This is a genomic window from Burkholderia anthinoferrum (assembly GCF_002925705.1).
In the GTDB taxonomy this organism is placed as follows: domain Bacteria; phylum Pseudomonadota; class Gammaproteobacteria; order Burkholderiales; family Burkholderiaceae; genus Burkholderia; species Burkholderia semiarida.
In genome coordinates this window covers 1-48,683 of the sequence record NZ_LFZP01000066.1, presented here as the reverse complement: position 1 = coordinate 48,683, position 48,683 = coordinate 1, and the positions used below count along the sequence as shown (strand labels likewise).

Here is a 48,683-nt window from a genome sequence, read left to right as displayed (position 1 = left end):
CGCTCACTCAAAGCTGACAGGAATATGAATCACTTCATAAACCTGACTTACTTTAGTGTGAGACTCTTGATACTTTCGCTATCTGATCCGAGGATCAGCTCGCTTTCATCAAGCGCCCACACTTATCGGCTGTTAATTTTTAAAGAGCACGTCTGCGAGAAACTTCGTGTTTCCCAGCAGCGCTGCGTTTTCAGCAGCAGAGAAGCGAGATTATGAACCGTGTTTCGCAGCTCGTCAACAACTTTCTGAACGACTTCGCTGCGACTGCGGGGCTCAACTTCCTGCGCCGCCGCGGCTCGTTACCACCGAACCCCAACAGCACCGCTTCCCTTCCTCCCGCGCCGCGTTTCCGTTAGCGCGAAAGAGGCGTGATTCTAAGCAGCTCGCGGCATTCGCGCAAGGGATTTCGCAAAAAATTTAAGGGGCCGCACGCTGCCGCGTGCGGCCCCTTAAATATGGAGGCAACCGGCCCCGTCAGAAGGCCGCGCGCATCTGGCGTGCGACGATCTCCATATAGTGATCGAGATCCGGCGTCATCTTGCCTTGCTTCTTCGCCGTATCGTCCCAGCGGCGCAGGCGCAGCGCGTCCTCCGCGTACGGGCGCTGCAGAAACGCCGCCGCCTCGTCGTCGCTGAAAATGCCGCCCTGCAACGCCAGGCTGCGCACCGAGTCCGGCGACAGGCTCTCGAAGTAGCCGGCGTCCGTGCGGCACAGGCAGCGCTTCGCGTCGACGTGCAGCCGGATCGGTTCCAGCACCGCGTCGGAAAACAGCGGCCGCAGGAACGGCAGCACGTAATACTGGTGCAGATCGTCTATCCCGCGCGCGCTCGGCGTCTCGCCCTGGCGATTCAGCAGATGGCCGAGATCGTGCAGGAACGCCGCCGCGACCAGCGCTTCATCGGCCCCGGACTCCTCCGCGAGCAATCCGCTCTGCAATGCATGTTCGAGCTGCGTGACCGGTTCGCCGCTATAGGCCACATGGCCATGCTCGCGATACAGCGCGTGAATCTCGTCCATCGTCAGCGCCATTCGTTTACTCCCAAGGCAGCGAGAACGTCTTCAGGTTCGTGAAGCTCTTCATCGCCTCCTGGACGCCCTCCTTGTACCCGAGCCCCGAATCCTTGATCCCGCCAAACGGCGACAGTTCGATCCGGTATCCCGGCACTTCCCACACGTTCACCGTGCCGACTTTCAGCTCGTTCACTAACCGCACGACGGCCGCCGTGCTGTCCGTACAGACGCCCGACGACAGCCCGAACGCCGTGCCGTTGCTGATCCGGATCGCGTCGTCGATCGTGTCGAACGCGATGACGGGCGACACGGGCCCGAACGTCTCCTCGCGCACGATCGTCATCGACGGATCGACGTTGTCGAGCACGGTCGGCGCGTACAGCGCGCCGCGCCGCACGTTGCCCGTCAGCAGGCGCGCACCCTGCGCCACCGCCTCGTTGACGCGCGCCTCGAACAGCCGCGCCGCCGCTTCGTCGATCACGGTGCCCATTTCGTTCGCGGGATCGAACGGATCGCCGTGTTTCCATGCACGTGTCTTCTCGACGAGCAATTCGGTGAACGCTGGCGCGATCGAGCGCTGCACCAGTATCCGCTTGACGGCCGTACATCGCTGGCCCGAATTCCGGTACGACCCGCACACCGCAAGCGACGCCGCGCGGTCGAGATCGGCATCGGCGAGGACGATCAGCGGATCGTTGCCGCCCAGCTCCAGCACGATGCGCCGGTAGCCGGCCCGCGCGGCAATCGCCTTGCCGATCGCGACGCCGCCCGTGAACGTGATCAGCGACGCACGCGGATGCGTGACGAGCTCGTCCGCGATTTCGGCCGGGTTGCCGGTCAGCACCTGCAGCATCGGCTCCGGCAGCCCGGCTTCGTACAGCAGATCGGCCAGATAGAACGCCGACAGCGGCACCTTCTCCGACGGCTTCACGATCACGCGGTTGTTGGTCGCGATCGCCGGCGCGATCTTGTGCGCGACCTGGTTCATCGGATGATTGAACGGCGTGATCGCGACGATCACGCCGTCGAGCGGCTGGCGCTGCGAGAACACGCGCCGCGCCTTGCCGTGGGGCGTCAGGTCGCACGAAAAACTCTGCGCGTCGTCGCGCAGCGCCTCGACCGCGGCGAACTTCAGCACGTCGGCGACACGGCCGATCTCGTAGCGAGAATCCTGTTTCGACAATCCCGACTCGAGCGTGATCAGGTCGGACGCTTCGTCCGCACGTTCGCGCAGCAGCGCGGCCGCGCGCTCGAGGATCTGCGAACGTTCGTAACGCGTCAGCGCCGGCCGGTACGCCATCGCGTAATCGAACGCGGCGCGCACGTCGTCGACGCTCGCCAGCGGCGCCGTACCGACACGCGTGCCGGTGTACGGATCGGTGACGTCGAACACACGGGCGCGCGGCGCGCGCGTGCCGCACCACCGCAGCGCCTCGGCGCGGAACGCAGGGTGGTCTTGCCGGGGATGAGCCATCATGTCGCGATCCGGTTCAACACGAAATCGAACACGTCGAAGTTGCGCGGGCGGCGGGCAGGGTCGTCCCGCTCGATGCGGCGATTGAACAGCAGCGGCACCTCCTGCTCGGACACGCCGCCATGCGAACGCAACGGCACCGTGAGGCCCGACAGATCGTGTTCGCGCTCGCGCGTGCCGAGCGTCATGTCGCGACGGCCGATCACGACGAGATCGCCGATCCGGTCGGCCGGCAGTTCGAAACGTGCCGCGGCTTCCGCGTTGTCGAGCACGAGCTCGACGCCGTCGAGGCCGCCGACACGCCACATCGCCTCGGCCCGGTCGACGCCCGGCGCCAGGTAGATCGTCGCAAACGAACCGAGCGCGCCGTGATGGACGACGTACGGATCGGTAATCGGCAGGATCACGCGCGCAGCCTGCGTGCCGTACCAGCCGTCGAAAGCGTCCTGCAGATAGATCACGTTCGGCCGCCCCGTCGCCGGATCGTGCTTCGCGTTCATCCCGTGGTCGGCCGTGAGCCCGATCGCCCAGCCGAGCGCGTCGAGCTGCGCGAGATAGCCGTCCATCATCGCGTAGAACGCGTTCGCCCCGGCACTGCCCGGCTCGCATTTGTGCTGCACGTAGTCGGTGGTGGACAGGTACATCAGGTCGACCTGGCGCGTCTGCGCGAGCCGCACGCCGGCCGCGAACACGAATTCGGACAACGCCGCGCTGTATACATCCGGCGACGGCAGGCCGACCCAGTCGAGCACGTCGACGATCCCGTTTTCCGCGAGATTGGCCTGCGCGGCCTTCTCGGCCGAAAAGCAGACGCCGTTCAGTTGCCAGCCGAGCAGCCGGCGCAGCTTGTCCTTCGCGGTCACGACGGCCACCCGCGCGCCGGCGTCGGACGCCGCCGCGAGCAGCGTGCCGGCGCGCAGGTAGGCCGGGTCGTTCATCATGACTTCGGCGCCGCGCCCGCCGTCGGCGGCAGGATCCCAGAAATAGTTGCCGCAGATGCCGTGGACCGACGGCGGCACGCCGCAGACGATCGACAGGTTGTTCGGGTTGGTGAAGGTCGGCACGACGCAATCGGCGCGCCACGCGGTGCCTTCCGCGATCATCCGGGCGATGAACGGCGCGACGCCCGCTTCCACCGCGCGTTCGAGATAGTCGTATTCGCAGCCGTCGACACAGACGACGACGGTCGGCTCGACCGGCAGCCGGTAGCGTCGGCCGTTGACGTCGATCGAGCGTCCCGCGAGATTCGCCGATCCGTTGCCGGCGGCCCGTTGCTCGCCGGGGCGCCGCAACGCGAAAGCGGCGTTCACGATGCCGCCCGCTTGCCGCGCGGCACGCGCGCGGCGATCAGCAGCAGCGCCGCGAGCGACGCGCCGAGCATCAGCAGCGACAGCGCGGACGCAGGCAGGTAATAGCCGCGCTCCACCTGGCCGATCACGACGATCGGCACGGTCGCGAAGCCGGGCGGATACACGGTCAGCGTCGCGCCGAGCTCGCCGAGCGACAGCGCAAAGCCGAGCGCGAGGCTCGCGCGCAGCGCCGGCACGAGTTGCGGCAGCAGCACGCGGCGCAGCACCATCGCGGGCGGCGCACCGAGGCTCGCCGCGGCTTCGCGCAGCACGGTCAGCTCCGGACGCAGCGCGGCGGCCGCGCAGCGATAGCAGAACGGCAGAATCAGCGCGAGCTGCACCAGCACGACGATCGCCGCCGAACTCGACAGGTCGAGCGGCTTCTGGTGATACGCGATCAGCACCGCGAGCCCGAGCACGACGCTCGGCACGCCGTTCGGCACCATCACGAGTGCGTCGACGACCGCGCCGAGGCCGCGCCGGTCGCGCCCTTCGAGCGCGAGCGCCAGCCACAACCCGAGGACCGTGCCAAGCGCCGAGACGCCGAAGCCGATTTCGAGGCTCGTCAGCAGCGCGTCGTATTCCTGCGACCCGAGCCGCTCGAACCAGCGCAGGCTGTAGCCGGCCGGCAGGATCGTGCCCGACCACTGCGTCGACACGCTCGACAGCGCGACGACGATCACCGGCAGCACGAACAGCCAGAAGCACGCGAACGCGGCCAGCGCGAGCGCGGCGCGCGACGCATGCTCGAGCAGCGCGTCGGTCCAGCCGATCCGGTGACGCGGCACGGCCTGCCCGATACGAAATTCAGCGGACATCGTTCCCTCCCGTCGCACGCCGGTTCACCCGGCGATAAACCGCATACAGCGCCAGCGACAGCGACAACATCACGACCGCGCCGGCCGACGCGGTCGGCAGGTCGAGATCGACGGTCGCGCTGCTGTAGATCGCGACCGGCAGCGTGACGAGCCGCGCGCTGCCGAGCACGAGCAGGATGCCGAACTCGTTCAGCGTCAGCAGGAAGCACAGCACGGTGCCGGCGGCGATGCCCGGCCACGCGATCGGCAGCACGACGCGGCGCGCGAGCATCCAGCCGGGCGCGCCGAGGCTGCGCGCGGCTTCGATCAGCCGCAGGTCGAGCGTCGCGAACGACGCGAGCGTCGGCCGCACGACGAACGGCGTGTAGAACACGGTCTGCGCGAGGATCACGCCGCCTATGCCGAACAGGAAGTCCAGCGGCGGATTCTCGAGATGGAACAGGTGCTGCAGCGCGATGCCGATCGAGCCTTGCGAGCCGTACAGGAAGATCAGCGTGAACGCGACGAGAAACGACGGAAACGCGACGTACAGCTCAAGGAAGCGCGTGACGAGCGACGCGCCCGGGAACGGCCTGAAGAACAGCAGCGCGGCCAGCAGCACGCCAAGCACCGACGCGGTGCCGGCGCTTGCAAACAGCACGCCCAGCGTCGTCAGCAGCACGTTGCGCGTGTCGGGATTGCCGAAGAAGGTCCGGTACGCGGCAAGACTCAGCCCGTGGTCGCCCGACACGCTCAGCAGCACGAGCCGCACCAGCGGATAGACGACGAGCGGGCCCAGCACGACGATCGCCAGCACAGCCAGGTGCAGGTCGCCGATGCGCCTGCGGCGCCGCGCGGCGGCGGCGTGTGCGGCGGCCGACGCGAGCACGTGCGGCGGCAGGCCGGCTTCAGGGCTCGATAAGGACGACATCGTCTGCCTCGCAATGCAGGGAAACGCGCGCACCGCGCTCGGGGGCCGCACCGCGGCCGCGTTGCATCGTCACGCGCACGGGCTCGTCGGGCGCCGCGTCGATCACGACCGCGATCGACAGGTCCGCGCCCTGCCATTCGACCGACGACACCGTGCCATGCAGGCCACCGGCGGCGGGCGGTATCACGGTCAGGCGCTCGGGGCGCACGCACGCGACCTTGTCGCGCACCTCGTGGCGCGGATCGCCGAGCGGGAAGATCACGTGCGGCGGCAACAGGTTCGCCGGGCCGAGATAGCGCGCGACGTAGCCGTCGCGCGGTGCGTCGTACAACTGCTGCGGCGTGCCGAGCTGCGCGATGCGGCCGTCGCGCATCAGCAGCGCACGGTCGGACAGCACGAGCGCGTCGTCGCGGTCGTGCGTGACGCACACGACGGTCAGGTTCGGCAAGCGCTCGTGCAGCGCCTTCAGCTCGCTGCGCACCGACGCGCGCAGGTTGGCGTCGAGCGCCGACAGCGGCTCGTCGAGCAGCAGCACGTCGGGCTCGATCACGAGCGCGCGCGCCAGCGCGACGCGCTGCTGCATCCCGCCCGACAGTTGCGCGGGCAGGTGGTGGCCCGCATCGCCGAGCTGCACCAGCTTCAGCGCATCGGCGACGCGGCGCGTGACTTCCGACGACGCCATGCCGCGGGCGCGCAGCCCGAATGCGACGTTCTCGAACACCGACAGGTGCGGGAACAGCGCGTAATTCTGGAACAGCAGACCGAGATTGCGCTTGTGCGGCGGCGCATAGGTCAGGTCGCGTCCAGCCACGCTCAGCGTGCCGGTCAGGCCGTCGGCCTTCACGAACCCGGCGATGAAGCGCAGCAGCGTGGTCTTGCCGCAGCCGCTCTTGCCGAGCACGGTCAGAAATTCGCCGGCGCCGATCGACAGCGACAGATCGTCCAGCACCGTGCGTGCGCCGTAGCGCACGCTCAGATGCTCGATCCGCACGCCGCCCGGCGCGCCGGACCGCAGCGTCGCGTGCGGTTCGGCGGCGCCGAATGCGCCGGGATGGGTCAGGGTGGTGTCCACCGGGTTCATCCTCTTGCTCGCTGATACAGGCGGCGTGCGCCGGTCACTTCGGCTTGACGACGTCGAGCGGCTTGCCCGAGCTGCCGATCACGTCCTTCTTCCAGCGCTCGATCCATTCCTGCTTCTTCGCCATCACCTGGGTCCAGTCGACCGGAATCAGCTTCACGCCCGCGATCGCCTTCTTGACCGCTTCGCCGTTCTTGCCGGCCAGCGGCACGTCGGTGCGGCCCGGGATGCCGTACATGTCCGGCACCTTCGACTGCACTTCCGTCGACATCAGATAGTCGATCAGCTTCCTGCCGGCATCCTGGTTCGGGCCGCTCTTGATCAGGCCGATGCCGTACGGGAGCTGGAACGTGGTCGGCTGGTCGCCGGCCTTCGCGGCCAGGAAGATCGGCTTGACGGACAGCGCGCCGTGTTCGGCGTCGTCGAGGTCCATCTGCAGATCGCCGTTCGCGACGCTGATCTCGTTACGCGACAGCAGCACGTTCAGGTATCCGGTGCCCTTCGTGTGGAACTTCACGCTCTGCGACAGCTTAGCGAGGTAGTCGAATGCCTTGTCCTCGCCCATCAGCGACGTCGTCAGGATCAGCACGGCCATCCCGTCGCCGGCCGTGGCCGGGTTCGAGTACGCGACCTTGCCGGCGTAGGCCGGCGCGAGCAGGTCGGCGAACGTCTTCGGCTGGTTTTTCACGACGTCCGGATTGATCGCGAACGAGAAGTAGTTGTTCACGAACGTCGCCCACGTGCCGTCCTCGGCCTTCGCGATGGCCGGCACGTTCTTGTAGTTCACGCTCTGGTACGGCTGCAGCAGGCCCATCTGGCCGGCCTGCTGGATGAACGGCGGCAACGTGACGATCACGTCGGCCTTCGGGGCGTTCTTCTCGATGTTCGCGCGGTTCACCACCTCGCCGCTGCCCGCCGTCACGATGTTGACCTTCACGCCTTCCTTCTTCTCGAAAGCCGGCAGCACATCGCGATAGAGATTCTCGAGACCGTCCGCCGTGTACAGCACGACCGCGTTTGCCGCATGCGCCGGCAGCGCGGCGCCTTGCAGCAGACCGGCGGCGCAGGCGGCCAGCGCGAGCTTGCGGAACGCGCCGGCGGCGGCGCGCGAGGGTTTCTGCAGTGTCATCTCACTTCTCCGTAGGCGGAACACCAAACGGCCGGGGCACGATCCGGCTCTCCTGTTATCTCCGGGCAGGCCGCCTCGCGGCCCGCCGCGCTACCGCGCTCAGGCTGCGTGTCGCGCGGCAACCGAAGGATCACAGCGTTCAATGACAAAGCCGTGACGAATGCCACAATTTCCAAAAAATGACACATTTTGCCACTATCATGCAAGTCATTCAGAAACGCCGTCCGGTGTTTCGTTCCCCCTTTGCTGGAGGTAAAAACCATGCCCGACCCGATCTTGCTGACGCCCGGCCCGCTCACTACGTCCGCCACAACACGCCACGCAATGCAACATGACTGGGGGTCGTGGGACGCCGCCTTCAACCAGCTGACGGCCAGCGTCTGCGCCGATCTCGTCGCCATCGCCGGCGGTGGCGACGCATACGTGTGCGTGCCGATGCAGGGGAGCGGCACGTTCTCGGTCGAAGCCGCGCTCGGCACGCTCGTGCCGCGCGACGGTGTCGTGCTGGTGCCCGACAACGGCGCGTATTGCGCGCGCATTCTGAAGATTCTCGGCAGGCTGGGCATCGACGCGATCGCGTTGCCGTTCGGCGAAGACGCGGCCGTCGACGCGGCGGCCGTCGAGGCCGCGTTCGCGCGCGAGCCGCGCATCACGCACGTCGCGCTCGTGCACCTGGAAACGAGCGCCGGTATCCTGAATCCGCTCGATGCGATCGCGGCCGCGTGCCGGCGGCACGGCAAGCGGCTGATCGTCGATGCGATGAGTTCGTTCGGCGCGCTGCCGATCGCGCTGGCTGGCAGCGGCATCGACGCGCTGATCTCGGCCAGCGGCAAATGCCTCGAAGGCGTGCCGGGAATGGGATTCGCGATCGTGCGGCGCGACGCGCTCGACGCGAGCGAAGGCAACTCGCCGTCGCTCGCGCTCGATCTCCATGATCAGTACGCGTATCTGCGCAAGACGGGGCAATGGCGCTTCACGCCGCCGACGCACGTGGTTGCCGCGCTGCGTGCCGCGCTCGACCAGTACCACGCCGAAGGCGGCCGGCCGGCGCGCGGCGCACGCTATGCGGCGAACTGCCGGACGCTGATCGAATCGATGCGCGCGCTCGGCTTCGTGCCGTTCCTCGACGTGAGCGTGCAGGCGCCGGTAATCGTCACGTTTCACGCGCCCGACCATCCGGCCTACGATTTCCGCCGCTTCTACGACGCGGTGCGCGACGCGGGCTTCATCCTGTATCCGGGCAAGCTCACGCGGCTCGAGACGTTCCGCGTGGGCTGCATCGGCGCGATCGACGCGGACGATATCCGGCGCGCGGTCGCCGCCATCGCCGCTGCGGTCGAATCGCTCGGCATCGCGATGCAGCACGCATGAAGTGGGGTGCATGCCGCCCCGCGCGCCGGCGCGCGCACACAAAAAAGCCCGGCGGCCGAATGGCCGCCGGGCGAACGCACCGAGTGTGCGGAGAGTCTGTACTTACAACTCGATCCGCTTGATGTCGCCGACGACGAAGATGTACGACAGCGCACCGATCAGCGCGATCACGCCGATGAACACGAGCGCGCCGACGAACGAGCCGGTCGACGCGACGATGAAGCCGACGACGAGCGGCGTGATGATGCCGGCAAGGTTCGCCGCGAAGTTGAAGATGCCGCCCGTCACGCCGAGCAGGCCGTCCGGCGCGATGTCCGACACGAGCGTCCAGCCGAGCGCGGCCATCCCTTGCGCGAAGAACGCGACCGACATGATCGCGATCACGGCTTCGTTGCTCTGCACGTAGTTCGCGAGAATGATCGTCGATGCGAGCAGCAGCCCCGCGATGATCGGCAGCTTGCGTGCGAGGTTCGCGGACTTGCCGCGGCGCAGCAGCCAGTCGGAGAAGATGCCGCCGAACATCACGCCGACCGACGCGGCGATGAACGGCATCACCGCGAAGAAGCCGATCTTCAGCCAGCCCATGTGGCGCTCGGTGGCCAGATAGGTCGGAAACCAGGTCAGGAAGAACACGAGCGTCGAATTGCCGGCGAACTGGCCGAGGCAGATGCCGGCGAGCTGGCGCTTCTTCACCAGTTGGCCGACCATCGACCAGCTGAACTTGGCCTGCGCCGGCTTGTCACCCTTGTCGCCGTTCTTGCGCGCGCCGTGAACGAGACCGCCGCCCGCCTCGATATAGGCCAGTTCCGCCGCGTTCGCGCCCGGATGGTTGCGCGGCTCGTGGTAGAACTTCCACCAGACGAAGCCGAACGCAATGCCGACCGCACCCACGACCCAGAACAGCGAGCGCCAGCCGAACGCGCCCATCAGCGCGAACAGCACCGGGCTGAAGAACGCGAGGCCGATGTATTCGCCGACGGTATAGGTGCCGGTCGCCATCGCGCGTTCGTTCTGCGGGAACCACGTCGCGACGACGCGGCTGTTGGTCGGGAAGCACGGCGCTTCCGTCACGCCGAGACCGAGGCGGCACGCGAGCAACGTCGCGACGCCCGGCACGAAGCCTTGCAGGAACGTGCACAGCGACCACAGCGTCATCGACCAGTAATAGGTGATCTTGCTGCCGAAACGGTCGAGGAACAGGCCGCCGGGCACCTGCATCGCCACGTACGTCCACGAAAACGCGGAGAACATGATGCCCATCACGGCCGCATTGATGCCGAGCTCCTTGGTGAGCTGCGGCGCAGCCACGCCCAGCACGGTGCGGTCGAGATAGTTGATCATCGTGCCGATCGCGAGCAGCGCGAGGATCTTGTAGCGTGCCGACGTGCGCCGGACCGTGCCGGCCGCCTGCGCCGACGCGGCGCTCGTGTGGGTAGTGTGCTGCATGGTCGTCTCCTGGTCTCTTTGTGTGTCTGTGAGGGGTCAGCGCGCGACGAGCGACTGAAAGTGACCGAACATCCGCTCGGCGTCGGGCGTGCGCCCGGTGAATAACTCGAACGCGTCGACGGCCTGGTACACGGCCATCCCGCCACCCGGCAGCGTCGCGCAGCCGGCCGCGCGCGCGGCGTGGATCAGCTCGGTTTCGAGCGGGAAATACACGATGTCGGCCACCCACATGCCCGCGTGCAGCAGGTCGGCCGGCAGCGGCAGGCCCGGATGCTTGGCCATGCCGGTCGGCGTGCAGTGGATCAGGCCGGTCGCGGCGCGCATCGCGGCCGCGAGCGCGCCGCCAGAGGGCGCGCCGCCCGACACGACCTGCGCGGCGGGGAAGCGCTGCTGCAGCTCGGCCGCGAGCGCGGTGGCGCGCGTGCCGTCGACGTCGAAGATCGTGAGTTCGGCCGCGCCCATCTGCAGCGCCGCGTGCGCGACGGCCGCGCCCGCGCCGCCCGCGCCGAGCTGGACGACGCGTTCGAGCGACGCGCCGGGCAGCCCTCGGCCGAACGATTTCGCGAAGCCCGACCAGTCGGTGTTGTGGCCGATCCGCTTGCCGTCCTTGAACAGCACGGTGTTCACCGCGCCGAGCGCGCGCGCGTCGTCCGACAGCGCGTCGAGGTGCTCGATCACGCGCTGCTTGCACGGGTGCGTGATGTTCAGCCCGTTGTAGCCCATCCGCTGCGCGGCATCGAGCAGCTGCGGCAGCGCGTCGACGCTCACGCCGAGCACGTCGAGATCGAGGCGCCGATACACGTAGCCGAAACCCTGGCGGAAGCCTTCTTCCTCGTGCATCGCGGGCGACAGCGAACCGCCGATGCCCTGGCCGATCAGGCCGATCAGAAACGACGGGCGGCTCATCGTGCGGCTCCCTTCGCGAACAGGGTCGCCAGGCGTTGCAGCGCGAACACGTAGCCCTCGGTGCCGCAGCCGCAGATCACGGCTTCGGCGAGCGCCGACACGTACGAATGGTGGCGGAACGCCTCGCGGCGATGGACGTTCGAGATATGCACTTCGATCACCGGCTTCGCGATCGCGGAAAGCGCGTCGGCCAGCGCCACCGACGTATGCGTATAGGCGGCCGGGTTGATCACGATGCCGTGCGTGTCGTGACGCGCGGCATGCAGCCAGTCGATCAGCTGGTGCTCGGCATTCGACTGGCGAAAGTCGATGTCGAGCCCGAGCCCATCCGCCGCCGTGCGGCAGCGCTGCTCGAGATCCGCGAGCGTTTCCGCGCCGTAGATATGCGGCTCGCGCGTGCCCAGCAGATTCAGGTTCGGGCCGTTCAGCACCAGCACCTTGTGCTTGCTCATCGTGTTTCTGCTCCTGAAACAGGGGCGGACCACGATCGGCGCCGCCCCGAAGACATCGGAATTTGGCGCTAGTGTGCGCCCGGGCGAGCGGGCTGTCTTTTCGGGTTTTCGCTAATTTGTACCATCTAGTTAGTTTGTACAATACACATCACTAGCCTAGTAAATTCGGGATATGGCGCGCGCGCCGAACTCAACGACTGGTTCATTCAGGGTCGGTTCGAGCAGCGCCATACCCCGCTCATCAGCAGGAATCGCCCATGCAGCGCTCGATCGCCACCGTGTCACTGTCCGGCACGCTCGCCGAGAAACTCGCCGCCATCCAGGCCGCGGGCTTCGACGGCGTCGAAATCTTCGAAAACGACCTCGTCTACTTCGACGGATCGCCGGCCGACGTCCGGCGCATGGCCGCCGATCTGGGCCTCGACATCGTGCTGTTCCAGCCGTTTCGCGACTTCGAGGGCGTGAGCGCGGCCCAGCTCGCGCGCAATCTCGACCGCATCAAGCGCAAGTTCGACGTGATGCATGCGCTCGGCACCGACCGCATCCTCGTCTGCAGCAGCGTGGCGGCCGACACGATCGCCGACGACGCGTTGCTCGTCGACCAGCTCGGCGTGCTCGCCGAAGCCGCGCGGCAGGCCGGTGTGGTGGCCGCGTACGAAGCGCTCGCGTGGGGCCGCGTCGTGAAGCGGTACGGCCACGCGTGGAAGCTCGTGAATGCGGTGAACAGCCCGCATCTCGGCCTGGCGCTCGACAGCTTCCACACGCTGTCGCTCGACGATTCGCCGGACGCGATCGCCGACATCCCCGGCGACCGGATCGCCTTCGTGCAGATCGCCGACGCGCCGAAGCTCGTGATGGACGTGATCGAATGGAGCCGCCACTACCGCTCGTTCCCGGGCCAGGGCGACTTCGACCTGGCGCGCTTCACCGCGCGCGTGATCGAGTCGGGCTATACAGGGCCGCTGTCGCTGGAGATCTTCAACGACGGCTTCCGCGCGGCGCCGACCGCGCTCACGGCCGCCGACGGCCATCGCTCGCTGCTCTATCTGGAAGACCTGACGCGCGCGCGGCTCGCCCAGGAGGGCCGCGCGCCGGCCGCCAGCCAGCCGCTGTTCGCGCCGCCCGCGCCGCCCGCGCACGTCGGGTTCCAGTTCATCGAATTCGCGGTCGACGCGCAGGCGGCGGCGACCGTCGGCGAATGGCTCGGCCGGATGCGCTTCCGGCTCGCCGGCAGGCATCGCTCGAAGGACGTGACGCTGTTCCAGCACGGCGCCGCATCGATCGTGCTCAATGCCGAGCGCGACTCGTTCGCCGATGCGTTCTTCCAGCAGCACGGGCTGTCGCTGTGCGCGTCGGCGTTTCGCGTCGACGACGCGAAAGTGGCGTTCGAACGTGCGGCCGGCTTCGGCTATGCACCGTTCTCCGGCCGCGTCGGGCCGAACGAGCGCGTGCTGCCGAGCGTGAAGGCGCCGGACGGCAGCCTCGAATATTTCGTCGACGAAGCACCGGATGCGCCGACGCTGTATGAATCGGACTTCGTGCTGACCGACATCGACGGCCCGACCGAAGTCGGCCCGCTGACGGGCATCGATCACGTGTGCCTCGCGCTGCCGGCCGACGCGCTCGACACCTGGATCCTGTTCTTCAAGACCGCGTTCGGCTTCGAGGCCGAGCGCAGTTGGCTCGTGCCCGATCCGTACGGACTGATGCGCAGCCGCGCGGTGCGCAGCGCCGACGGCTCGGTGCGGATCGCGCTGAACGCATCGGTCGACCGTCATACGGCCGTCGCCGAATCGCTCGACCGCTACCACGGCACGGGGCTGAACCACGTCGCGTTCCGCACCGATGACATCGTGAAGACGGTCGCCGCGTTCGCGGCCGACGGCGTCCCGTTCCTGCGCATTCCGGCCAATTACTACGACGATCTCGCCGCGCGCTACGCGCTGCCGGACGAACTGATCGACACGCTGAGCGCGCACCACCTGCTCTACGACCGCGACGAGGACGGCGGCGAATTCCTGCACGCGTATACGGAACTGGTCGACAACCGCTTCTCGCTCGAGATCGTCGAGCGGCGCGGCGGGTACGACGGCTATGGCGCGGCGAATGCGGCCGTGCGGCTCGCCGCGCAGGCGCAGCGCAGGAAATAGGGCGAATCGGGTATCGTGGGCATCGACAGTGGAGGTGGTCCGCGGTTGAAGCAAGGAGGCACGTCCCGCGCGCACCATCGTGGCGAACGAGACGGGCGCGGATCAGCCCGCGCGGCTCACCGCGATCGGCCCGGGGACACTCATAAAAAAGCCCGCATCTCTGCGGGCTTGTAAGATTAACGGCGCATCTTCATGCAGGTTTTGCATGCTCTTCATGTAAGGCCTCCAACGCCGCACGCGCCAGGAAACCACTCCTGGTTTCGTGACGGGATGCCACATACGCGTCAATCTTATGAAGTACAAATCTTGGCAAACTTACGTTAATACGCTCAGGCTTCGAGTCAAGCTGAGATAAGTCAACGCTCACGAAACCCCACACAGCCCCTGCGTAGTCCGGGTTGCTTGCCAAATTTTCGATGGTCGAGCAATTAAAGGCGACGTCCTCGCCCAGCTCGATTAAGGTCTCGACATGAGAGACGATTGCTTCTTTTGTGTTCCTGATTGCATCATCGATGGTCTCGCCCCAGGAATGAACGCCCGGTATATCCGGAACAATCACTCCGTAGACGGTCCCATCGTCCTTATGGATTGCGATGGGAAATTCCATGTTTGCCATTCCTTTGTTGTCCTGCTTCCGTGGTAGCACTAGCTTCTCTTATGTACCGCTTATTGACATTCGTCTTATGTGAAGCGACCTTGGTTGCATCAATTTTAAAAGTACTGCTTCCTTCCCCTGCATCCTGTTGGGTCGGTAAAAAACCGCCGGTCACTTCAGACCAGCGGTTTTCAGGATGCTCTTTGTTGTCCCCATTGGCAGGTCCTTGTTCGGGTGTGGAACCGTCGCAAGCCCCGGCTTCGTGGGGTGTTTGAAGTGGTGGTGGCTGCCTTTCGTTCTTACCAAAAACCAGCCGTCCTCTTCCAGCATCCGGATAAGCTCTGTTGAACTCATGGCTCCTCCGCTGTGCTTGTGTGTAATTATACACACGGACAAGGAGGGCACAAGTATTTTTGTGTAGTTGTGTGTATAGCGACAGGCCGTCGCATGGGCGGGGTGTTCAAGGCGCGGAAACGCCGGGAGGCGGCCTCTGAGGATGACCCTGAGTTACATCCCGTAACCCGTACCGCAGTGCAGCATCGCGCTGCCTGCCCCGATTTTAAGAATCGCTTAAGTCTTCGACGGCACCATCCGCAGCCAGTACCCGATGGTTATCTCGAAAAGGAGGAAAGCGATGAGCGCCGTAGAAGCACCCGCGGGCCGCCCGGCCGCGCCCCCTGCAAAGAAGACGATGCTGCGCCGCCTGCTCAGTCATCATGAAATCGCGACGCTGCTCGTGCTGCTGCACGCACCGATCGGCGCGAACGCCAAACCCGAATTGCCCGCGCTGCAGGAAGCCGGCCTCGTCGAAATGGTCAAGCTCGACCCCGATACGGCCCCGAGCTTCCGCTTGACCGAAGACGGCACGGCCGTCCTGAAAGGGCTCGGCTACCGCTGAGCCGCCGGCTTCAGCCTCTCCCGCTTCCCCGCCTTACCGCCTCACCCGATCCCCGCGACGCGCCGGCCACGCCGGCGACTGGCGTCACCCCGCCCGCTCCTGCAGCATCAACCGGTATTCCGTCGGCGTCACGCCGACCGTCGCCTTGAACTGGCGCGTGAACGCGCTGTGATCCGTGTAGCCGCATAGCGCGGCGACGTCGGTCACCTTGTCGTGCGTGACGAGCAGCGCGGTGGCCGCGTCGAGCCGCGTCTTCAGCAGCACCTGGCGCGGCGTCAGATGGAACACCTTGTGGAAGTAGCGTTCGAGCTGCGCGACCGACATCCCGGCCATCTGCGCGAGCTGCTTCAGGTTCAGCGGCTGCACGTAATGATCCTGGATGTGCTGGACCACGTCGGCGAGCCGGCTGTACGCCGGGTGCGATCCCTCGTGCGCCTTCAGGTCGCGCGAGATGCCCGCGAGGCCGACCACCCGGCCCGCGGCATCGCGCAGCGGCTCCTTGCAGGTCAGGCACCAGCCCGGCTGACGGCCCGGATACAGGTGCAGCTCGAGCTGATCCATCAACTGCTGGCCGGCGTTGATCGTCGCCATGTCCTGCTCGAAATAGCTGCGGCCGAAGCGGCGCGGAAACACCTCGTCGGCCGTCTTGCCGAGCAGGTCGCGCTTGTCCTTGTAGCCGCAGCGCATCGCCAGCGTGCGGTTGACGAGCGCGTAGCGGCCGCTCGCATCCTTCACGAAGAACGCGACGTCCGGCAGCGCATCGAACACCGGTTCGAGCAGACGGAAATGCGCGAGCATCGCGCCGAAATCGGCGTTGTCGGGCGGGTCGCGCAACGTGTCGGACAGGCTCATGGGCGGTACGGCAGGCAAGGTCGTCATCCCGGCAACCGCGAAGCGAGTGGCAGATGGCGTCGATTATAGGAGCGCCCCTTCGATCGCGTTGCATCGAACGCGGGGCGGGCAAGACGGTGGCCGGCGGCATCGCGCGCCCCGACAGGCTCCATCGGAGGGGCAATGCTGGTTGCGCACGCAACCAATGCGCCCGGCGTGCGGGCCGGCGACCGTTCCGCCTTCGCCGCAGCCGGCGCAGCGCATCGACACGCCGGCGCCACGCACCGGATCCGTCATCCTAAAAATGCCGGCGACCCGCGTCTTGGCGGGTTTGCGCATTCGCCATGACGATTTCGGCATATATCAGGGTAATCGACGATATGCCGATATCGTCGCCGGCCACGCATCGAACGCGCAAGACGCCCGTATTTTCGTTACCTAGACTTCGCTTCACGGTCACGAGACGACCTCCCGCCGCTGCCGCAATCGGCATGCACGCTCGCCGCATCCACGGTCGCGCACGCCGATTCCGGCACAGCCTGCGCAGCAGGCGGCACGCCTGCATGGCCTGCGCATCGGCTTGCGGACCGAACCGTCTCGCCCGGTTTACCGGCGCCGGCCCGCATGCCGGCGGCGGCCCAACCACGCCATCAAGGGGAAGTGAAAGTGAAGCTGAAGGTATCGCACGTCGCGCTGGCCGCTGCCTGCGCACTGTCGGGCGCGCACGCCGTCGCCGCCGACGTCGTCAAGATCGGTTTCGCCGCGCCGCTGACCGGCCCGCAGTCGAATTACGGCACGGACATGCAGAAGGGCGTGCAACTCGCGATCGCCGATTTCAACGCGACGCATCCGACGATCGGCGGCAAGCCCGTCACGTTCCAGCTCGACTCGCAGGATGATCAGGCCGACCCGCGCACCGGCACGACCGTCGCGCAGCGGCTGATCGACGGCAACGTCCGCGGGATCATCGGCCACTTCAACTCCGGCACGAGCATTCCCGCGTCCGACCTGTACGATCGCGCGGGGCTGCCACAGATCTCGATGGCGACGTCGCCGCAATACACGGCGCGCGGCTACAAGACGACCTACCGGCTGCTGACGAGCGACGCGCAGGCCGGCCGCATCGTCGGCACGTACGCGGTGAAGACGCTGCGCTTCAAGCGCATCGCGATCATCGACGACCGCACGGCCTACGGCCAGGGCATCGCCGACGAATTCGCGAAGGCCGTGGAAGCGGCGGGCGGCACGATCGTCAAGCGCGACTTCACGAACGACAAGGCGCTCGATTTCTCGGCGATCCTGACCAACCTGAAGGGCGTGAATCCGGACGCGGTGTTCTACGGCGGCGGCGACGCGCAATCGTCGCCGATGATCCGCAAGATGCGCCAGCTCGGGATGAAGTCGGCGTTCGTGACAGGCGAGATGTCGCGTTCGCCGACGTTCCTGAAGGTCGGCGGCGACGCGGCCGAAGGCGCGATCGTCTACATGGGCGGGCTGCCGAAGGAAAAGATGCCGGGCTTCTCCGGCTACGCGGCACGCTACAAGGCGCGGTTCAACGAAGACGTGATCACGTACTCGCCGTACTCGTACGACGGCACGATCGCGCTGCTCACCGCGATGAGGGACGCGAATTCGACCGATCCGAAGGTGTACACGCCGTATCTCGGCAAGGTGTCGATCAAGGGCGTGTCGGCACCCAGCATCGCGTACGACGCGAAGGGCGACCTGAAGGATGCGCCGGTGACGATCTACAAGGTCGAGCGCGGCGCGTTCAAGCCGGTCGATACGATCGCCGGCAACTGACCAGCGAGGCCCTGCCCCGCGCGGCGCGCCAGCGGCTCACCGGCCGCCCGCGCCGCGCGCGCTTCGGCGGCATGGTCCGAAGCCGTTCCCGGCGCGCGCCCGCGCGCAGGCATTTCGCGCTCCTGTAGAATCCCCCCACCCGCTTTGACGCTTCGTCCGCGCCGCGCCCCATCCTGGTGCGGCGGCACGTGTTTCGCGCCTCACCCGGCACGCGGCACGCCTCGACGACGCAAGCCGCGCCTTGCCAGTCCATGCCGAAAAGCGGGCCCTGGAGACGCAGCACCGACAACTACATTCGAAAACCGATCGTCCTGACCATGCAAGCTTCCGAATTGAGCGGCGTGCCTCGCGCCGCCGAACGCGCGCTCACGCGCAGCGACTACAAGACCCTTGGCCTTGCCGCACTCGGCGGCGCCCTCGAGTTCTACGACTTCATCATCTTCGTGTTCTTCGCGCCGGCGATAGGACAACTCTTCTTCCCGCACGACATTCCCGACTGGCTGCGCCAGTTGCAGACGTTCGGCATCTTCGCGGCCGGCTATCTCGCGCGCCCGCTCGGCGGCGTGATCATGGCGCACTTCGGCGACCTGTTCGGCCGCAAGCGGATGTTTACGCTGAGCGTGCTGATGATGTCGGTGCCGACGCTGCTGATGGGCCTGCTGCCGACCTACGACACGATCGGCATCCTCGCGCCGGTGTTGCTGCTGCTGTTCCGCGTGCTGCAAGGCGCGGCGGTGGGCGGCGAAGTGCCGGGCGCGTGGGTGTTCGTGTCCGAGCACGTGCCGTCGCGCCATATCGGCTATGCATGCGGCACGCTGACCGCGGGCCTCACGGCCGGCATCCTGCTCGGCTCGCTCGTCGCGGCCGGCATCAACAGCCGCTACTCCGCGGCGGAAGTCGGCGCGTTCGCGTGGCGGATCCCGTTCCTGCTCGGCGGCGTGTTCGGGCTGTTCTCCGTGTACCTGCGCCGCTGGCTGCACGAAACGCCGGTGTTCGCCGAGATGAAGGCGAAGAAGGCGCTCGCGGCCGAGATTCCGCTGAAGGCGGTGCTGCGCGACCACGGCCGCGCGGTGATCGTGTCGATGCTGCTCACGTGGATGCTGTCGGCCGCGATCGTCGTCGTGATCCTGATGACGCCCGCGCTGCTGCAAAAGCAGTTCCACCTGTCGCCCGCGACGACGCTGTTCGCGAACAGCGTCGCGACGCTGTGCCTGACGGCCGGCTGCATCACCGCCGGCTCGCTCGCGGGCTGGATCGGCGCGAAGCGCGTGCTCGCGATCGGCGGCATCGGGCTGGCCGCGTGCTATTACCTGCTGTTCGCGCAGGTCGCGGCCGATGCGTCGACGCTGCCGCTCTACTACGGGATCGCGGGCTTCATGGTCGGCACGATCGGCGCGGTGCCGTTCGTGATGGTCAAGAGCTTCCCGGCCGTCGTGCGCTTCTCGGGCATCTCGTTCTCGTACAACGTCGCGTATGCGATCTTCGGCGGCCTCACGCCGGTGATCGTGTCGCTGATGATGAAGTCGAATCCGCTCGCACCGGTCGTGTACGTCGCGGCGATCTGCGTGCTCGGCGCGATCGCGGTGCAATTCTCGAAGGATGCGAAGGACGTGAAGGACGCACGCTGAACGTCGGCGCGCACGCGCCGGCCGGATGAACGAAGGGCCGAATCCCGCGGCGTGCGGGATTCGGCCCTTTTGATTTGCGTCGGCGCAGCGGCGACGGCGCAGGCCTGCTCAGTTCAACGCAGCACGCCGTACGACGAACTCGGCCGACGCAGCGCGTCGATGCTCGCGCCGCCAGCGCCGGTGACGAACAGCAGCAGGAAACCGCCCGCGATCGCGACGTTCTTCCAGAAGTGAATCACCATGTCGTGCTGGACGGCGGCGCTCGTCGCATCCCAGAAATTGTGCCCGACCATCGCGGTCGCGATCGTGTAGACCGCCATCAGCAACGCGAGCGGCCGTACCTTGTAGCCGACGATCAGCAGCAGGCCGCCCAGCCCCTCGATCGCGACGACGATCGGCGCGACGACCTGTTGATAAGGCACGTTCATCCCGTGCAGATACGCGACGAAGTCGCTGTAGCCAAGCAGCTTCATGATGCCGCCCCACAAGAACAACGCCGCCAGCGCCAGGCGCGCGAAAAAAATGACGCCGGAATCGACGGTACGCGTCATGCCTTTCTCCTCGTATGCAATTCGGCCGCCCGCCCCGGGCGCGCCCGTGCGGTTCGGCGCCGCGCGGCCCGGCAGGGCGCGCGGCAAATGGGCCAGCATAGAGGGTCTTTTCGCGGTGTCCAAGACCTTGTAGCAAATCTTTACAACGCGGCGACCGCGCCGGCAGCCCGGCGCGCTGAAAAACGCGTTTAGCCCGCGTCGCTCAACAACACGCCTTTCTTGAAGATGAAGCAGCCGTAGCCGCGCGTTTCGCCGGTGACGATCACCGCGTACGCCTGCTGCGCGCGCTCGTAGAACGCGAAACGTTCGACGCCGGCAAGCGGCACCGCGCGCCCTTCCGCGCGGTCGATCTCGGCCTGCACTTCGCGCTGCACGGGCGGCACCGCGGCCGCGTCGCCGACGACTTCCATCCGCCATGCGGGCGTGTCGACGAACGTATCGAGCGGCAGCACCGACAGCACGGCGCGCACGACGCGCGCCGAATCGGCGCCGTCGATGCGCAGCGCGCGGCCGACCACCGTGTGCTCCGCGACGGATTCCGCCGGAAAATTCGCATCGCAGATCGCGATTTCGTCACCGTGGCCCATCGCGCGCAGCGTGTGCAGGATGTCGGCGTGCAGCAGCGGGTCGAGATTCTTCAGCATGTCGGTTGTCTCCGGGATCAGGAACGAATCGCATAACGTTACCCGATCCCGGCGGCCGCTGCGCATGTGCCGTTCGCGTCACGCCGCCGCGGCCGGCATTTCGTCGATGAAACCCGTGACCGAAGCGAGGCGGCCCGATGCGTCGACGGTGCCGAAGTCCGAACCCTTCACGATCGCCGCGCCGTCGGGCGACACGAGCGCCCACGAGAACCGCAGGTGCTGGCCGAACGCGTCGACGTCGGTCGTGCGGCGGAAGCGGTACGCGGGGAAGCGTTGCTGCACGGCGGCGATCATCGTGTCGATGCCCGCGTGGCCGTCGCCCGCCATCAGCGGATCGCGATAGGCCGCGTCGCTCGCATACGTCGCGTCGATCAGCGCACGACGGCGTGCGCCGTCGGGTTCGTTCCACGCGGCGAAGTAGCGGTCGATCAGGTCGGCGTGCACGGACGATGCGGATTGAGCGGTGTTCATGGCGAGGCTCCTTGTGTCGGTGGACGATATCGCGAACGTTTCGTGTCCGCGTGCCGCCATCGTCGCCGGTCTCGCGCGGGCGGTCGATTACGCAAGAGGTAAGGAAATCGCGCGTGCGCCATCCCGAAAGAAAACGGGCGCCCGAAGGCGCCCGCATCGCGTACCTGCCGCGCGCGTCAGGTCACCGGCGCCGGATTGAACAGCGTCAGCGCATTCGCGAGTTTCCATTGCTCGGCCCACGTGCGGCGCTTGCCGCTCGCGACGTCGAGCATCAGCCGGAACAGTTCCCAGCCCATGTCCTCGATCGTCGCCGTGCCGGTCGCGATCCGCCCCGCATCGAGATCCATCAGGTCGTGCCAGCGGCGCGCGAGATCGCTGCGCGTTGCCACCTTGATCACCGGCACCTGCGCGAGGCCGTACGGCGTGCCGCGGCCGGTCGTGAAGATGTGCAGGTTCATCCCCGCCGCGAGCTGCAGCGTGCCGCAGATGAAGTCGCTCGCGGGCGTCGCCGCATACAGCAGCCCCTTCTGCCGTGCACGATCGCCGGGGCGCACGACGCCGGCGATCGGCGCGCTGCCCGACTTCACGATCGATCCCATCGCCTTCTCGACGATGTTCGACAGGCCGCCCTTCTTGTTGCCCGGCGTCGTGTTCGCGCTGCGGTCGACACGGCCGCGCGCCAGATAGCGGTCGTACCAGTCCATCTCGCGAATGATCTCGCGGGCGACCGTCTCGTTCGCCGCGCGCGACGTGAGCTGCGCGACACCGTCGCGCACTTCGGTCACTTCCGAGAACATGATCGTCGCACCCGCGCGCACGAGCAGGTCGGCCGCGAAGCCGACCGCCGGGTTCGCGGTGAGCCCCGAGAACGCGTCGCTGCCGCCGCACTGCACGCCGACGACGAGATCCGACGCGGGGCAGGTCTCGCGGCGGCGGCGGTTGAGCCGCTCGAGATGCGATTCGGCCATCTTCATGATCGAGTCGATCATCGAGTTGAAGCCGACGTGCGCGGCGTCCTGCAGGCAGACGACGCCGCCGTTGTCGCTCGCGCCGTCGGCGGCCACCGGAATCGCGCCCGGCGGCAGCAGGCGCTCGGGCTGCAGCTTCTCGCAGCCGAGGCTCACCGTCATCACCTCGCCGCCGAAGTTCGGGTTCAGGCTGATGTTGCGCAGCGTGCGGATCGGGATGTCGGCGTCGGGCGCATCGATCGCGACGCCGCAGCCGTACGTATGCTCGAGCCCGACCACGTCGTCGACGTTCGGGTAGCGCGGCAGCAGTTCGTCCTTGATCCGCTTCACCGCGTGCTCGACGACGCCCGACACGCACTGCACGGTCGTCGTGATCGCGAGGATGTTGCGCGTGCCGACCGAGCCGTCGGCATTGCGGAAACCCTCGAACGTATAGCCTTCGAGCGGCTCGAGCGGCGGCGCGGCGCGCGTGGCGAGCGGCAGGTCGTCGAGCCCCGGCGGCTCGGGCATGCGCATCGTGCGCTCGTTGACCCAGCTACCGCGCCGCAGGTCGGTCAGCGCATAGCCGATCACCACGTTGTAGCGAATGACCGGGTCGCCGGCCGCGAGGTCGACGAGCGCGACCTTGTGCCCCTGCGGCACGCCTTCGCGCAGCGTCAGCCCGTCGGCGAACGTCGCGCCTTCGGGCAAACCGCCGTCGTTGACGACGATCGCGACGTTGTCGTCCGCATGCACGCGGATGTAGAGAGGGGAAGCAGTCATCGGAATTCCTGGAAGCAGTCTGCGATATCGTTAGTCATCATATGACATTCAACCGCATTCCACGATGCTACGTAAACCCTTATCCGGAAAGACCCTACTCTTTGCCGGTCAGCAAACCGCTTGCGCCGCGCTTTCTTGCGTTGTACGATGACATACAACGACATCGCCACTTCGGCTCGTATGCCGTTCCCGACGAACCAGCACTCGCGCTAGACGGACGACCCAACCATGACTTCACCGCAAGAACTCAAACAGATCATCTCCCACGGCCTGCTGTCGTTTCCGCTGACGGATTTCGACGCCGACGGCAGCTTCCGTCCGTCCACCTATGCCGAGCGTCTCGAATGGCTGGCGCCGTATGGCGCGAGCGCGCTGTTCGCGGCCGGCGGCACCGGCGAATTCTTCTCGCTCACGCAGCGCGAGTACTCGGACGTGATCCGCGTCGCGACGGAAACCTGCAAGGGCAAGGTGCCGATCCTCGCCGGCGCGGGCGGCGCGACGCGCGTCGCGATCGAATATGCGCAGGAAGCCGAGCGCCTCGGCGCGAGCGGCGTGCTGTTGATGCCGCACTACCTGACCGAAGCCAGCCAGGAAGGGATCGCCGAGCACGTCGAGCAGGTCTGCCGCGCGCTGAAGATCGGCGTGGTGGTGTACAACCGCGCGAATTCGAAGCTGAATGCGGACATGCTCGAGCGCCTCGCCGACCGTTGCCCGAACCTGATCGGCTTCAAGGACGGCGTCGGCGAAATCGAGAGCATGGTCACCATCCGCCGCCGCCTCGGCGACCGCTTCGCGTACCTCGGCGGCCTGCCGACGGCCGAAGTCTATGCGGCCGCGTACAAGGCGCTCGGCGTGCCGGTGTACTCGTCGGCGGTGTTCAACTTCATCCCGAAGACGGCGATGGCTTTCTACGAAGCGATCGCGAAGGACGACCACGAAACGGTCGGCCGCCTGATCGACGAGTTCTTCCTGCCGTACCTGAAGATCCGCAATCGCCGCGCAGGCTACGCGGTCAGCATCGTGAAGGCCGGCGCGAAGCTCGTCGGCCACGACGCGGGCCCGGTGCGCGCACCGCTCGTCGACCTGACCGACGAAGAGGCGGCCGAGCTCGACGTGCTGATCAAGAAGATGGGCCCGCAGTAAGCGGGGTTCGCCGGCGGCGCGGGCCCTTCATCGGCACGGCGCGCCGGCTCCGCGCTGATCCGTATCCGTATCACGCGATGGCCGCGCGGCTCGACGAGCCAGCGCGGCCATTCCATTACATCTGCGCGATCGCGCCGATGATCCGCTGGCGCACGCCGGCAAGCGTGCGCTGCGTCTCGTCGATCCCCTTGCGCGCGGCAACCGGCCGGCCGCGCGCCGGCGACTCGGCGCCCACGATCTGTTCCAGCACGTCGCGGTCGACGACCGCATCGAAGAACCGCCCGACCGTGAACATCGCGTACTGCTTCGCGGTCGCGAGATGCGTGTTGGCCTGCGTGAGTGCGTCGGCGCGCTGCGCGCCGTTCGGCCCGTCGATGCTGCGGCGGTGCTTCAGCGCGAACACCACCGCCTCCATGTCGTACCTGAAACGCTCGACGGCCCTGCCGAAGATCAACGAATGCGGATCGGAACCCGCCACGGGCCGCCCCTGGTTGATCGTCACGTCGAATTCGCTGCCGCCCAGCTCGCGCTGCAGCGCGAACAGCGCGTCGGCCAGCACGCGCCCTTCGCTGTATTCGCCGATCTGGGTACGGACCGATTTCGCGACGTCGCCGATCGCTTTCCACAACCCGGCCGCGAACAGGTGGTCGCCACGCTTGCTGATATTCATCGGATGGTTCCTCGTTGGTCTTGTGATCTCTCAGGCTCGCCCGCGGGCCGGACGGCCCGGGGCTTCGCTACTGTAGGAGAATTGCCGGCGACAGGAAAGCCACCCCGAAAAAAAGCGGAGACGGCCACCGGCCGCCTCCGCTTTCGTCCATCCGGCAAGCAGCCCGGCGTTCCCGCCGGACCGCCGCCACGTCACTCGGCCTTGCCGTCCCGCAGCCGCGGAATCGCGAGCGGATTGCCTTCCTGCAGCGCTTCGGGCAGCAGGTCGTCCGGGAAATCCTGATAGCACACGGGCCGCAGGAAACGCTCGATCGCGGTCGCGCCGACCGACGTGACGGCCGGGTTCGACGTCGCGGGGAACGGCCCGCCGTGCACCATCGCGTCGCACACCTCGACGCCGGTCGGGTAGCCGTTGACCAGCAGGCGCCCGGCCTTGCGTTCGAGGATCGGCAGCAGCCGGCGCGCGAGCGGCTTGTCGTCGGCGTCGACTTGCAGCGTGGCCGTCAACTGGCCTTCGAGCGCGTCGAGCACGCGCGCGACTTCGTCGAGATCGCGGCAGCGCACGATCAGCGACGCCGGCCCGAACACTTCGTGGCCGAACGCCGGCTCGGCCAGGAACGCCTGCGCGCCGACTTCGTACAGCGCGCCGCCGGCCTGGCAGTGACTCTGCGCGGCCTCGCCCGCGCCGATTTCGCGCACGCCCGGCAGTTCGGCCAGCTTGCCGCGCCCGTTGCGGTACGCATCGGCGATGCCCGGCGTGAGCATCACGCCGGCCGGCTTCTTCGCGAGCGCCTGCGCGGCGGCCGTCTCGAAGCGGTCGAGATCGGGGCCGTCGATCGCGAGCACGAGGCCCGGATTGGTGCAGAACTGGCCGACGCCGAGCGTCAGCGAATCGACGAAGCCCGTCGCGATCGCGTCGCCGCGCGCGGCCAGCGCGGCCGGGAACAGCACGACGGGGTTGATGCTGCTCATTTCCGCATAGACCGGAATCGGCTGCGGACGCGCGTTCGCAAGCTGCACGAGCGCCATCCCGCCCTGCCGCGAACCGGTGAAACCGACGGCCTGGATCGCCGGATGGCTGACCAGCGCCGCGCCGGTCACGCGGCCGGGGCCGATCAGCAGCGAGAACACGCCGGCCGGCATGCCGGTTTTCTCGACGGCGGCGCGGATCGCGCGGCCGACCAGCTCGGACGTGCCGAGATGCGCTTCATGGGCTTTCACGATCACCGGGCAGCCGGCCGCGAGCGCCGACGCAGTATCGCCACCGGCCACCGAGAACGCGAGCGGGAAGTTGCTCGCGCCGAACACGGCGACGGGCCCCAGCGCGACCTTCTGCAGGCGCAGGTCGGAGCGCGGCAGCGGCGTGCGCGCGGGCTGCGCGGGGTCGATCGACGCGGCAAGGAAGCGCCCGTCGCGCACGACGCGTGCGAACAGCCGAAGCTGGCCGACGGTGCGGCCGCGCTCGCCCTGCAGCCGCGCGACGGGCAGCCCCGTTTCGGCGTGCGCGCGCTCGATCAGCGCGTCGCCGAGCGCGACGATTTCATCGGCGATCGCTTCGAGAAACGCCGCGCGGGCCGCGAGCGGCTGCGTGCGGTACGCACCGAACGCGTCGCGTGCGAGCTCGCACGCGCGGTCGACGTCGGCCTGCGTCGCGACGCCGAACGCCGGGGCCTCGATCGGCGCGCCCTTCGTCGGATCGAACGCGTGCAAGGTGCCGGCCGAGCCGGCCACCGCTTCGGCGCCGATCAGCATCTCTCCTGTCAGTTGCATGGGGTGTGCTCCGTGGTTCGGGAATGGATAGCGCATTGTAGCGCAACAGATACGATGTCTGCCGACATCATGCCATCATTCGCGCCGCCTGCGAAGGCGCCGACGATACACTCCGCCGGCCTTGTCCGGCCAGCGAATCACGACTTTCCCACATTGTGACGAGGCCTTCAGAGGGAAAACCCGAGGTTTCTGAATTCGGCCATCGTCAATAAACTTTCGGCCATGTCATACGACGACGTACATTTAAAGTGAACAATCAGACCTCCCCTCGCGATCTTCCGCTCGATCTCGCGCGCACCGCGCGCCGGACCGCCGTGCGCTACTGGATCCTGGCGATGCTGTTCGTCGTCACGACGCTCAACTATGCGGACCGCGCGACGCTGTCGATCACCGGCACGCCGATCCGCAAGGCGTTCGGCATCGACCCGGTGACGATGGGCTACATCTTTTCGGCGTTCAGTTGGGCGTACGTGCTCGCGCAACTGCCGAGCGGCTGGCTGCTCGACCGCTTCGGCGCGCGGCGCGTGTATGCGGCGAGCATCTTCCTGTGGTCGGCGTTCACGCTGCTGCAGAGCACGATCGGCCTCGGCGGCAGCGCCGCGTTCGCGGTCGCCGCGCTGTTCGCGATGCGCTTCGCGGTCGGCATCGCGGAGGCCCCCGCGTTTCCGGCGAACGCGAAGGTCGTCGCGAGCTGGTTCCCGACCGCCGAGCGCGGCACCGCGTCGGCGATCTTCAACGCCGCGCAGTACTTCGCGGCCGTGGTGTTCTCGCCGCTGATGGCCTGGCTCACGCATGCGTACGGCTGGCACCAGGTGTACCTGTGGCTCGGCGTAGCCGGCATCGCGCTCGCGTTCCTGTGGCTGCGCGTCGTGAAGGACCCGGCCGACCATCCGGCCGTGAACCGCGCGGAACTCGACCATATCGAGCAGGGCGGCGGGCTCGTGCGGTCGAGCGGCCAGCCCGCCGGCGCGCGCGGCGGCGGCGGCGCTTCCGAAGGCAGCCGCGTGGCGGGCTGGTACTACGTGCGCCAGTTGCTGTCGAACCGGATGCTGATCGGCGTGTACCTCGGCCAGTACTGCGTGAACGTGCTCACGTACTTCTTCCTCACGTGGTTCCCGATCTACCTCGTGCAGGCGCGCGGGATGTCGCTGCTGAAGGCCGGCTTCATGACGTCGCTGCCGGCGATCTGCGGGTTCCTCGGCGGCGTGCTCGGCGGGATGCTGTCGGATGCGCTGATCCGCCGCGGCGTCTCGCTGACGCTCGCGCGCAAGATCCCGATCGTCGGCGGGATGGCGCTGTCGATGGCGATCATCGGCTGCAACTACGTCGACAGCGAAGCGCTGGTGATCACGCTGATGGCCGTGTCGTTCTTCGGCAAGGGGATCGGCTCGCTCGGCTGGGCCGTCGTCGCGGATACCGCGCCGAAGGAAGCGATCGGCCTGTCGGGCAGCCTCTTCAACATGTTCGGCAACACGGCGGGCATCGTCGCGCCGATCGCGATCGGCTATCTCGTCGGCGCGAGCGGCTCGTTCAACGGCGCACTCGTGTTCGTCGGGCTGAACGCGCTCGTCACCGTGTTCAGCTATCTCGTGATCGTGAAGGACATCAAGCGCGTCGAACTGCGTCATCGCGACGCGTGAGGCTCGACCTCGGGAAAGAGGCGGCCGCGTAACAGCGGCCGCCGTTTTTGCATCGGATCGACGTCAGGTCGACGCGTGCACGGCGCGCAGCATGTCGTGCACGCCGGACGTCATCAGCGCGAGGAACGCGACCAGGCCGACGTAGCAGAGCGCGTAGGTCGTCTTCGTCTCGATCGACGTCGCGTAGTACACGCGGTTCTCCGGCGCGTCGGGATCGTAGCGCCACGCGCGCCTCAGCTGAGGCAGCGCGAGGATCGCCATCACGATCAGCAGCGGGCTCGGCCGATACGCGAACAGCGCGATCAGTACCGGTACGCCCGCGAACCAGATGCGCGGCGACAGCACCGCGGTGATCCGCCCGCCGTCGAACGGCGACAGCGGAATCATGTTGAACAGATTGAGGAAGAAACCCGTGTACGACAGCGCGAGCAGCAGGTTGCTGTCGGTGTGGCGCGCGGCCGCGTAGCACGCCAGCGCGCCGAGCGTGCCGACGAACGGCCCGGCAAGGCCGACGTACGCTTCCGTTTCCGCGTCGTGCGGCATCGCCTTCAACTCGATCCACGCGCCGACGAACGGGATGAAGGTCGGCAGCCCGACGTCGAGCCCGCGCCGCTGCGCGGCGACGTAGTGGCCGGCTTCGTGCACCAGCAGCAACGCGACGAAACCGGCCGCGAAGCGCCAGCCGTAGAACAGCGCATAGACCGCGACCGACGCGAGCATCGTGCCGGCCGATACGAGCACCTTGCCGAGCTTCAGGCCGCCGAAGATCAGCAGCAGCAGCTTCGTCATTCCTTGCGCTCCGTGGCGGCCGCGTCGGATGCGTCGGCGACGGCCGGCATCGCGGCCGCCTTCGGCTTGCGCCCGAAGAAACGCTTGAGCGCCGCGCCGCCGGCCAGCAGCGCGACCGCGCCGACCTTGAAGAACTTCACCGCGAACGCGCCGATCAGCGCGAGCAGCCCGAGCTTCTTCGCGCCGACGCCGACGATCAGCGCCGCGAGCCCGTACTCGGCGACGTGGTCGGTCGACTGGTTGAAGTCGGCGTAACGCTTGCCGTCGTTGAAGCGGATGTTCGACAGCAGCGCGTCGGCCGATGCCTTGTACTTCGGCAGGTCGGCGAGCGTCGACGCCATCGTCAGCGACAGGTAGCCGTCGCGGCCGAGCACGAGCGTCCGGTAGTTCACGCCGTCGGTCCCCGCATTCGGCGCCGCGCCCTTGTCGCGGATGATCGCGGACCACACGAGCCGGTGCGTGGCCGCGTCGTACGCGGGCGCCTTCGCCCAGCCGACCACCTCGGTTTCGGGCAGGCCGCGCGCCTTGCGCGCCGGGTTGTTTTCCTCGGTGCCGGCCTGCAGGCTTTTCAGCAGCTCGTCGGGCTTCCAGTCCTTCGCGTCGTCGTCGCGGATGTAGCCGCTCGGCTCGAACGACACGACCGAGATCCAGTCGGCGTCCGGATCGTCGGGCAGCACGAGGCCGACCAGCTTCGATTCGTCGATCGCGTTGCCCATCGAGCGCAGGTAGCGGCCGGCTTCGGCGGCCGGCACGAACGACTCGCCGGCCTTCAGCTTCAGCACGGCTTCGTGTTTCACGTCGATGTCGGTCGGCCCCTTCACGACCGCTTCGTTGGCGGCCGCGGCGGCGGCCCTCATTTCGACCTGCGCGGCTTCGGTCTGCGCGTGGCCGCTGGTCGCGGCGAGGGCGAGCGTCGCCACGCAGGCGAGCCGGACGGCAAGTTTTTTCATTGTTGGATTCCCCTGGAATGCCTTGTTGTCGATGTGCGCGGCGTCCGGCCCTGGCATCGTGGCCGCGGGTCCGGCGCCGCCTCTCAGGTGGCACGGGGGCTATGGTAACGCAGCGGCGCGGCGCGCCAGGGAGCGAAATGCGGGGCGGGAGGGAGGCCACGGTGACAGCCGGCGGAATCGACTCAAGCGGCGAAGCACGCCGGCCTGAAATGCTTACCTGCCGGGTAATGCCCGACGCGCGCAGGATTGCCTATCATCTCCACCATGAACTCGACCGCCGCCCTCCATTCGCTTCCCCCGTCCGCCGGCCGCGTATCCGGCATCGGCCCGCTGCTGCGCACGTGGCGTCAACGCAGGCGCTTGAGCCAGATGGCGCTCGCGCTGGAGGCGGACGTATCCGCTCGACACCTGAGCTTCGTCGAATCGGGCCGCGCGCAGCCGAGCCGCGAGATGGTGCTGCACCTCGCGGAGCGCCTCGACGTGCCGCTGCGCGAACGCAATGCGCTGCTCGTCGCGGCCGGCTATGCACCGCTGTTTCGCGAGCGGCCGTTCTCCGATCCGCAGCTCGATGCCGCGCGCCATGCGGTCGAAGCCGTGCTGCGCGGCCACGAGCCCTACCCCGCGCTTGCGGTGGATCGCCACTGGACGCTGCTCGCCGCGAACCGGATGCTCGGCGCGCTGGTCGCGCAGGCCGATCCGGCGCTGCTGCAGCCGCCCGTGAATGTGTTGCGGCTGAGCCTGCATCCCGACGGTCTCGCCTCGCGGATCGTCAACTGGCACGAATGGCGCGCGCATATCCTGCATCGGCTGCAGCGGCAGATCGACGCAAGCGGCGACCGCACGCTGCATGCGCTGCGCGACGAGCTCGCCGCGTATCCGGCGCCGGCCGGCCAGCCCGACGATTCGCACGCACGCACCGATTTCGCGGATATCGCCGTGCCGCTGCGGCTACGCACGGCGAACGGCGAGCTGACCTTCTTCAGCACGACGACGGTATTCGGCACGCCGGTCGACGTGACGCTGTCGGAACTCGCGATCGAGGCGTTCTTTCCGGCGAACCCGGAAACGATGGACGCGATGCGGGCGCTGGCGGACGCGTTGCCGGCGCAGTGACGCGCCGACAACGCAGCGCGTCGCACGGATCCCGTCTTCATGTGGACCACCGGCAAGCGCAGGCCGGTGCCGCCGCCGGCGCGAGCACATGCATCAGGCAGCGTCGCCGCCTCCTGTTCCTCGCCAGCGCGCGCGTGATCGTCGGCAGCCCGGCTGCCCGGCGCCGGTGATCGCTCACTGCCTCATCACGCCCCCACTCGACGAATGTCTGCCGAAGCATAGCGTTCAGCCGCCGCGGCAAACATGCGCACGACTCGAATCCATCAAAATGCGTCGTCGCGATCCGGACTTCGGATTCGCGAAGTTTTGACACAGCCGTGACGGAAACAAGCAAGTCGCCGTAATCCGCGCCCGGCTCCCGTCGCGTCGAGACCGACGAAGGTTAAATTTCGTTAGTAGACCTTTCATTTTTACAGATCGAAAAATCGATATCCGTTACGAAAGAGACACGAACGAATCGATGCAACCGGGATGGCGGGCGGGGGCCATGCAAGCCACAACACGATTTTTACATCGAGCTCAGGAAAACGAATGAACACGCATCATCAAGGGTTGGGAAATTCCGTACAACGCGCACCGCGCACATCGAAGGTCGCGCTGGCCGTCACGGTCAGCGCAGCCGTGGCCGCATTCGCCGCTTCCGCGCCCGCGCGAGCCGACTATGTGCAGAACGGCACGTCGACCGAAACGTCCGCGGGCTGCGTCGGCAACATCGCCATTTCGGGCAGCAGCACGTATCCGGCCGCGGCAACCGGCTGCGACAACATCGCGATCGGCACGGCGGCCGTCGCGAATTCGGGCTCGTCGACCGGCGCCTATAGCGAGACCGTCGCGATCGGCCGCATGGCGGCCGCGACCGGTACGTTCGCGACGGCCGTCGGCGGAAACGCCGTGGCGACCGGCGACCAGGCGACGGCGATCGGAACGGCTTCGAGCGCAGTTGGCGGCCAGGCAACGGCGGTCGGTAACGGCGCGATCGCGAACGGCGGCACGGCATCCGCCTTCGGCCAGGGCGCATTCGCAGTCGATCAGTCGATAGCCGTCGGGCAAGACGCGAGTGCCACCGCGACGTTCTCGACGGCCGTGGGCAAGGGCAGCATTGCCGCAGGCGGTACGGCTCTCGGCTTCCAGGCCAATGCCGGCGCGGCCGATGCGGTCGCGCTCGGTGTCGACAGCTCGGCATCCGCGACCGGCAGCGTCGCCATTGCCCGTGCGACGGCCTCCGCCGTGAACGCGGTCGCCATCGGCGAAGGGGCGAACGCCGCCGACGCGAACTCCGTCGCGCTGGGCGCGAACGCGACCACGCGCGCCTATACGACCGTCAATAGCGTGGCGCTCAACGGCGTGACCTACAGCGGCTTCGCGGGCACGCCGGTCGGTGTGGTCAGCGTCGGCAGCGCGGGTGCCGAGCGTCAGATCGTCAACGTCGCGGCTGGCGCCATCAGCGCGACCAGCACCGATGCGGTGAACGGCTCGCAGCTCTTCTCGATCGCCAATCAGGTGTCGACGCTGACGGCGGACCTGGCCAATCTCACGACGACCGTCGGCAAGATCTCGTCGAGCGTCCCGGGCGGCACGGTGACGAACTCGACCGACACCGCGATCGGCACGAATACGTCAGTCACCGCGACGAACGGCACCGCGGTCGGCAACGGCTCGAACGTCTCGGGCGACAACGGTACGGCTGTCGGCGTCAACGCCACGGTCACCGCAACGAACGGAACGGCCATTGGCACGAATTCGAAAGTCACGGCAGCGAACGGAACGGCGATCGGCACGGGCTCGAACGTGTCCGGCACGGATTCGACCGCGATCGGCACGAACAGCCGGGCCACCGCGAACAACGCGGTGGCGCTGGGCGCGAATTCGGTTGCCGATCGGGACAACACGGTGTCGATCGGCTCGCCCGGGGCCGAGCGCCAGTTGACCAACGTGGCGGACGGCACCGCACCGACGGACGGCGTGAACGTGCGCCAGTTGAACGGTGCGATCAACTCCGTGCGCGAGGAAATGTCGAAGTACCGCAAGGACGCGAATGCGGGCACGGCGAGCGCGATCGCCATGGCGAACCTGCCGCAAGCCGTGCTGCCGGGCGAGAAGGTCGTCGCGCTCGGCGGCGGCACGTACGGCGGTCAAAGCGCGATGGCGGTCGGCTTGTCCGTCGCGACGGCGAAATGGCTCGTCAAGGGCTCGGTCACGACGGCGGTGTCGGGGCACGGCTCGTTCGGCGCGGGGGCGGGCGTCGGCTACCGCTGGTAATCGGCTTGCGACAACGACGCGTCAGGGCGCTGCTCCTGACGCCGGACGGCCCGCCATCGGCGCCACGGCGCAGAGGGCGGGCCGCCATCACGTATAGAGCGACGCCTGCGGCAATTCCGCGGTCAGCGCGAACCGGCCCACATCGCGCAGCCGGTAGTCGAGCGGATCGTGCAGCGTATGCGTGCGCGCGTTCCGCCAGAAGCGGTCGAGGCCCAGCGACGCGGCCGTCGCGCGCGCGCCGCACGCGTCGAACAGCGCCTCGCCGTTGTCGAGCGCCGCGCGCTGCGCGACGATCTTCGCTTCGGATACCGCGAGCGCGACTTCGGCGCGTTCGTCGGTTGTCAGCTCATCCTGCCGCGCCCACGCGTGCTGCAACGCGACGGCCGCGCGATCGGCCAGCGCCGCCGCGGCGATCGCACGCACACGCATGTCGCCGAAGCGTTGCAGCGTGTACGGATCGTCTTCGGCCCGCTCGACGTCCGAATGAACCCACGGGCGGCCATGCTGCCGCACGTAGTCGCGCGCCTCGGCCAGCGCGCCTTCCGCCAGGCCGACGAACAGGTTCGTCAGCACGAGCTGCGACACCAGCGTGCGCAGCGTCGCGCGCGGCGTCGGCGGCGCTTCCGAGCGATGCAGCACTTCGTCCGCCGCGAGCGTCACGCCGTCGAAGCGCACGCTGCCGCTGTCGGTCTGGCGCTGGCCGACCGGATCCCAGTCGTCGTTGACCGTGATTCCGGCCCGATCGGTCGGCACCACGCCGAACACGGTGCGGCCGATGGCCGGATCGTGCGCGGACACCGTCATCCGATGCGAGCCGCGCGTGCCGGAACAGAAGCCCTTCACGCCGTCGAGCCGGTAGCCGCCGTCGGGCGTCGCCGTGGCCACGAGCCGCGTGTCGAGCGGATTGACCGCGTTGCCCCACCACCAGCGCCCGTCCACCGTGCCGCGCAGGTAGCGCTCGCGCTGCGCGGCGTTGCCCCATACGTCGACGCTCACCACCTGCAGGCACTGAAAGCCGACGAGATGCGCGAGCGCGCTGTCGACCCGCGCGACCTGCCGGATCACGTCGTAGATCGCCGGCCACGCCGCTTCCTGTCCGCCGAACGCGCGCGGCACCGCGAGCGTCAGCAGGCCCGCGTCGGCGAGCCACTGCTTCTCCCGCGCGGCATGACCGCCCGCGCGGTCGCGCTCGGCGGCGCTCACGCGCAGCGCGTCGATCGCGCGGGCCAGCGCAGCGCGGTCGACGGCCGGTGTATCGGTATCCGGCGCCAGCGTCGCCGGGCCGCGTGGATCGTTCATGCGACAGCTTCCTGTTCAACGGTTTCGCCCGACAGCGGTACGAGCGCGCCGAGCCGGCGGCCGGTCAGCCGCGACAGGATCTCGCGCCGCCAGTCGTCGTAGATGGCACGATATTCGGCGATATCCGCGCCGAATACCAGTGCGGTATGCGCGTACTCGTCATGCAGATAGCCGTCGAGCCGCGCCTGGGTTTCCTCGTCGGCCGCGATCACGCGATCGATCAGCGCGTCGCGCTCGGCGGGCGCAAGCGCGTGCAGCGTGTCGAACCACCACTGGACGATCCGCACGCGATGCCATTCCTCGTCCGGCCGGATCCGGTTCTCGCCGTGCTCGCGCATCGCGCTGTCGCCGATACGCCCCGTCTTGCGCTGGATCCACAGCTTCGCGAGGATGTGCAGCTCGTAATGCCATTCGAACGCGAGAAAGCCCGCGACGTCGCGCACCGCGATGTCGCCGATGCGCGCCCAGTGCGCGGCGACGAGCCGGTCGACTTCCGGCAGCGGATCGCGCCCGGTGAGTTCGGTTACGCGCTCGCGGCCGATCACCGCGTGCGCGCCGTCGTCGCCGAGCTGGCGCGACAAAATCAGCTGGAAATGCGGATCGTCGCAGAACAGCGTGTCGATCGCCTTCGCGACGACCTGCACGATGAAGAGATCGTGCGACGCCATCTTCGTGTAGTACTCGGCGACGGCGGCCCGTTCGTCGTCGCGCGGCTCGCGCGGCGGCGTCGCGAGTTTGTCGGGGAAGTCCGGACGATGGCGTCGCGCCACCTCCAGAAACAGTGCTTCCTCGAATTGTCCGTTCCATTCGCGCGGCGCGCCGATGGGCAAGGTCATGTTTTTTCTCTCAGGATCAGGAATGAAACGAGCGGACGCTCGTGGCGTCGCTCAGGTACGCCGGGTCACGCGTCGGACCAGGCGGTCGCCCGTGATTTGCACGGCCGAGACGAGCGCGATCAGGATCACGATCACGGTCGCCATGACGGTGGTGTCGAAACGTTGATAGCCATAGCGGATCGCGAGATCGCCGAGGCCGCCCGCGCCGACGGCGCCCGCCATCGCGGTCGAGCCGATCAGCGCGACGACGGTGATCGTGAAGCCGCCGAGCATGCCGGGCAGCGCCTCCGGCAGCAGCACGTGCCAAACGATGTGGCGGCGCTTCGCACCCATCGCGAGCGCGGCCTCGATCAGCCCGCGATCGACTTCGCGCAGGCTCACTTCGGCGATTCGCGCGAAGAACGGGATCGCGGCGATCGACAGCGGCACGACGGCCGCCCACACGCCGATCGTCGTGCCGATCAGCACGCGCGTGAACGGCAGCAGCGCGACCAGCAGGATGATGAACGGCGTCGAGCGGAACACGTTGACGAGCGCGCCGAGCACCGCGTTCACGCCGCGCCGCGCGTAGATGCCGCCGGGCGCGGTGGTCACGAGGATCACCGCGAGCGGGATGCCGATCAGCGCAGCGATCGCGGCCGACGCGGCGACCATCGACAGCGTGTCGCGAATCGCGTCGAGCAGTTCGGGCCACCAGAGCTCAAACATAGCCGAGCACCTCCGCATGATTCGCATGACGGCGCGCGCGCTCGAGCAGCGCGGCGACCGCCGCGCCGTGCGCCGCCGACGCGCCGGCGTCATCCGCACGCGGCGTCGCGGCGATCACGAGCCGCCCCTGCGCGTGCCCCTGGATGCTTTCGATGCCGCCGTGCAGGAACCGCACGGAGCCGCCGAGCGCCGCCGCGAGCGCGCCGACGTCCGGCTCGCCGCCGCTCTCGCCCGTATAGCGGACGTCCAGCACGATCCGGGCGCCGTCGGGCAGCGCGGATTGTTCGGGCAGCGGCCGCACGCGCGCGGCCAGTTCGGCCGGCAGGTCATGCTGCAGCGTGCTCAGCAGCGCGCGCGTCGCGCCGTGGCGCGGATCGCCGAACACGCGCCACACTGGGCCCGTTTCGACGACTTCGCCCTGTTCGATCACCGCGACCGTGTCGCACACCGCGCGGATCACTTCCATCTCGTGCGTGATCAGCACGATCGTCAGACCGAGGCGGCGGTTGATGTCGGCGAGCAGCGCGAGGATCGATTGCGTGGTTTCCGGATCGAGCGCCGACGTCGCTTCGTCGCACAGCAGCACCTCGGGATCGTGCACGAGCGCCCGCGCGATGCCGACGCGCTGCTTCTGCCCGCCCGACAGGCTCGCCGGATACGCGTCGCGCTTCGCGGCGAGCCCGACGAGATCGAGCAGCGCGTCGACCTTGCGCACGCGCTCGGCCTTCGGCACGCCGGCGATCTTCAGCGGCAGCGCGACGTTCTCGAATACCGTCTTCGCGGACAGCAGGTTGAAATGCTGGAACACCATGCCGGTGCGGCGCCGCAACGCGACGAGGCCGTCCTCGTCGAGCGCGCCGACGTCGACGCCCTGCACGCGCACGCGGCCCGAGCTCGGCCGTTCGAGGCCGTTCAGGAGCCGCAGCAGCGTCGACTTGCCGGCGCCGCTGCGGCCGATGATCCCGAACACCTCGCCGCGCCGTACGTCGAGCGTCACGTCGCGCAGCGCGGCCGCCTGGCCGCGCGGCGTCGCGAATACCTTGCCGACCTGCTCCAGCGACACGGCCGCGCCGTCGGCCGGCGTCACGGCTTCGTCATGCGCTGCCGCACCGGCGCCCGCCCCGGCCCGCACGGCCGACGCCTCGATGAAACCCAGCGTATCGAACAATTGCGTCATCGCTTCGCTCCGTCACGTTCAGGCATGCGCGGGATGCGCGGGTTCGGCCACGGCCGCCGGCCGATGCCGCGCGCCGGTGTGCCAGGCGGGCAGGCGCGGGCCGGCGCCGAACAGCTTCTCGCGCAGCGTCGGCGCGGGATCGTAGTCTTCCTTGTAGACGCCGCGATTCTGCAGCTCGGGCACGACCCAGTCGACGAAATCCTCGAACGACTCGGGCATCACGGTGCGCGTCAGGTTGAAGCCGTCGATGCCGGTCTCGTCGATCCACGACTGCAGCTCGTCCGCGACCTGCGACGGCGAACCGACGATCGGCGCGTAGCGGCCGCCGAGCGACATCTGTTCGAGCATGCGGCGCACGGTCCACGTGCCGGTCGTGCTCTTGCGCGAGATCGCGTCGACGGCCGACTGGATCGAATCGGTCTTCACGTACGAGATCGGCTCGTCGAGGCCGTATTTCGCGAAGTCGATGCCGGTCGAGCTCGCGAAATGCGCGAGGCCGGCTTCCGGGCTCGCGTAGCGCCGGTATTCGTCGAACTTTTCGCGGGCAAGCAGTTCGGTCTCGGCCGTCACGACGCTCACGCCGGCAAAGATCCTGATCGACGCCGGGTCGCGCCCCTGCCGTGCCGCGGCCGCGCGAATGTCGAGCGCCGCCGCGCGCGCCGCGGCCTTGCTTTGCCCGTTCACGAACACGCATTCCGCGTGGCGGCCCGCGAACTCGACGCCGCGCGCGGACGAGCCGGCCTGGTACAGCACCGGCGTGCGCTGCAGCGACGGTTCGCTCAGATGAATCGCATCGATCGAATAGAACGGCCCGTCGTGCTTCACGCGCCGCACCTTGCCCGGCTGCGCGAACACGCGCGCCTGCGCGTCGCGGATCACCGCATCGTCGTCCCAGCTCTGTTCCCACAGCTTGTAGACGACGTCCATGTAGTCGTCGGCGCGCTCGTAGCGGTCGTCGTGGCCGATCTGCTGCGCGAGGCCCATCCCGCGCGCGGCGCTGTCGAGGTAGCCGGTGACGATGTTCCAGCCCACGCGCCCTTTCGTCAGATGATCGAGTGTCGACATGCGGCGCGCGAACAGGTACGGCGGCTCGTAGGTCAGGTTCGCGGTCACGCCGAAGCCGAGATGCCGCGTGACCTGCGCCATCGCCGGCACGAGCAGCAGCGGATCGTTGACGGGCACCTGCACCGACTCGCGCAGCGCGACGTCGGGCCCGCCGCCGAACACGTCGTACACGCCGACGATGTCCGCGAGAAAGATCCCGTCGAACTTGCCGCGCTCCAGCGTCCTCGCGAGATCGGCCCAGTAGTCGAGATCGGTGTAGTGCGCGGAGCGGTCGCGCGGATGCGTCCACAGCCCGTGATTGATGTGCCCGACGCAGTTCATGTTGAACGCGTTGAGCAGGATCTTCTTGCGGTTCGCCGTCGTCATGCCGCCTCCGTCACCATGCGATCGCGTACAGCGAGCCGAACGCGTTGTCGAGCGCACGGCGCACGGCCGGCGAATGCTGGTAGATCGAGATGAACTTGCGGATGCGCGCGTCGTTCGCGCTCTCGGGCCGCACGACCCACTGGATCGCGAAGTTCTTGTTCTCGGTGCCGTCGAACAGCAGCGCGCTGTTCGGGTCGGTCGTGCCGGCGAGCTTGATGAAGCTCGGGTAGCCCTGCGCGAGATCGACGTCATCGAGCGAACGCGCGAGCTGCGACGCTTCGAGCGCGATGATCTTCAGGTGCTTCGGGTTGGCGACGATGTCGTGCGTCGTCGCGCGGTAGTCGGCGCCCGGCTTCAGCGTGATGAGCCCCGCGCGCTGCAGCAGCAACAGCCCGCGCCCGCCGTTGACCGGATCGTTCGCGATCGCGACGCGCGCGCCGTCCTTCAGCTCGGCGAAGCTTTTCACCTTCTTCGAATAGAGGCCGATCTTCATGATCGTGCCGGGCGCGATCGAGATGAAGTTGTAGCCGCCCTGCTTCTTCGCGTTCTCGAGAAACGGGATGTGCTGGAAGTAGTTGACGTCGATGTCCTTGTTCGCGAGCGCCGCGTTCGGCGTATTCCAGTCGGTGAATTCGACGATCTTCACGTCGAGGCCCTGCTCCTTCGCCTCCTTCGCGGCGATCTTCAGCGCCTCGATCTGCGGACTGGTCGAGATGCCGACCTTCAGCGGCGCGGTATCGGCGCGCGCGCCGTTCAGCAGCACGACGCCGAGCAGCGCGGCCGTCAGCAGGCGGGCCACGCTGGCCACACGGCCGGCGGAAAAGCGGGCGGAAAACACGGGATGCAGCATGGGAACCACTCTCCTGTCCAAAGACGGTATCGACGGATGAGCGACGCCGCGGCGAACGCGCGGGCGTTCTCCGGACAGTCGTCGTCGCATCGGAAAAAGATCAGCCGATGATAGAGAGCGGCGGGTGGGCGGTCTACGAAGCGATTGTGCGAAGAAAATCGCGCGCGGCGATATGGCGGGCGGCGGCCCGGGCGGCTGGCATGGCCGGCCGCCCGGGCCGCCGCCAGGCCGAAATCTCGGCCTGAGCGCCGCGCCGATTCCGAAATCTCGGCCAGCCTGCCTGGAAAACCCTTTCCGCAGGCGAAACAAATCCCTTATGAATCAATGCATTAAAAATATTCCGGCAAGCCGGAATACTGGCACGGGGGTTGCGTAATAGACGGCACACGATGCCGCGAAGCGATGCAGGCATTCCAAACATCAGGAGACACGTCTTGCAGACCTCTATCCACACCCCGTCCCATCCGGAACCGATTGCCGCCGCCGGTCCCACCACGCGTGAACGCTTCTGGCCGGAAGGCTGGTGGAAGCTGATGGAAATCCGCATCGGCATCATTCCGCTGCCGATCTACGTGATCCTGTTCGGGCTGATCGTCGGCTTCGCGGTGACGGGCAAGGTGCCCGGCGAGATCTCGATGGCGATCGCGGTGCTCGCGTTCTTCGGCTTCACCTGCGCCGAACTCGGCAAGCGCCTGCCGCTGCTGCGCAACATCGGCGCGGCCGCGATCTTCGCGACCTTCGTGCCGTCGGCGCTCACGTACTACCACGTGCTGCCGAAGCCGGTGCTGAACCTCACGGTCGAATTCACCAAGTCGACCAACTTCCTGTACCTGTTCATCGCGTCGATCATCGTCGGCAGCATCCTGAGCATGGATCGCCGCGTGCTGATCCAGGGCTTCGTGAAGATCTTCGTTCCGCTCGCCGTCGGGTCGGTCGCCGCGGCGATCGTCGGCACGGCCGTCGGCACCGCGCTCGGCCTCGGCGCGCGCCACACGCTGCTGTACATCGTCGTGCCGATCATGGCGGGCGGCGTCGGCGAAGGCGCGATTCCGCTGTCGATCGGCTATTCGGAACTGATGCACCTGCCGCAGGGCGAGATGTTCGCGATGGTGCTCCCGTCGGTGATGCTCGGCAGCCTGACCGCGATCATCCTGTCGGGCGCGCTCGACATGCTCGGCAAGCGCCTGCCGCATCTCACCGGCAACGGCCGCCTGCAGGTCGGCGAAAGCGGCGACATGACGCCGGAGAACGAGGAGATCCGCGGCCACGTCGACGTCACGCACATCGCGGGCGCCGGCATCACCGCGATCACGCTGTATCTCGTCGGCCTGATGGCGCACAAGCTGTTCGGCCTGCCCGCGCCGGTCGCGATGCTGTTCCTCGCGGTGCTGGTGAAGCTCGCGCGCGCGGTGTCGCCGCCGCTGCAGGAAGGCGCGTTCGTCGTCTACAAGTTCTTCTCGACCGCCGTCACGTATCCGCTGCTGTTCGCGATCGGCGTCGCGATGACGCCGTGGGACAAGCTGACCGCCGCGTTCACGATCGTCAACGTGGTCACGATCGTGTCGACCGTCGCGACGCTGATGGGCACCGGTTTCGTGGTCGGCCGCCTGCTGAAGATGTACCCTATCGACACCGCAATCGTGAACGCCTGCCACAGCGGGCAAGGCGGCACCGGCGACGTCGCGATCCTGACCGCCGCGAACCGGATGCAGCTGATGCCGTTCGCGCAGATCGCCACCCGCATCGGCGGCGCGATCGTCGTCACGGTCACGCTGATCCTGGTCGCGCACTTCGGATAACGCGCGGCCGCGCGCACCGTCGCGCCGGCTGCTTCGCACGCGCCGCCGCCGGCCCTGCCGGCGCGCGGCGCGTGTCGTTCGGGGAGGGCCGGTGGCGGAGGGCCGGTTGCGGACGGCCGGTTGCGGACGGCCGGTGGCGGACGGCCGGTAACGGGCTTCGATGAGGACGAACGTGCAGAAGAGCTTCAAGGGAATCCCGTGGTGGGGCTGGGCTTCGGCCGCGGTGCTGTACGTCGGCGTGGCCGGCGCGGCCGTCGATTTCGCGTGGGAACGCGCGATCGACGCGCTCGAGGAGGCCGGCGCGCACCGGCTCGACCTGTATGCGTCGAGCCTGAAAAGCGAGCTCGGCCGCTTCGAGATCCTGCCCGGCCTGGTCGCGCGGCAGGATGGCGTGCGGGCGATGCTGAAAGCCGCGCCGAACGATGCGCCCGAACTCGTGCATGCGGTGAACACCTACCTCGAAGCCGTGAACCGCGACGCGGGCAGCGGCGCGGTCGACGTGATCGATCTGCAAGGCGACGTGATCGCCGCGAGCAACTGGAACGAGACGATCAGCTTCGTCGGCACCAACGTGTCGTACCGGCCGTATTTCAAGGACGCGCTCGCGCGCGGCAGCGGCCGCTTCTTCGGCATCGGCACCAACACCGGCGTGCCGGGCGTCTACTTCGCGAGCGCGGTGCGCAGCGACGGTGCGCCGATCGGCGTCGCCGCCGTGAAGATCAGCGTCGACCCGCTCGAATCGGCGTGGGGTGCGCCGGGCGTCGCCGCGCTGGTCGTCGACAGCAACGGCGTGGTCGTGATCTCGACCGAGCCCGCGTGGAAATTCACCGCGCTGCGCCCGATCACCGCGCAGCAGCAGCGCGACATCCAGGCGTCGCGCCAGTATGCAGGCCGCACCGTCGACGCACTGCCCTATCGCCGCATCGGCGAGCGCGGCTCGGCCGCGTGGTTCGGCACCTTCCCCGATCCGCGCCACGCCGGCCGCACCACGCGCTATCTCGTGATGTCGCGCCCCGCGCCGCAGGCCGGCGATTCGCTGATGGTGCTGCTCGACATCGCGGGCGCGCGGCGCCAGCAGCAAACGGCGTTCGTGTTCGTCACCGGCGCGTTCCTGATCGTCGCGCTGCTGGTCGGCTATGCGATCCAGCGGCGCCGGGCGATCCTCGCGCGGCTGAGCGCGCAGGACGCGCTGCGCCGCGCGAACGACCGGCTCGAGCTGACCGTCGCGCAGCGCACGGCCGCGCTGACGGCCGCGAACGAGCGGATGCAGCGCGAGATCGACGAGCGCGAGCGCACCGAACAGCGGTTGCGTGCGTCGCAGCAGGAAGTCGTGCACGCGGGCAAGCTCGCGGTGCTCGGGCAGATGGCCGCCGGCCTCACGCACGAGCTGAACCAGCCGCTCGTCGCGATCCGCACGCTGTGCGACAACGCGCGCACGTTCTTCGAACGCGGCCAGCCGGCGCCGGCGCTCGCGAATCTCGAACGGGTCGGCAAGCTGGTCGACGGCATGGCCGTGCTTACCGGCGAGCTGAAGACCTTCGCGCGCAAGCCCGACGTCGAGCGCGTCGCGGTGTCGCTGAACGAGGCCGTCGCGCATGCGCGGCTCATCTACGACGCGCGCATTCGCGACGAAGGCGTGCGGCTCGACGTCAACATCGCGCCCGGCACGACCGTCTCGGCCGAATCGAGCCAGTTGCAGCAGGTGATCGTGAACCTGCTTGGCAACGCGCTCGACGCGGTGCACGACGCACCGGTGCGCCGCATCGTCATCGAGGCGGCCGAAGTGGACGATGCGGATGGCGCCGGCCGCGTGCGTTTCACGGTGGCCGACAGCGGCGCCGGCATCGCGCCCGACGTGCTGCCGCACCTGTTCGAGCCGTTCGTCACGACCAAGCCGCGCGGCCAGGGCCTCGGGCTCGGCCTCGCGATCACGTCGCGCATCGTCGAGGCGTTCGGCGCGCGGATCGCCGCGACGAACCGCGACGAAGGCGGCGCGCAGTTCACCATCGAATTCGCGGCGGCGACGCCGCAACAAAGGACAGAGCATGGAAGATGAGATTCGGGTGCTGGTCGTCGAGGACGATGAAAACGTCCGGATCGGCGTCGAGCAGGCTGTCGCGCTCGCCGGGTTCCCGGTCGATGCGTTCGCGTCGGCCGCCGACGCGCTCGCGCACGTCGCGCCCGGTGCGCCGGTGGTGATCGTGTCGGACGTGCGGATGCCGGGCATCGACGGGCTGCAGTTGCTCGACCGCGTGATGGCCATCGATGCGCAGATTCCGGTCGTGCTGATCAGCGGCCACGCGGACATCTCGACGGCCGTCGGCGCGATGCAGGTCGGCGCGTACGACTTCATCGAGAAGCCGTTTTCGTCGGACGTGATCGCCGGGCGCGTCGCGCGCGCGGTCGAGAAGCGCCGCCTGACGCTCGAGGTGCAGGGGCTGCGCGCGGCACTGAACAACTGGCAGGGCATCGAGGCGTTCGTGCTCGGCAAGTCGCCCGCGATGGCCGACGTGCGCAAGAAGATCCTGCGCCTCGCCGATACGTCGGTGTCGGTGCTGATCACCGGCGAGACGGGCACCGGCAAGGAGTTGATCGCGCGCAGCCTGCACGACTTCGGCAGCCGGCGCGACGCCCATTTCGTCGCGCTGAACTGCGGCGGCCTGCCCGAGCAGGTGTTCGAGAGCGAGTTGTTCGGGCATGAGGCCGGCGCGTTCACCGGCGCGATCAAGAAGCGCATCGGCAAGATCGAATGGGCGGATGGCGGCACGTTGTTCCTCGACGAGATCGAGACGATGCCGATCGCACTGCAGATCAAGATGCTGCGCGTGCTGCAGGAGCGCGTGGTCGAGCGGCTCGGCGCGAACGACCTGATTCCGGTCGACTGCCGCGTGGTGGCCGCGTCGAAGGCCGATCTCGCCGAACTCGCGGCCGACGGGCGTTTTCGCGCGGACTTGCTGTATCGCCTCAACGTCGCGCAGATCGAGCTGCCACCGCTGCGCGAGCGGCGCGAGGACGTGCCGCTGCTGTTCGAGCACTTCGTGCTCGCGGCCGCGCGGCGCTTTGGGCAGCCGGCGCCGGTGCTTACCGCCGCGCAGGTGTCCGAACTGATGACGCACGCGTGGCCCGGCAACGTGCGCGAGCTGCAGAACGTGGCCGACCGCTTCGTGCTCGGGCTCACCGGCGACAGCCTGCTGTCGTCCGGCGAGGCGCCGGCCGTGGGCAGCACGCTCGCGGAACAGCTCGCGTATTTCGAGCGGATGCTGATCGAGGACATGCTGCGGCGTCACCACGGCAACGTCGCGGACGCGAGCGAGGCGCTCGGCATGCCGAAGAAGACGCTCTATCACAAGCTGCGCCACCTGCGAATTCCCGCGCGCGGCGACGCGGCGGCCGACGGCGGCGAATGACGCGAACGAGGACACGTACTCCGGCATGGATCGCATCGACATCACCGAACACGGCCGCGTCAATGGCCACTTGATCCGCGGCGTCACGCGCGCGCGGAAAACCTTCCGCCCGAGCGACTGGCCCGAGCGCCTGGCGGGTGTCATCACGCTGTTCGTCGGCGAACGGCGGCCAGGCTATCCGTGCGCGCTGTCGCGGCTCGCGATGCCCGTCGTCGACGGCGACGGCGTCAAATGCCTGTTCGTGTCGGACGAATTGCGCGCCGTGTGCGCCGATGCGTTCGAGTTCGCGATGCAGTTCGCGGCCGACAATGATTTGCCGGTCGAGCTTCAAACCGCGCCGGCGCTGGCGGTGCGGTGACGCGCGGGTCGCGTTTGGTGGCCTACTCCTCTGCGTCGAAAAGTGCTTCGAACGCGTTTTGGCACAACTGATGCATGCTTGAGCGCAATTCTTTCGTCATAAATTTGCAGCGTCCGAACCGCCAAGTCACGGATGCGCGGGTTCGATACATCCTAACGTGGCCATGTGAAATCACTCGGCCACGTTAGGGCTCCCTTACGCATGCCCCATGCGCCCCAAATCCCATGCCGCTTCAAGGCGCCGTGACGTCATGCGGTTCGCCGTCGATAGACGCCCACTCGAACCGTATGCATATAGGGACTGATTAAAGGTCGGCCGCAGCCGTGATCGCAGGACCTGCCCGACAAGGGTTTCCCGCCGAGCCATCAATAAAATTGATCGTCACGATGAAAATTATGCGTTTTCCTTGCAGGTCGCCGTGATGCATAGTTGCGTCGTGTTGACGCACCTTTGAGTCTTTCAGCCATGAACATGCGAATCGAGCCGTCCGTGCTCGCGAACCCCGACCTGCAATTTGCGACGCTTTCGTCAGGCATCAGCCTGCCGTATGTCGAGCGGGGCGGCGGTGCGCCGATGGTGTTCGTGCATGGCTCGCTGTGCGACTACCGCTACTGGGATCCGCAACTCGCGGCGCTATCGGCCCACTACCGCTGCATCGCGCCGAGCCTGAGCCACTACTGGCCGGCCGTCGAAGCGGGCATCCAGGACGAGTTCAGCTGGCAGAACCACGTCGACGAGCTCGCCGAATTCATCGACGCGCTCGATCTCGGCCCCGTGCATCTGGTCGGCCATTCGCGCGGCGGCAGCGTCGCGTTCAACGTCGCGCGCCAGCATCCGCACCTCGTCGAATCACTGACGCTCGCCGATCCGGGCGGCCCGCTCCAGCAGCCGGGCGTGCGCGAAGCCGCGCTGCCGGCCGCCGCGATCGCGCTGCGCACGAAGGCCGTGAACCTGATCGAGCAGGGCGAAGTCGAAGCCGGCCTCGAGATGTTCGTCGATTCGGTAAGCCTGCCCGGCGCATGGAAGAAGAGCACGTCGCGCTTTCGCACGATGGCGATCGACAACGCAAGCACGCTGCCGAAGCAGTTGCGCGACCCGCTGCCCGCGTATTCGCAGCACACGGCCGGCGACATCGCATGCCGCACGCTGCTGATCGACGGCCAGCGCAGCCCGAAGATGTTCCGCCACAACGTCGACACGCTGTCGCAGTGGATCGGCCATGCGCAACGGCAGACCGTCGCCGGCGCATCGCACGGGATGAACGCCGCGAGCCCTGCGGTGTTCAACCGTTACGTGCACGAGTTCGTCGCCGCGTAATGGCGCGGGCGGCATGCGCGCCGCCCGTCTTCCTCTCTCTTGCAGCAGCGAAACGGCGCGGGTGTCCGCATCGTTTCGCATCCCTCTGCATCCGTCTACATTACGCCGCCGGCGCCGCCTTGCGCGTCACCGCGTCCGGCAAACCGAACACGCTGTCAAACGCCCAGTTGTACGCGAACGTGAAGATCGGGAAGAACACGATCAGCACCGCGTCATACAGGAACGCCTGCCATAACGACACGTCGAGCCACCACGCGATCAGCGGAATCAGGAACGTCACGAGCGCGACCTGGAACCCGATCGCATGCACGACACGCCGCCCGACGGTGCGCGTCGTTTCCGCACGCCGCCGCTCCCATGCCTCGAAGCCGAGGTTGTACAGAAAATTGACGGTGACGCCCGTCGTCGAGATCATCACGCCGAGCACGCCGCTCGTCGCCGCGCTCGCGCCGCTCAGCATACCGAGCACCGACGACGCGACGAGGATGCCGAGCACCTCGAACATCACGACGTAGACTATGCGTCTCTTCCATCCTTGCATGACCGACCACCTTCGTTTCGAACCAGGTGGCGAGACTACAGCGGGCACTTCGTCCGCAAAAGTCAGGTCGTTTCAATTTTTCTGACAGGAGCGGGCAGACCATGCTGACCAGCGATCACATCGACATGCTGCTGACCGTCATCGACAAAGGCTCGTTCTCGGCGGCCGCGCGTGCGCTCGGCCGCACGCCGTCGGCGGTCAGCATGGCGATCGCGAACCTCGAGGCCGAGCTCGATCTCGTGCTGTTCGACCGCGGCTCGCGCGAGCCGACGCCGACCGCCGCGATGGCCGCGCTGCTGCCCGACGCGCGCGCGATCGCCGAACGGCTGCATGCGCTGCGTGCGCATGCGCAGCACTTGTCGGAAGGCGTCGAGGATTCGCTGCGGCTCGGGCTCGCCGCCGAAATCGACGGCGCGCCGATTGCGCGCGCGCTGACGGCCGTCGCGGTGAAATATCCGGCGCTCGCGGTCAGCGTCGTCACGGCGCCGCAGGACGCGATCGTCGACGCGCTGCATCGTGGCGCCGTCGATCTTTGCGTCGCGTACGGCGGACTCGATCTGCATCCGCAGGAACAGATTCACGCGCTGTGGACCGAGACGCTGATCGCGGTCGCCGCGCCCGGCCATCCGGCGATTGCCGAAGCCGCGCATCCGGAGGCGATCGAGCGATTGTCCGGGTTCCGGCAGATCGTGATCGCCGATCCGGAGCGGCCGCTCACCGACGTGCGGCCGCTGATCGGCAACCGCACGTGGAAGGTGACCGACATGGCGACCGCGATCGCGCTCGTGAAGGCCGGCCATGGCTGGGCGAATTTGCCGGAGTCGGTCATCGGCCGGTATGTGGCCGACGGCGAACTCGCGTCGCTCGTGTTCGCGAACATTCGCAACGGGCTGCCGTTGCCTGTGTATTTGCGGCGACCGAAACATATGGGGCTCGGCAAGGCGGCAAGCGCGCTGGTGCGGGCACTGCGGGCCGAACGCGCGGAGATGTGAGCGCCGCCGCACCCGTCGGAAGGTGCCGAGTGAGATTGACCGTTAGTTGCGGCACGCGGTGCGGTAAAAAGGTTCTTCGGAAATTTCCGTGGACGTCGCCTTCCGACCCGCTGCAGCCATCGGATGCCCCGGCAACTCGACGGCAAGGTTCAATGCCAGGCTGACCTTCGAATGTCCAACTGCATGCACCGGCGAAGGTCCTCAGACAGTAGCACTGACGGGCCGTTACTCCGCGCTTGGGTAACGGACTGCGCAAGCGGGCGCCCGGGGCTGCCCTTTACTCTCTTGACGCGGCGTCAGGAGCCGTTCAAGCAGATCGGGGCTGTCTAGTTGCGCAATCCACCAGTTCAAAGCGTTCCCTACCTTGTCCTCGCGCCAAGCGAGGTAGCC

At 67.7% G+C, this 48,683-nt stretch carries 43 protein-coding genes; 15 read left to right on the top strand and 28 right to left on the bottom strand.

Annotation, left to right across the window (positions count from 1 at the left end; translation table 11 throughout):
- Positions 1 to 474: 474 nt before the first annotated feature.
- From C5F75_RS32965 to phnS, 7 genes are read right to left on the bottom strand one after another with little or no spacing between them, the layout of a single operon-like run.
- Positions 475 to 1,029, bottom strand: coding sequence for a phosphonate degradation HD-domain oxygenase (locus tag C5F75_RS32965; protein WP_059582157.1), 555 nt, complete (start codon positions 1,027 to 1,029; stop codon positions 475 to 477).
- Positions 1,030 to 1,033: 4 nt separating this feature from the next.
- Positions 1,034 to 2,488 carry a phosphonoacetaldehyde dehydrogenase gene (phnY, locus tag C5F75_RS32960; RefSeq protein WP_059582153.1) on the bottom strand — a complete coding sequence of 485 codons (1,455 nt, stop codon included), beginning with the start codon at positions 2,486 to 2,488 and terminating at the stop codon, positions 1,034 to 1,036.
- Complete coding sequence (gene phnA / locus C5F75_RS32955; RefSeq protein WP_059582152.1) at positions 2,485 to 3,795, bottom strand: phosphonoacetate hydrolase; 1,311 nt, start codon at positions 3,793 to 3,795, stop codon at positions 2,485 to 2,487. Before phnA ends, phnY begins: the two co-directional genes overlap by 4 nt.
- Positions 3,792 to 4,652 (bottom strand): 2-aminoethylphosphonate ABC transport system, membrane component PhnV, encoded by an 861-nt coding sequence (phnV, locus tag C5F75_RS32950; protein WP_059582149.1) that lies wholly within the window; start codon positions 4,650 to 4,652, stop codon positions 3,792 to 3,794. The genes phnA and phnV overlap by 4 nt, the downstream gene beginning before the upstream one ends.
- Entirely contained in the window at positions 4,642 to 5,562 is a 921-nt protein-coding gene (gene phnU / locus C5F75_RS32945) for a 2-aminoethylphosphonate ABC transporter permease subunit (RefSeq protein WP_059582148.1), read from the bottom strand. Before phnU ends, phnV begins: the two co-directional genes overlap by 11 nt.
- On the bottom strand, positions 5,540 to 6,643 hold the full coding sequence (gene phnT / locus C5F75_RS32940) for a 2-aminoethylphosphonate ABC transport system ATP-binding subunit PhnT (protein ID WP_059582145.1): 1,104 nt from the start codon (positions 6,641 to 6,643) through the stop codon (positions 5,540 to 5,542). Before phnT ends, phnU begins: the two co-directional genes overlap by 23 nt.
- A 34-nt stretch (positions 6,644 to 6,677) precedes the next feature.
- Positions 6,678 to 7,769 (bottom strand): 2-aminoethylphosphonate ABC transporter substrate-binding protein, encoded by a 1,092-nt coding sequence (gene phnS / locus C5F75_RS32935; RefSeq protein ID WP_059582143.1) that lies wholly within the window; start codon positions 7,767 to 7,769, stop codon positions 6,678 to 6,680.
- 261 nt (positions 7,770 to 8,030) lie between these two features.
- Here phnS and C5F75_RS32930 point away from each other — a divergent pair, with 261 nt between their 5' ends.
- Positions 8,031 to 9,140 carry a 2-aminoethylphosphonate--pyruvate transaminase gene (locus C5F75_RS32930; RefSeq protein ID WP_059582140.1) on the top strand — a complete coding sequence of 370 codons (1,110 nt, stop codon included), beginning with the start codon at positions 8,031 to 8,033 and terminating at the stop codon, positions 9,138 to 9,140.
- 102 nt (positions 9,141 to 9,242) lie between these two features.
- On the opposite strand, the gene C5F75_RS32925 is transcribed toward C5F75_RS32930, so the two are convergent.
- From C5F75_RS32925 to aroQ, 3 genes are read right to left on the bottom strand one after another with little or no spacing between them, the layout of a single operon-like run.
- Positions 9,243 to 10,586, bottom strand: coding sequence for an MFS transporter (locus tag C5F75_RS32925; RefSeq protein ID WP_059582138.1), 1,344 nt, complete (start codon positions 10,584 to 10,586; stop codon positions 9,243 to 9,245).
- A 36-nt stretch (positions 10,587 to 10,622) separates the two neighbouring features.
- The gene (locus tag C5F75_RS32920; protein ID WP_059582134.1) at positions 10,623 to 11,492 is read right to left on the bottom strand and encodes a shikimate dehydrogenase; all 870 of its coding nucleotides are present in this window, start codon (positions 11,490 to 11,492) and stop codon (positions 10,623 to 10,625) included.
- Positions 11,489 to 11,944 carry a type II 3-dehydroquinate dehydratase gene (gene aroQ / locus C5F75_RS32915; RefSeq protein ID WP_059898124.1) on the bottom strand — a complete coding sequence of 152 codons (456 nt, stop codon included), beginning with the start codon at positions 11,942 to 11,944 and terminating at the stop codon, positions 11,489 to 11,491. Before aroQ ends, C5F75_RS32920 begins: the two co-directional genes overlap by 4 nt.
- Positions 11,945 to 12,201: 257 nt before the next feature.
- Between aroQ and C5F75_RS32910 the strand changes: the two genes are divergently transcribed.
- Positions 12,202 to 14,094, top strand: a complete 1,893-nt coding sequence (locus C5F75_RS32910; protein WP_059582128.1) for a bifunctional sugar phosphate isomerase/epimerase/4-hydroxyphenylpyruvate dioxygenase family protein — start codon at positions 12,202 to 12,204, stop codon at positions 14,092 to 14,094.
- A gap of 190 nt (positions 14,095 to 14,284) precedes the next feature.
- Here the strand turns inward: C5F75_RS32910 and C5F75_RS32905 are convergent, their stop codons facing one another.
- Both C5F75_RS32905 and C5F75_RS32900 read right to left on the bottom strand, forming a co-directional pair.
- The gene (locus tag C5F75_RS32905; protein ID WP_081066415.1) at positions 14,285 to 14,701 is read right to left on the bottom strand and encodes a type II toxin-antitoxin system HicB family antitoxin; all 417 of its coding nucleotides are present in this window, start codon (positions 14,699 to 14,701) and stop codon (positions 14,285 to 14,287) included.
- A 159-nt stretch (positions 14,702 to 14,860) separates the two neighbouring features.
- Entirely contained in the window at positions 14,861 to 15,043 is a 183-nt protein-coding gene (locus tag C5F75_RS32900; protein WP_081059224.1) for a type II toxin-antitoxin system HicA family toxin, read from the bottom strand.
- A 280-nt stretch (positions 15,044 to 15,323) separates the two neighbouring features.
- Here C5F75_RS32900 and C5F75_RS32895 point away from each other — a divergent pair, with 280 nt between their 5' ends.
- On the top strand, positions 15,324 to 15,587 hold the full coding sequence (locus C5F75_RS32895; RefSeq protein ID WP_006489463.1) for a hypothetical protein: 264 nt from the start codon (positions 15,324 to 15,326) through the stop codon (positions 15,585 to 15,587).
- Between the two features lie 84 nt (positions 15,588 to 15,671).
- On the opposite strand, the gene C5F75_RS32890 is transcribed toward C5F75_RS32895, so the two are convergent.
- A complete protein-coding gene (locus tag C5F75_RS32890; RefSeq protein ID WP_059582127.1) occupies positions 15,672 to 16,466 on the bottom strand; it encodes an AraC family transcriptional regulator in 795 nt (264 codons plus the stop codon).
- A 576-nt stretch (positions 16,467 to 17,042) separates the two neighbouring features.
- Here C5F75_RS32890 and C5F75_RS32880 point away from each other — a divergent pair.
- A complete protein-coding gene (locus tag C5F75_RS32880) occupies positions 17,043 to 18,221 on the top strand; it encodes a branched-chain amino acid ABC transporter substrate-binding protein (RefSeq protein ID WP_059582124.1) in 1,179 nt (392 codons plus the stop codon).
- A 317-nt stretch (positions 18,222 to 18,538) separates the two neighbouring features.
- On the top strand, positions 18,539 to 19,849 hold the full coding sequence (locus C5F75_RS32875; RefSeq protein WP_059582122.1) for an MFS transporter: 1,311 nt from the start codon (positions 18,539 to 18,541) through the stop codon (positions 19,847 to 19,849).
- A gap of 113 nt (positions 19,850 to 19,962) precedes the next feature.
- Here the strand turns inward: C5F75_RS32875 and C5F75_RS32870 are convergent, their stop codons facing one another.
- The 4 genes from C5F75_RS32870 to garD all read right to left on the bottom strand — a co-directional run bounded on the left by C5F75_RS32870 (position 19,963) and on the right by garD (position 23,245).
- On the bottom strand, positions 19,963 to 20,400 hold the full coding sequence (locus C5F75_RS32870) for a DoxX family protein (RefSeq protein ID WP_059582218.1): 438 nt from the start codon (positions 20,398 to 20,400) through the stop codon (positions 19,963 to 19,965).
- 188 nt (positions 20,401 to 20,588) lie between these two features.
- A complete protein-coding gene (locus tag C5F75_RS32865) occupies positions 20,589 to 21,044 on the bottom strand; it encodes an RbsD/FucU family protein (protein ID WP_059582119.1) in 456 nt (151 codons plus the stop codon).
- 78 nt (positions 21,045 to 21,122) lie between these two features.
- A complete protein-coding gene (locus C5F75_RS32860) occupies positions 21,123 to 21,515 on the bottom strand; it encodes a nuclear transport factor 2 family protein (protein WP_059582116.1) in 393 nt (130 codons plus the stop codon).
- Between the two features lie 176 nt (positions 21,516 to 21,691).
- Entirely contained in the window at positions 21,692 to 23,245 is a 1,554-nt protein-coding gene (gene garD, locus C5F75_RS32855) for a galactarate dehydratase (RefSeq protein ID WP_059582114.1), read from the bottom strand.
- A gap of 228 nt (positions 23,246 to 23,473) precedes the next feature.
- On the opposite strand from garD, the gene kdgD reads away from it, so the two are divergent.
- The gene (gene kdgD, locus C5F75_RS32850; RefSeq protein WP_059582111.1) at positions 23,474 to 24,388 is read left to right on the top strand and encodes a 5-dehydro-4-deoxyglucarate dehydratase; all 915 of its coding nucleotides are present in this window, start codon (positions 23,474 to 23,476) and stop codon (positions 24,386 to 24,388) included.
- A gap of 115 nt (positions 24,389 to 24,503) precedes the next feature.
- Here kdgD and C5F75_RS32845 read toward each other — a convergent pair whose 3' ends face one another.
- On the bottom strand, positions 24,504 to 25,058 hold the full coding sequence (locus C5F75_RS32845; protein WP_059582110.1) for a hypothetical protein: 555 nt from the start codon (positions 25,056 to 25,058) through the stop codon (positions 24,504 to 24,506).
- A 191-nt stretch (positions 25,059 to 25,249) separates the two neighbouring features.
- Positions 25,250 to 26,827 carry an aldehyde dehydrogenase (NADP(+)) gene (locus C5F75_RS32840; protein WP_059582107.1) on the bottom strand — a complete coding sequence of 526 codons (1,578 nt, stop codon included), beginning with the start codon at positions 26,825 to 26,827 and terminating at the stop codon, positions 25,250 to 25,252.
- 248 nt (positions 26,828 to 27,075) lie between these two features.
- Here C5F75_RS32840 and C5F75_RS32835 point away from each other — a divergent pair, with 248 nt between their 5' ends.
- Positions 27,076 to 28,467, top strand: coding sequence for an MFS transporter (locus tag C5F75_RS32835; RefSeq protein WP_059582106.1), 1,392 nt, complete (start codon positions 27,076 to 27,078; stop codon positions 28,465 to 28,467).
- 63 nt (positions 28,468 to 28,530) lie between these two features.
- Here the strand turns inward: C5F75_RS32835 and C5F75_RS32830 are convergent, their stop codons facing one another.
- Positions 28,531 to 29,256, bottom strand: coding sequence for a site-2 protease family protein (locus C5F75_RS32830; protein WP_059582102.1), 726 nt, complete (start codon positions 29,254 to 29,256; stop codon positions 28,531 to 28,533).
- Positions 29,253 to 30,206: a DUF2167 domain-containing protein gene (locus tag C5F75_RS32825; RefSeq protein ID WP_059582099.1), complete on the bottom strand. Its 954-nt coding sequence runs from the start codon at positions 30,204 to 30,206 to the stop codon at positions 29,253 to 29,255. Before C5F75_RS32825 ends, C5F75_RS32830 begins: the two co-directional genes overlap by 4 nt.
- A gap of 264 nt (positions 30,207 to 30,470) precedes the next feature.
- On the opposite strand from C5F75_RS32825, the gene C5F75_RS32820 reads away from it, so the two are divergent.
- Together C5F75_RS32820 and C5F75_RS32815 are read left to right on the top strand one after the other, a co-directional pair.
- Entirely contained in the window at positions 30,471 to 31,319 is an 849-nt protein-coding gene (locus C5F75_RS32820) for a helix-turn-helix domain-containing protein (protein ID WP_104013331.1), read from the top strand.
- 531 nt (positions 31,320 to 31,850) lie between these two features.
- Positions 31,851 to 33,578, top strand: coding sequence for a YadA family autotransporter adhesin (locus C5F75_RS32815; RefSeq protein WP_060011283.1), 1,728 nt, complete (start codon positions 31,851 to 31,853; stop codon positions 33,576 to 33,578).
- Positions 33,579 to 33,665: 87 nt separating this feature from the next.
- Here C5F75_RS32815 and C5F75_RS32810 read toward each other — a convergent pair whose 3' ends face one another.
- Genes C5F75_RS32810 through C5F75_RS32785 form a run of 6 tightly spaced genes read right to left on the bottom strand, consistent with a single transcriptional unit; the run spans position 33,666 to position 39,879 of the window.
- Positions 33,666 to 34,877 (bottom strand): acyl-CoA dehydrogenase family protein, encoded by a 1,212-nt coding sequence (locus C5F75_RS32810; protein WP_059582091.1) that lies wholly within the window; start codon positions 34,875 to 34,877, stop codon positions 33,666 to 33,668.
- Positions 34,874 to 35,713, bottom strand: a complete 840-nt coding sequence (locus C5F75_RS32805) for a hypothetical protein (protein WP_059582089.1) — start codon at positions 35,711 to 35,713, stop codon at positions 34,874 to 34,876. Before C5F75_RS32805 ends, C5F75_RS32810 begins: the two co-directional genes overlap by 4 nt.
- 51 nt (positions 35,714 to 35,764) lie before the next feature.
- A complete protein-coding gene (locus tag C5F75_RS32800; protein ID WP_027781522.1) occupies positions 35,765 to 36,421 on the bottom strand; it encodes a methionine ABC transporter permease in 657 nt (218 codons plus the stop codon).
- Positions 36,414 to 37,598, bottom strand: coding sequence for a methionine ABC transporter ATP-binding protein (locus C5F75_RS32795; protein WP_059582087.1), 1,185 nt, complete (start codon positions 37,596 to 37,598; stop codon positions 36,414 to 36,416). Before C5F75_RS32795 ends, C5F75_RS32800 begins: the two co-directional genes overlap by 8 nt.
- 18 nt (positions 37,599 to 37,616) lie before the next feature.
- A complete protein-coding gene (locus C5F75_RS32790; protein WP_060011282.1) occupies positions 37,617 to 39,029 on the bottom strand; it encodes an LLM class flavin-dependent oxidoreductase in 1,413 nt (470 codons plus the stop codon).
- A 10-nt stretch (positions 39,030 to 39,039) separates the two neighbouring features.
- Positions 39,040 to 39,879, bottom strand: coding sequence for a MetQ/NlpA family ABC transporter substrate-binding protein (locus C5F75_RS32785; protein WP_059582083.1), 840 nt, complete (start codon positions 39,877 to 39,879; stop codon positions 39,040 to 39,042).
- A gap of 434 nt (positions 39,880 to 40,313) precedes the next feature.
- On the opposite strand from C5F75_RS32785, the gene C5F75_RS32780 reads away from it, so the two are divergent.
- The 5 genes from C5F75_RS32780 to C5F75_RS32760 all read left to right on the top strand — a co-directional run bounded on the left by C5F75_RS32780 (position 40,314) and on the right by C5F75_RS32760 (position 46,760).
- Positions 40,314 to 41,678, top strand: coding sequence for a 2-hydroxycarboxylate transporter family protein (locus C5F75_RS32780; RefSeq protein ID WP_059582079.1), 1,365 nt, complete (start codon positions 40,314 to 40,316; stop codon positions 41,676 to 41,678).
- A 160-nt stretch (positions 41,679 to 41,838) separates the two neighbouring features.
- Positions 41,839 to 43,734 (top strand): sensor histidine kinase, encoded by a 1,896-nt coding sequence (locus tag C5F75_RS32775; protein ID WP_059582076.1) that lies wholly within the window; start codon positions 41,839 to 41,841, stop codon positions 43,732 to 43,734.
- Positions 43,724 to 45,085 (top strand): sigma-54-dependent transcriptional regulator, encoded by a 1,362-nt coding sequence (locus tag C5F75_RS32770; protein WP_059582072.1) that lies wholly within the window; start codon positions 43,724 to 43,726, stop codon positions 45,083 to 45,085. The genes C5F75_RS32775 and C5F75_RS32770 overlap by 11 nt, the downstream gene beginning before the upstream one ends.
- Positions 45,086 to 45,110: 25 nt before the next feature.
- A complete protein-coding gene (locus C5F75_RS32765; protein ID WP_059582069.1) occupies positions 45,111 to 45,443 on the top strand; it encodes a DUF3579 domain-containing protein in 333 nt (110 codons plus the stop codon).
- A gap of 465 nt (positions 45,444 to 45,908) precedes the next feature.
- Positions 45,909 to 46,760, top strand: a complete 852-nt coding sequence (locus tag C5F75_RS32760) for an alpha/beta fold hydrolase (protein ID WP_059582067.1) — start codon at positions 45,909 to 45,911, stop codon at positions 46,758 to 46,760.
- 100 nt (positions 46,761 to 46,860) lie between these two features.
- On the opposite strand, the gene C5F75_RS32755 is transcribed toward C5F75_RS32760, so the two are convergent.
- Positions 46,861 to 47,301, bottom strand: a complete 441-nt coding sequence (locus tag C5F75_RS32755) for a PACE efflux transporter (RefSeq protein WP_059582064.1) — start codon at positions 47,299 to 47,301, stop codon at positions 46,861 to 46,863.
- A 101-nt stretch (positions 47,302 to 47,402) separates the two neighbouring features.
- On the opposite strand from C5F75_RS32755, the gene C5F75_RS32750 reads away from it, so the two are divergent.
- A complete protein-coding gene (locus C5F75_RS32750) occupies positions 47,403 to 48,293 on the top strand; it encodes a LysR family transcriptional regulator (protein ID WP_059582061.1) in 891 nt (296 codons plus the stop codon).
- The last annotated feature ends 390 nt before the right edge of the window (positions 48,294 to 48,683 follow it).

What these genes read in the sequence shown, in the direction of transcription:
- C5F75_RS32930 (WP_059582140.1), top strand. Translation starts at nt 8,031, where the DNA reads ATGCCCGACCCGATCTTGCTGACGCCCGGCCCGCTCACTACGTCCGCC.
- C5F75_RS32905 (WP_081066415.1), bottom strand. Translation starts at nt 14,701, where the DNA reads ATGGAATTTCCCATCGCAATCCATAAGGACGATGGGACCGTCTACGGA.
- C5F75_RS32860 (WP_059582116.1), bottom strand. Translation starts at nt 21,515, where the DNA reads ATGAACACCGCTCAATCCGCATCGTCCGTGCACGCCGACCTGATCGAC.
- kdgD (WP_059582111.1), top strand. Translation starts at nt 23,474, where the DNA reads ATGACTTCACCGCAAGAACTCAAACAGATCATCTCCCACGGCCTGCTG.
- C5F75_RS32765 (WP_059582069.1), top strand. Translation starts at nt 45,111, where the DNA reads ATGGATCGCATCGACATCACCGAACACGGCCGCGTCAATGGCCACTTG.
- phnT (WP_059582145.1), bottom strand. Translation starts at nt 6,643, where the DNA reads ATGAACCCGGTGGACACCACCCTGACCCATCCCGGCGCATTCGGCGCC.
- C5F75_RS32775 (WP_059582076.1), top strand. Translation starts at nt 41,839, where the DNA reads ATGAGGACGAACGTGCAGAAGAGCTTCAAGGGAATCCCGTGGTGGGGC.
- C5F75_RS32895 (WP_006489463.1), top strand. Translation starts at nt 15,324, where the DNA reads ATGAGCGCCGTAGAAGCACCCGCGGGCCGCCCGGCCGCGCCCCCTGCA.
- C5F75_RS32875 (WP_059582122.1), top strand. Translation starts at nt 18,539, where the DNA reads ATGCAAGCTTCCGAATTGAGCGGCGTGCCTCGCGCCGCCGAACGCGCG.
- C5F75_RS32840 (WP_059582107.1), bottom strand. Translation starts at nt 26,827, where the DNA reads ATGCAACTGACAGGAGAGATGCTGATCGGCGCCGAAGCGGTGGCCGGC.
- C5F75_RS32820 (WP_104013331.1), top strand. Translation starts at nt 30,471, where the DNA reads ATGAACTCGACCGCCGCCCTCCATTCGCTTCCCCCGTCCGCCGGCCGC.
- C5F75_RS32795 (WP_059582087.1), bottom strand. Translation starts at nt 37,598, where the DNA reads ATGACGCAATTGTTCGATACGCTGGGTTTCATCGAGGCGTCGGCCGTG.
- C5F75_RS32770 (WP_059582072.1), top strand. Translation starts at nt 43,724, where the DNA reads ATGGAAGATGAGATTCGGGTGCTGGTCGTCGAGGACGATGAAAACGTC.
- phnY (WP_059582153.1), bottom strand. Translation starts at nt 2,488, where the DNA reads ATGATGGCTCATCCCCGGCAAGACCACCCTGCGTTCCGCGCCGAGGCG.
- C5F75_RS32865 (WP_059582119.1), bottom strand. Translation starts at nt 21,044, where the DNA reads ATGCTGAAGAATCTCGACCCGCTGCTGCACGCCGACATCCTGCACACG.
- C5F75_RS32910 (WP_059582128.1), top strand. Translation starts at nt 12,202, where the DNA reads ATGCAGCGCTCGATCGCCACCGTGTCACTGTCCGGCACGCTCGCCGAG.
- C5F75_RS32920 (WP_059582134.1), bottom strand. Translation starts at nt 11,492, where the DNA reads ATGAGCCGCCCGTCGTTTCTGATCGGCCTGATCGGCCAGGGCATCGGC.
- aroQ (WP_059898124.1), bottom strand. Translation starts at nt 11,944, where the DNA reads ATGAGCAAGCACAAGGTGCTGGTGCTGAACGGCCCGAACCTGAATCTG.
- C5F75_RS32845 (WP_059582110.1), bottom strand. Translation starts at nt 25,058, where the DNA reads ATGAATATCAGCAAGCGTGGCGACCACCTGTTCGCGGCCGGGTTGTGG.
- C5F75_RS32965 (WP_059582157.1), bottom strand. Translation starts at nt 1,029, where the DNA reads ATGGCGCTGACGATGGACGAGATTCACGCGCTGTATCGCGAGCATGGC.
- C5F75_RS32760 (WP_059582067.1), top strand. Translation starts at nt 45,909, where the DNA reads ATGAACATGCGAATCGAGCCGTCCGTGCTCGCGAACCCCGACCTGCAA.
- C5F75_RS32825 (WP_059582099.1), bottom strand. Translation starts at nt 30,206, where the DNA reads ATGAAAAAACTTGCCGTCCGGCTCGCCTGCGTGGCGACGCTCGCCCTC.
- C5F75_RS32755 (WP_059582064.1), bottom strand. Translation starts at nt 47,301, where the DNA reads ATGCAAGGATGGAAGAGACGCATAGTCTACGTCGTGATGTTCGAGGTG.
- C5F75_RS32800 (WP_027781522.1), bottom strand. Translation starts at nt 36,421, where the DNA reads ATGTTTGAGCTCTGGTGGCCCGAACTGCTCGACGCGATTCGCGACACG.
- C5F75_RS32890 (WP_059582127.1), bottom strand. Translation starts at nt 16,466, where the DNA reads ATGACGACCTTGCCTGCCGTACCGCCCATGAGCCTGTCCGACACGTTG.
- phnV (WP_059582149.1), bottom strand. Translation starts at nt 4,652, where the DNA reads ATGTCCGCTGAATTTCGTATCGGGCAGGCCGTGCCGCGTCACCGGATC.
- C5F75_RS32790 (WP_060011282.1), bottom strand. Translation starts at nt 39,029, where the DNA reads ATGACGACGGCGAACCGCAAGAAGATCCTGCTCAACGCGTTCAACATG.
- C5F75_RS32750 (WP_059582061.1), top strand. Translation starts at nt 47,403, where the DNA reads ATGCTGACCAGCGATCACATCGACATGCTGCTGACCGTCATCGACAAA.
- C5F75_RS32815 (WP_060011283.1), top strand. Translation starts at nt 31,851, where the DNA reads ATGAACACGCATCATCAAGGGTTGGGAAATTCCGTACAACGCGCACCG.
- C5F75_RS32810 (WP_059582091.1), bottom strand. Translation starts at nt 34,877, where the DNA reads ATGAACGATCCACGCGGCCCGGCGACGCTGGCGCCGGATACCGATACA.
- garD (WP_059582114.1), bottom strand. Translation starts at nt 23,245, where the DNA reads ATGACTGCTTCCCCTCTCTACATCCGCGTGCATGCGGACGACAACGTC.
- C5F75_RS32880 (WP_059582124.1), top strand. Translation starts at nt 17,043, where the DNA reads ATGCCGGCGGCGGCCCAACCACGCCATCAAGGGGAAGTGAAAGTGAAG.
- C5F75_RS32900 (WP_081059224.1), bottom strand. Translation starts at nt 15,043, where the DNA reads ATGAGTTCAACAGAGCTTATCCGGATGCTGGAAGAGGACGGCTGGTTT.
- phnU (WP_059582148.1), bottom strand. Translation starts at nt 5,562, where the DNA reads ATGTCGTCCTTATCGAGCCCTGAAGCCGGCCTGCCGCCGCACGTGCTC.
- C5F75_RS32785 (WP_059582083.1), bottom strand. Translation starts at nt 39,879, where the DNA reads ATGCTGCATCCCGTGTTTTCCGCCCGCTTTTCCGCCGGCCGTGTGGCC.
- C5F75_RS32925 (WP_059582138.1), bottom strand. Translation starts at nt 10,586, where the DNA reads ATGCAGCACACTACCCACACGAGCGCCGCGTCGGCGCAGGCGGCCGGC.
- C5F75_RS32830 (WP_059582102.1), bottom strand. Translation starts at nt 29,256, where the DNA reads ATGACGAAGCTGCTGCTGCTGATCTTCGGCGGCCTGAAGCTCGGCAAG.
- C5F75_RS32870 (WP_059582218.1), bottom strand. Translation starts at nt 20,400, where the DNA reads ATGACGCGTACCGTCGATTCCGGCGTCATTTTTTTCGCGCGCCTGGCG.
- phnS (WP_059582143.1), bottom strand. Translation starts at nt 7,769, where the DNA reads ATGACACTGCAGAAACCCTCGCGCGCCGCCGCCGGCGCGTTCCGCAAG.
- C5F75_RS32805 (WP_059582089.1), bottom strand. Translation starts at nt 35,713, where the DNA reads ATGACCTTGCCCATCGGCGCGCCGCGCGAATGGAACGGACAATTCGAG.